The organism is Corticimicrobacter sp. (assembly GCF_040137905.1).
Classification (GTDB): domain Bacteria; phylum Pseudomonadota; class Gammaproteobacteria; order Burkholderiales; family Burkholderiaceae_B; genus Corticimicrobacter.
In genome coordinates this window covers 1-57,356 of the sequence record NZ_JBEFDG010000042.1, presented here as the reverse complement: position 1 = coordinate 57,356, position 57,356 = coordinate 1, and the positions used below count along the sequence as shown (strand labels likewise).

Below are 57,356 nucleotides of genomic sequence, written 5' to 3'. Positions count from 1 at the left end.
GGATGCCCGCACCCTCACCATTTCCGACAACGGCATCGGCCTGTCGCGTGAAGAGGCCGTGGCCAACCTGGGCACCATCGCCCGTTCAGGCACGCGAGAGTTCTTCTCGCAACTGACCGGCGACAAGCAAAAGGATGCGCAACTGATCGGCCAGTTCGGTGTCGGTTTCTATTCGTCTTTCATCGTGGCCGACAAGGTCACCGTTATCAGCCGCCGCGCCGGGTTGCCGGCCGACCAGGGCGTGCGCTGGGAGTCCGACGGCCAGGGTGAGTTCACCATCGCCCAGGCCGACAAGGCTACCCGTGGCTCCGACATCATCCTGCACCTGCGCGCCGACGAGGACGAACTGCTCAGCGGCTGGAAGCTGCGCGAAATCCTGCGCCGCTACTCCGACCATATTTCCCTGCCGGTGCGCATGCACAAGGAAGAATGGGACAGCGACAAGTCCGAACAGGTCAAGACCGCCGAGCTGGAAAGCGTCAACCAGGCCAGCGCCCTGTGGACCCGCAGCAAGTCGGACATCACCGACGAGCAGTACAAGGAATTTTACAAGCACGTCTCGCACGACTTCGAAGACCCGCTGGCCTGGACCCACAACCGCGTCGAGGGCCGCAGCGAGTACACGCAATTGCTGTACATCCCCAAGCGCGCCCCCTTCGACCTGTGGGATCGCGATGCCAAGCGCGGCGTCAAGCTGTACGTGCGTCGCGTCTTCATCATGGATGATGCCGAGCAACTGCTCCCCAACTACCTGCGCTTTGTGCGCGGCGTGATCGACTCTGCCGACCTGCCGCTCAATGTGTCCCGCGAGATCCTGCAGGAAAGCCGCGACGTGCGCGCCATCCGCGAAGGCTCGACCAAGCGCATCCTGTCGCTGCTGGAAGACCTGGCGGAAAACCGTGCCGAAGACTATGCACTCTTCTGGGCGGCCTTTGGCCAGGTGCTGAAAGAAGGTACCGGCGAAGACTTCGCCAACCAGGAACGCATCGCCAAGCTGCTGCGCTTTGCCTCCACCCACAGCGAGGATGCCACGCAGGCCGTGTCGTTGGCCGACTACGTGGGCCGCATGAAGGAAGGCCAGGACAAGATCTACTACGTCACCGCCGACAGCCATGCCGCCGCGCTGGCCAGCCCGCACCTCGAAGTCTTCCGCAAGAAGGGCATCGAAGTCCTGCTGCTGTCCGACCGCGTGGACGAGTGGATGCTGTCCTACCTGCGTGAATTCGACGGCAAGTCGCTGGTGTCGGTCGCCAAGGGTGGCCTGGAGCTGGACGATCTGGCCGACGAAGAGGAAAAGAAGCGCCGCGCCGAAGTGGCCGAGCAGTTCAAGCCGCTGGTCGAGCGTCTGCAGAAAGCCCTGGAAGCCCGTGTCAAGGAAGTGCGCACCAGTTCGCGCCTGGTCGATTCCCCCGCCTGCATCGTGGTGGGTGAAAACGAACTGAGCCCGCACCTGCAACGCATGCTGCAGGCGGCTGGTCAGAGCGCCCCCGACATCAAGCCGACGCTGGAAATCAACCCGGATCACGCCCTGCTGGCGCGCATCCAGGCGGCTTCCGACGATCAGTTCGACGAGTGGGCCAACGTGCTGCTGGATCAGGCCCTGCTGGTCGAAGGCAATGCCCTGCCGGATGCCGCCGGGTTCGTGCAACGGTTGAACAAGCTGCTGCTGCAATAGGCTTGTAGCATCGTCAGGCTGTAATACTGTGAGACAGCCCAACGGATTATGAGTCCGTAGGGCTGTTTTCTTATAATCGGTGCCTCAGCCTCACGCCATCGTCGCGACACCCGGACATTTACCTTCATGCCAGGCACTGCCCCCATCCCTGTCTATCAAGCCATTATTGACGAACTGGTTGATGAGACACGACTCCACAGCCCGCTTGCCAAACGCGTTGCGACAGATGATTTCTTGCCGGTGGCCAGGGAAGATGGTGCCATCAACAAACTCGTGCCCTCACTCACGCAAGAACAGCGGATCTGGTTGTCCGAGCTGTTAATGCAAGAACGAAGCAGCGCCATTCACGACACGCTGTCTGTTCTGTCCTGGTGGATCGAGTGCCGGGACGTCACATTGACCGTCAATGGCAACGCATTGCCTGCGGACCTGAGCGGCATGGGCATGCAGGGTGACTATATCGGCAGAGTGGATGGCTGGACGTGGCCTGACGAAACCTGACAGTCGTGGCATGCTGGATGCAGCAATCACATAAAACTACCTATTTTCGGTGATAGCAACCACCGACATTCCATGACACACTAGCCGTTCATCCGTCTTTTGTGCCGCCATGACTGCTCTGCCCTCCTCTGCCGATCCTCTGCTGCCCGCCCCCGTCCTGGTAGTGGAAGACGATCCGTCGATGCAGCAGCGTCTGGCTGCCATCCTTCGCAGCCTGGGCTACCCTGACGATGCCGTGACCTTTACGGCCGATCTGGCGCAGGCCCATCGGCATATCGCGGAGCATCCCCTGTCGGTGGCACTGGTGGACATCGGCCTGCCCGATGGCAGCGGCATCGACCTGATCCATACCCTGCATGCCGCCGATCCCTGCCTGTGCATCCTGGTGATTTCCGCCTGGAGCACCGAAGACATCATCCTCGGCGCGCTCGGCGCGGGTGCCACTGGCTATGTACTCAAGGAGCGCGACGATCTGGAAGTAACGCTGTCGATCCGCAGCGTGCTGCGCGGCGGTGCGCCCATCGATCCGTTCATCGCGCGCCGCATCCTCAAGCTGCTGCCAGTCACCCCGCAACCCAGGGAAGATACGCCGCCCCCGCCATCCGGTGTGCTCAGCACCCGCGAATCAGAAATTCTCGAACTGGTTTCCCAGGGCCTGTCCAATCGGGAAATCGCGGAGCATCTGGTCATCTCCCGCTATACCGTCGAATGCCACATCAAGCATACTTATCGCAAGCTGGCCGTCTCATCGCGTACCCGCGCCGTGAACGAGGCACGCCTGCGCGGTTTGCTGCCCTGATCCTGATGTGGCTTGGCCTGTGCCTGCCGATGCTGGTACAGGCTGCATGCCAACCTCAGATCACGCAGGTCAGCATGGCCCCCGAACAGACCGGCGACGGGCAGCGCCCGGCAGGGGGCTGGCAGTCTGTCACGCTCCCGGACCTGTGGCAAAGGCACTGGCCGGGCTTTGACGGGCCAGTCTGGTATCGCGTGGACTGGCAGACCGCCTGCCCCGCACAGACCGTCGCACTGCATGTCAGCAGCATGGCGATGGCAGGTCAGGTGTTCCTGAACGATACCCTGCTCTGGCAGGATGCACATCTTGCCGAACCGATGTCCCGCAGTTGGAACGTGCCGCGCCAGTGGCTGCTGCCCGCTGCTGCGCTGGACGACCACAATACCCTGTGGTTTCGCATTGCAGCTCCGGCGCATCTGTCACCCGGCTTGGGCTCGGTGGTGCTGGGTACGCAGGCACAGATCGATGTCCTCCACCAGGAGCAGACACGGCAGCGTGACTTTTATGCATTCAACATGACCGTTTCGCTGGTGTTGGCAGGCCTGTTCCTGGTGTTCTGGCTTTTGCGCCGCAGCGAACGGGCCTTTGGCTGGTTTGCCCTGGCCTCGCTGCTCTGGTCGGCGACACTGAGCAACATACTGGTCACCACGCCCTGGCCCTTTGACAACAGTACCACCTGGGCACGCTGGAATATTGTTGCACTCACTGCCTATTGCTGTGCATTCTGCATGTTCACCTGGTCGTTCGGCAATATCCACGCACCACGACTGGCCCGGGCACTGTGGGGGCTTTCAGGGATCGTGGTGCTGGCATTGCTGTTGATACCGGCAGATTACCTGTACGACGCCTCGGCCGTTGTCGCCCTGGTCTACGCCATTGTCTTCTGTGCCAACTGCCTGCAATTCATCATCCATGCCTGGCGTACCCGAGAGCCCAATCAGTGGCTGTTTGCTGCCTGCCTGGCACTGTTCGTGCTGATCGCTGTCCACGACGTGCTGGTACATCATGGCCTGATCGCGACCCCCCGCAACTATGGCCCCATTTCCGCGCCCATCATATCCATCTGCCTGTTCCTGATTCTGGCCTGGCGCTATGCCGGCAATCTACGGCGCATCGAAACATTCAACGAAGAATTGCAGACGGCCGTACAACAGACTCGCGTAGAACTCACCCAGACCCTGCAACGCGAACACCAGCTCGAAGCCGATAACATCCGGCTCAATGAACGCCTGCGCATGACGCACGACCTGCATGACAGTCTCGGCAGTTCGCTGATGCGCTCGATGGCCGTTGTCAACCAATCCCGGCAGTTGGGAGGCGAACAATTCCTGTCGATATTGCGGGAGTTGCGCACCGACCTGCGCCATGTGATCGATGGCAGTTCCGACAGCATGGCGCTGGCGCAAGGCACACCAGCGGAATGGATCGCACCGCTGCGTCGCCGCTTCACCAGCCTGTTCGACGATCTCGGTCTGGTTTCGCACTGGGCTTTGCCAGTTGAATGGCCGATACATCTGTCGTCGGCGCAGTTGCTGGGATTGACCCGATTCATTGAGGAAGCGCTCACGAACGTTCTCAAGCACAGCCAGGCCTCACACCTGAACGTGACCCTGCAGGGCACGTCCGAAGGAAACGGCCTGCAATTGACGATCGAAGACGATGGCCGTGGCTTTGACGTGGAACAGGCCCGCCACACAGGCATCGGCATGCAGAGCATGCACCGCCGCATAGAACGAATCAACGGTACCCTGAGCATGGCGTCGTCACCGGGAGCCACCCGGCTATCGGCCAGCATCCGCCCGGATCCGCCTCCGGCGGCACAGCCAGGTTGAGTGCCGAACCGCCTTTTCCCTTACTGTCCAGCCGGCATCACGTCGGTTCGGCCTGCCGCTTGGCCTCCAGATCCTGCACGATCAGATCAATGAACTCACGGATCGCCGGCGGCAACAACCTGTCTTTCATCAACTGCACCTGGATGCTGCGCGAATGCATTTCGGCATCGGTGACCGGCACCGCCACCAGGTCATTGCGCACCAGTCGGTCCGCCATCGACACATAGCTGGCAAACAGGATGCCCTGGCTATTGCGCACATAGGCGTGCAACGCTTCGGCATAGTTGCTGTTGAGTACCGGCTCGATGGCCAGGCCACTCATGTTGCAGGCCATGTCAAACAGCTTGCGGGTCGAGGTGGTCGTGTCGGTCAGGGCAATCGGATAGGCCTTGAGTTCGGTCAGCGACAGGCGCGGCCGGCCCGCCAGCGGATGATCGCGGTGCATGATGGCCAGGGCCGGCGAACGATGCGCATAGTGCACCACCACGTTGGACACAGGGCGCGTGCTGAAGGTAATCGCCATGTCCGACTCGCCGGCCGCTACCCGCTCGGACGCAGCCACCGCGCCCCCCACCCATAGTGCAAACGTCGTGCCCGAGCGCAGCCGCTGGAAATCGGCAATCGCCTTGGGCACCATTTCATTGGCCAGCCCCTGCGAGCAGGCGATGCGGATATGGCTCTGTTCCATACCCTGCAGGCGCGCGATTTCCTGCAGCGTAGCTTCGGTTTCGAGCGTCTGGCGCTGGGCATGCGACAGCAGCAACCGGCCCGATGCGGTCAGCGTCATGCCGCGCACGCCGCGCTCGAACAGGGGTGCCCCCACGCGCTGTTCCAGTTGGGAGATCTGCCGGCTGATCGCCGAAATCGCGACCTCCAGGCTTTCGGAAGCCGCGCTCAGGCTGCCGCGCTGGGCGACTTCGACGAAGTATTTGAAGGCTAGGCTTTGCATATTCACTTTCCAATAAAAGCAAATAGATTGCTAAATATTCCAATTATATAGAAAACCCTAATTGTTCCCTATCCGTACAGACCCCTAGAATCTGCCCCACACCATCAGGTCCGATCCACCGACACGAAAAGAGGCATTCCATGACCCTGACCCGTCTGACTCCCGCCGCCACCTGCGTGGCCCTGCTGACGGCAGCACTGAGCACGGCCGCATCCGCCCAGACCCTCAAGATCGGCCTGGCAGCCGAACCGACCGCCGTCGATCCCCACTATCACCAGACCACGCCCAACGAGGCGTTGCTGATGCATATTTTCGAGCCGCTGGTTGCGATGAACCCGGATATGCAAATGCAACCGGCTCTGGCTGCGTCGTGGCAACCGCTGGACGACACGACCTGGGAATTCAAGCTGGACCCCGCCGCCAGGTTCTCCAATGGCGAGCCCTTTACCGCCAATGACGTGATCTTCACGTTCTGCCGCATTCTCAACAATGAAACCGCCATCGGCGGTGGCTCCACCAACGTGGCGCGACGCATCATCGGCATCGACGCACCGGATGCACACACCGTGCATCTCAAGACGGCCTCGCCCTATCCCGTGCTGCCCAATGAACTGGCCCGCATCCCGATGATCTGGAGTGGTATGGCCCAGTTCGAGAACCTGACCTACGAACCGGCCAAGGGCTGCGGCGTGACCAGCGCCTGGCCGACCGTGACCGATTTCAATACCGGCAACCTGGTAGTCGGCACCGGTCCCTACAAGCTCAAGTCGTACGTCAAGGGTGCCGGCATCGCGCTTGAGCGCAACGATGCCTACTGGGGCAAGACACCGGCCCCCTGGAGCGAAGTGCGCATGACCGCCGTGCCTTCGGCCGGCCCGCGTCTGACCGGCCTGCTCTCGGGTGACTTCGACCTGATCGAAAATCCGGCCGCCCGTGACCTCAAGCGCATCACCGACAGCGGCTTCGAATACACCACCAAGCCGTCGGTGCGCATCATGTTCTTCCAGCTGGATGTGGGCCGTGCGCCCAGCCCCTTCGTCAAGTCGCCCAAGGGTGCCGACGACAATCCGCTGCAAGATGCCCGCGTGCGCCAGGCCCTGTCGATGGCCATCGACCGCAAGGCCATTGTGGACCGCATCATGGATGGTGTCGCCACGCCCGCCAACCAGTACCTGCCCGAAGGCATGTTCGGCTCCCTCGTCGGCGCACCGGCCCTGGAATACAACCCGACCCGTGCCAAGGAACTGCTGGCAGAGGCCGGCTACCCCAACGGCTTCGAGCTGACGCTGTCCTCGACCAACAACCGCTACATCAACGATGCCCAGGTCACCCAGGCCGTGGCGCAGTACCTGGCCCGCATCGGCGTCAAGACCCAGGTCGACACCATGACCAGCTCGGTGTATTTCCCGCGCCGTGCCCGCCAGGAATTCAGTGCAGCGCTGGGCGGCTGGGGCTCCGAGACCGGCGAGGCCAGCAACTTCATCCAGTACTGGGTCACCACGCGCAACCCTGAACTGGGTGTGGGCAGCAGCAACTACGGCAGCTACTCCAACCCCGAAGTGGACAAGCCCTACCTGGAAGCCATCCGCACGCTGGATGACGCCCGCCGCAGCGAACTGCTGCAGGACAGCGTGAAGCTGGCCCTGGAAGACATGGCCAACATCCCGCTGCACTTCGAAAGCGGTGTCTGGGCCTTCCGCAAGGGTCTGGCCTACGACGGTCGTGCCGACCAGCGTACGGTTGCCACTGCAGCCCGTCCGGTCGAGTAAGCCCCGTTACAGCAATACCTGAGTACTGGTCCAACAGGAGTACGCATTGTCTGTCTTTATCCTGCGCAGATTGCTGCAAAGCCTGTTCGTATTGCTGGCCGTGTCGCTCGTCGTGTTCTTTGCCGTGTATGCGGTGGGGGACCCGATCGAGCTGCTGGTCAGCCCGGACGCAGGCCAGGCCGAACGCGCGGCGTTGATCGCCCGCCTCGGCCTGGATCTGCCGATCTGGCAACAATACGGACATTTCCTCTGGCGCGCCCTGCATGGCGACCTCGGTGTCTCCTTCGTGCATGGCGTACCGGCCATCGAGCTGATCCTCTCGCGTTTTCCGGCAACGCTCGAACTGGTCATCGTCGCCATTCTGCTGACCTGTACGATCGGTATTCCGCTTGGCCTGGTCGCCGGCCTGTATCGCGAGCGCTACCTGGGTCGCGGCATCATGGCCAGCTCGGTACTGGGCTTTTCCCTGCCCAATTTCTGGCAGGGCATGGTCTTCATCCTGCTGTTCTCGGTCTGGCTTGGCTGGCTGCCCGCCTCCGGGCGCGGCCCGACCGTGAACGTGCTGGGTATCCCGTTAAGCATTTTCACGGCCGAAGGCTGGTCGCACCTCATCCTGCCCGCCGTCAACCTGGCCGTGGCCAACATCGCGCTGGTACTGCGCATGACTGCATCCGGCGTGGCCGAGGCGCAGAGTCAGGACTACGTGCGCTTTGCGCGCGCCAAGGGCATCCGTCCGGGCCGCATCGTGCGCCGTCACATCCTGCGCAATATCATGATTCCGGTCGTCACCGTGATCGGCATGGAGTTTGGCACGCTGATCGCCTATTCGACCATTACCGAAACGGTGTTCTCCTGGCCCGGCATGGGCAAGCTGCTGATCGATAGCGTCTACCAGCTCGACCGCCCCGTGGTCGTGGCCTATGTGATGCTGGTCACGCTGCTGTTCGTCCTGATCAACCTGATCGTGGATGTCCTGTATGCCGTGCTGGACCCCCGTGTGCAACTGACGGAGCAGAGTCACTGATGAATACCCCACACTCCACCCCGCCTGCACGAGATGACGCAGCGGCCACGTCGGCCGTGCCCATCGAACGCGTCAAGCCGCTGCTGGAAACGCCCCAGCGTCGCAGCATCCTGCGCCGCCTGCACGCCCGCCCCACCGTACGCGGCTCGCTGCTGGCGCTGGTCCTGCTGATCGGTGCCATTCTGATCGCCCCGTTCTTCGCCCCGCAGGATCCCTATGACCTGCTGGCCCTCAACATCATGGACGGCCGCCTGCCGCCCGGCTCGGAGCACATGGACGGCTGGACCTACTGGCTGGGCACCGACTCGCAGGGCCGCGATATGCTGAGCGCCATACTCTATGGCCTGCGCATCAGCCTGATGGTCGGCCTGACCGCCGTGCTGCTGTCGACCCTGATCGGTTCGGTCGCCGGCCTGCTGGCCGCCTACAAGGGCGGCTGGGTCGATACCCTGCTGATGCGCCTGGTCGATTTCATTCTCGGCTTCCCGACCATCCTGGTGGCGCTGGTGCTGCTGGCCGTACTCGGCCGGGGCGTCGACAAGGTGATTCTTGCGCTGGTGATCGTGCAGTGGGCACACTATGCCCGCATCATGCGCGGCCGCGCCCTGCAGGAACGCCGCAAGGAATACATCGAAGCGGCACAGAACCTGGGCTTTCCGACCTGGCGCATCATGCTGGTCCACCTGCTGCCCAACTGCATGGGGCCGATCATGGTGTTCGCCACCATCCAGATCGCCACGGCCATCGTGCTCGAGGCCACCCTGTCTTTCCTGGGGGTCGGCGTGCCGATCACCGAGCCCTCGCTGGGCCTGCTGATCGCCAGCGGCTTCGAATACCTGCTGTCCGGTGATTACTGGATCAGCATGTTCCCCGGTATCGCACTGCTGCTGCTGATCCTGTCCATCAACATCGTGGGTGACCGCCTGCGTACCAGCCTGGATCCCCGCCACTGATGACTACCGATACTCCCCTGCTCGATGTGCGCAGCCTGCAGACCGCATTCCATACCGAGGCCGGTGCCTGGCTGGCCGTCGATGGCGTGGACCTGACCGTGGCGCGTGGTGAAATCGTCGGCCTGGTCGGCGAGTCCGGCTCCGGCAAGTCCGTGACCGGCTTCTCGTTGCTGGGTCTGATCGACCCACCCGGCGAAGTGGTCGGCGGACAGGTGCTGTTCAACGGCACGGACCTGCGCTCGCTGGACGAGGAGTCGCTGCGCAAGCTGCGCGGCGACCGCATCGCCATGATCTTCCAGGATCCGCTGATGACGCTCAACCCGGTGCTGCGCGTCAAGGAACAGATGATGGAGGCCATCCTGACCCATCATCCCCGCACGTCCCGGCGCGAAGCCGAGACCCGCTGCCTGGAAGCGCTGGCCATGGTCGGCATCCCCGCACCCGAAAAGCGCCTGGACAACTATCCGCATGAATTCTCGGGCGGCATGCGCCAGCGCGTGGCGATTGCCATCGCCATGCTCAACCATCCCGAACTGATCATTGCCGACGAGCCGACCACGGCGCTGGATGTCACCATCCAGGGCCAGATCCTGTACCAGATGCAGAAGCTGTGCCGCCAGAACGATACGGCCATGATCTGGATCACCCATGACCTGGGTGTCGTGGCCGAGCTGGCCGACAAGGTGGCCGTCATGTATGCCGGCCGCATCGTCGAATACGGCCCGGTCTCCGAAGTCCTGGCCGCACCGCGCCATCCCTACACCCAGGGCCTGCTGCAATCGATGCCGGGTGCAGCCGCGCCCGGCAGCCGCCTGAACCAGATCGATGGCATGGCCCCCACCCTGACCGGACGCGAGGCCGGCTGTACGTTCCGGCCCCGCTGCCCGCATGCCGGGCCGGAATGCGCACGCGCCGTCCCTGACCGCACCGATGCCGGCGAGCGCTATTTCCGCTGCTACCGGCCGATCGCCCTCGCCCAGGAGCAAGCATGACGACGGAATACGTGATCGACATCCGCAACCTGCGCAAGCAGTTCGGCAAGAAACCGGATATCGCCCAGCGCCTGCTCGGCCTGGCGGGCCGCAAGGTCGAATCGCCTACGGTGCATGCCGTCAACGACGTCAATCTGGCCATCGCCAAGGGCGAAGTGGTCGGGCTGGTCGGCGAGTCGGGCTGCGGCAAATCCACCCTCGGGCGCATGGCCGCCGGCCTGATCCGCCCCTCGGCCGGCAGCATTCACTACCAGGGCAAGGACATCGCCACGCTGCGCGGCAAGGCGCGTCTGGACTATATCCTGGGCGTACAGATGATCTTCCAGGATCCGCAGGCGTCGCTCAATCCCAAGCAGCGCCTGCACCAGATCCTGGGCGAAGCGCTCAAGGTACACGGACTGGCTCCGGCCAGCGAGATCCCGGGCCGGGTCGATGCCGCGCTGGCCGAAGTCGGCCTCGAGCGCGACTATCGCAACCGCTTCCCGCACCAGATCTCGGGCGGCCAGCGCCAGCGCATCGGCATCGCCCGCGCCCTGATGGTGCAGCCATCCTTTCTGGTCTGCGATGAGCCGGTCGCGGCGCTCGATGTCTCGATCCAGGCGCAGGTCATCAACCTGTTCATGGACCTGCGCGACCGCCACGGCTTTACCTACCTGTTCATCAGCCATGACCTGGGCGTGGTGCGGCACATCTCCGACCGCGTTGCCATCATGTACCTGGGCCGCATCGTCGAGATCGCTGCCGCTGCCGATATTTTCAGCCGTGCCGCGCACCCCTACACGCAGGCCCTGCTGGCCGAGATGCCCGACGTACAGCGGCAAAAACGCGTCTTCACCCCCATCAAGGGGGAAATCCCGTCGCCCCTGAATCCGCCCTCGGGCTGTACTTTCCATCCGCGCTGCCCGCACGCCACGGCACGCTGCAAGGAAGAAGCCCCTGTCCTGCAGGACATCGGCACCGGCCACCAGGCCGCCTGCCATTTGCTGACCCACCCAGCCTAGTCCCTGAGTCCCCTCCCGTTACCAGATACAGAACCACATACAGACCATGCCTGACACCCACTCCGACACCGCCTCCGCCATCGTCGCCGGCATTCGCCGCTGGATCGAGTGCGAATCCCCCTCGCACGACCGCGCCGCCCTGCTGCAGATGGCCGACATGCTGCTGACCGATGCCCGCAACATGGGCCTGCAGACCACCGCCCGCGACATCGGCATGGAGACGGGACCGCTGCTGCATATCCACAACCGCGCCGCCGGCGATGACCGGCCCGGCATCATGATCCTGGCGCACTACGACACCGTGCATCCGGTCGGCACGCTGGAAAAGAATCCCTGCCGCATCGAGGAAGACCGCTTCTACGGTCCCGGCACCTACGACATGAAGGCCGGCACCTGGCTGGCGCTGACCGCACTGGGCACGCTGGCGCAGCCCGGCAGCAGCGCCCTGCCCATCGATTTCGTGATCGTGCCCGACGAGGAAGTCGGCAGCCACGCATCGCGCGCCCATATCGAGGACTTTGCCCGCCAGGCCCGTTATGTACTGGTCTGCGAACCGGCGCGTGCCGATGGCGGCCGCTGCGTGACCGCCCGCAAGGGCACCGGCTTCATCTATGTCAGCACCCAGGGCCGGCCGGCCCATGCCGGCGTGCAGCACCAGAAGGGCCGCAACGCCATCCAGGAAATGGCCCACCAGATCCTGGCGCTGCAGGCCATGACCGACTACGAGCGTGGCATCACGGTCAGCGTCGGCGTGATCGAAGGCGGCACCACCTCCAACGTGGTGCCCGAGCACTGCCGCATCGAGACTGATTTCCGCATTCCCGACCCCGAGGCCGGCGACATCCTGCGCGCCAGGGTGGAACAGATGAAGGCCGTCGATCCGGACGTGAAGCTGAGCGTCGAGTTCATCCTCAACCGCCCGCCCATGCCGCGTACCGAAGGCACGGCAGCACTGCTGGCGCGTGCCCAGGAATATGCAAGCGCAGCAGGCTTCGACCTGGAAGAGGCACCGATGACCGGTGGCGGCAGCGATGCCAACTTCACCGCTGCGCTGGGCCTGCCCACGCTTGATGGCCTGGGTGCCGACGGCGACGGTGCCCACACACTGTGGGAGCACATCCTCGTCTCGACGCTGCCGGCACGGCTGGATTTCTGGAAGAAAATGCTGCACGCGCTGGATTGAGCGCCATGCCGGGCGGGATCAGTACCGCTCCGGTATGAGCATGTTTTCGATGCCAGGTGACCGGAGTAGCATGGCGGTTTCATTGGCAAGGAGAACAGGCATGAAAATCTGGGGCCGCATCAATTCAAGCAATGTCCGCAAGGTGCTCTGGTGCGCAGAAGAACTGGGGCTGGACTACGAACATATTCCTGCCGGTGGCGAGTTTGGCCTGACCGATACCCCCGAGTATCGGATGCTCAATCCCAACGGCCGGATACCCTGCCTTGAGGACGGTGACTTGGTATTGTGGGAATCGAATGCCATCGTGCGCTATCTGGCCCGCCAGTATGGTGCCGCCCCTTTCTCGCCTGCAGCCGACGTGCGCGCCTGGGCCCGCACCGACAAATGGATGGACTGGACCTCGCTGTCATTCGCCGTGCCATTTCGCGGCATGTTCTGGAATCTGGTGCATATCGCCCCCGAGCAACGCGACCATGCTGCCATTGAAAGCGGAGCAAAAGAATGCGCCCGACTGATGACCATCGCTGACAGTGCTCTGGCAACATCACCCTTTCTGTCAGGTCAGCATATGGGTATCGCGGATATTCCGCTCGGCACACTGGCCTACCTGTGGTTGTCGCTTCCTGTGGAAAGACCTGCCTTGCAGCACCTGGATGCCTGGTATGCGCGACTGTGTGAACGGCCCGCATACCGCAAGGCCGTCATGACGCCGGTGACCTGAGCCACCTGCCGCTCAGATCACGCACTGCGGCTCACTGCCAGGTTCACATCAGTAGCGTTCCGGCACCAGGATATTTTCCGGCACCCGATGGCGGGTATAGCCTCCGTGGCGCTCGCGCTCGGGCAGCACGACCGGCGCACGCTCCACTTCGTGGTAGGGCATCTGTTCCAGCAAGTGCGCAATGCAATTGAGGCGAGCCTTTTTCTTGTCCACCGCCTGCACCACCCACCATGGTGCCTCGGGGATATGGGTACGCTCCAGCATCACTTCCTTGGCACGGGTGTAATCCTCCCAGCGACGCCGCGACTCCAGATCCATGGGGCTGAGCTTCCACTGCTTGAGCGGATCATGGATACGTGCCAGGAAGCGCAGGTGCTGCTCCTCGTCGGTGATCGAGAACCAGTACTTGATGACCTGGATGCCCGAGCGCACCAGCATGCGCTCGAACTCCGGCACGGAGCGGAAAAATTCCTCGTATTCATCATCAGAGCAGAATCCCATGACACGCTCGACCCCGGCGCGGTTGTACCAACTGCGGTCGAACAGCACCATCTCACCGGCAGCCGGCAGGTGCGATACATAACGCTGGAAATACCACTGCGTGCGCTCGCGGTCATTGGGGGCCGGCAAGGCCGCCACGCGGCAGACGCGGGGGTTGAGCCGCTGGGTGATGCGCTTGATCACGCCCCCCTTGCCGGCCGCATCGCGCCCCTCGAAAATAATCACGACCTTGTGGCCGGTATTGACCACCCAGTCCTGCAGCTTGACCAGCTCGCCCTGCAGCCGGAACAGTTCCTGGAAGTAGACGCGGCGGTCGATCTGCGCCTGCAATGAATCGATGGCCAGCGGCTTGCCATCCTCGCCGATGTAGCGATCCTCGAGTTCCATTTCGAACTCTTCGTCGTAGCTGTCGATCAGGTCGAGATGCAGGCGGCGTTCCAGATCATCGGGGTCGTCGATCACGGGGCGGCGGGCAGTACTGGAAACGGCGGAGCGTGTCATGGCATCACCTTCGAAAATAGATATGGTTACATTTAATCATACTATGCCAGATCAAGATGTCGAGCGAATGACATGGAGCGACATCACGGCACCTCCATCGGCGCCCCACTGAACCGCGACCTTCACATTCCCCTTTGCTGAATTTAGGGTGTATCTTCTCTACGAGGCCTTGTTTCCCCTGGCCGGGCGCTTTATCCTGCCACATTGCCCAGACTCCGGTTCTGCTGTGTCCTCCCCTCGCCTGCCTTCGTCCCTGCTGATCGCCCTGACCGGCCTGCTGTCGCTCTCCATCGCCATGGGGATCGGTCGATTTGCCTTTACGCCGGTGCTGCCGATGATGCTGCACGACGGTACGCTGGACCTGCCGACCGGCAGTTGGCTGGCGACCGCCAACTACATCGGCTATCTGCTGGGTGCGCTGCTCTGTGCCGCCAGTCCCTTCTGGCAACGTTATTGGCGAGGTGCTGCATGGCCGCCCGCGCGACTGGTACACACGGGTCTGGCCGCCACCGTAGCCCTGACGCTGGCCATGGCCCTGCCCTGGCCGGATGCCTGGCCGACCTGGCGTTTTCTGTCCGGGATCGCCAGTGCCGTGGTCTTCGTCTTCACCTCGGGCTGGGTCATGGCACAGTTGGCACAGCGCCAGTCCACCCACCTTGGCAGCATGATCTTTGCCGGCCCCGGTGCCGGCATCGCGCTCAGTGGCCTGGCCGTCATGGGCATGGTGCAGCAGCGCTGGCTGGCCAGCAGTGCCTGGATCGCGTTCGGTATCCTGGCACTGCTGCTGACACTGGCCGTCTGGCGCACGCTCGACTCGCCCATGCCCAATGCTGTCTGCCCCCCCTCCAGCCCCTCGGCATCTCCACATAACGAATCGGCGGGACAATCGACCCCGCCCACCGCGCAGCCAGGAGACAACACGGGTGGCACGCTGGAAATCGGCCTGCTGGCAGTGGCCTACGGACTGGCCGGGTTTGGCTACATCATCAGCGCGACCTTCCTGCCGGTCATCGCCCGGACGGTGTTGCCGCCATCGCCCTGGCTCGACATGTTCTGGCCGATTTTCGGCATTTCGGTTTCCGTGGGTGCCTTGCTGGCGACCCAGGCACCCCGCACACTCGATAACCGGCTGGCATTGCTGGTCAACTATCTGCTCCAGGCTGCGGGTGTGCTGCTGTCGATTTTCTGGCAGACCCTGCCGGGGTTCGTATTGAGCAGCATCCTGCTCGGCCTGCCGTTCACATCCATCACGTTTTTCGCGTTGCAGGAAGTCCGCCGCCTGCGGCCAGGCCAGACTGCCAGCCTGCTGGCCCTGATCACCGCCCTGTACGGTATCGGCCAGATCGCCGGCCCCCCCCTGGCGGCAGCACTGGTCGAACACACCGGCGATCTCGCTCGCGGCTTCGACCTGGCGCTGGGCACCGCTGCGGCGACCCTGCTGATAGGGGCCGGGCTGTACTGGCTGATGTTCCGTCGCTGGCCAAGCACGCCCAAACACCCTACTCCGTGAATCCGCTCCGATGGCTGTCACCTGCATCGCAGCCACCGTCTCCCTGAGCACCGCGGCACCGATTTTCTACTATCCTTTACCATCATGACCCATACCACTGCTCTCGACATACTGGCCCACATCCGGCGCTGGACCGAATGCGAATCACCCTCCCAGTCGCTGCAGGCGCTGGGCCGCATGGCCGACCTGATCGTGGCCGATGCCCGCATGCTCGGCCTGCAGGCCGAATTGCACGACATCGGTGCCGAAGCCGGCCCGCTGATCCACATCCACAACCGCGCACCGGGTGACAGCCGTGCCGGCATCATGGTGCTGGCGCACTACGACACCGTACATCCCGTCGGCACGCTGCAGCAGAATCCCTGCCGCATCGAGGGCGACCGTTTCTACGGCCCCGGCACCTACGACATGAAGGCCGGCACCTGGCTGGCCCTGTCGGCACTGGGCACGGTCGCACAAGCCGGCAGCAGTGCGCTGCCCATCGACATGGTGATCGTGCCCGACGAGGAAACCGGCAGTACCGCCTCTCGCTCTCACATCGAAGACTTCGCCCGCCGCGCGCGCTACGCGCTGGTCTGCGAGCCGGCGCGAGCCGACGGCGGCCGCTGCGTGACCGCCCGCAAGGGCACCGGCTTCATCTGGGTCAATACCCATGGTCGCCCTGCCCACGCCGGCGTCCAGCATGACAAGGGGCGCAATGCCATCAAGGAAATGGCGCACCAGATCCTGGCGCTGGAGGCGCTGACCGACTATGCACGCGGCATCACGGTCAGCGTGGGCCTGATCAGCGGCGGCACCACCTCCAATGTGGTGCCCGAGCACTGCCAGGTCGAGGTGGATTTTCGCGTGCCCGATGCGGCTGGCGCAGCCTGGCTCAAGGCGCAGGTCGAAGCGCTGCGTCCCGTCGATCCGGATGTCGCGCTCAAGGTCGAGTTCAAACTCAATCGCCCGCCCATGGACCGTACCGAAGCCACTGCTGCGCTGCTGCACCGCGCCCAGGCCTCGGCCCGCGCAGCCGGTTTCGAGCTGGAAGAAGCACCGCCCACCGGCGGCGGCAGCGACGCCAACTTCACCGCCGCACTCGGCGTGCCGACCCTCGATGGTCTGGGTGCCGACGGCGATGGCGCGCACACCCTGCATGAGCACATTCTCGTCTCGACCCTGCCGGCCCGGCAGGCTTTCTGGAACCATCTGCTGCAGCACCTGGACTGAACCATGAACGAGCAAACACGCTATCTCCCCGCCCCCCAGATCGACTCGGCACTGCGCGACGACATCCGCCTGCTGGGCCGTACCCTGGGCGAAGTGATCCAGGCCTGCGAAGGCAAGGCGGTCTACCAGACCATCGAGACGCTGCGCCGCACCGCCGTCCAGTTGCGCCGCACCAGCCAGCAGGAAGATGCCGCCCTGCTGGAGCAGAAGGTCAAGGCGCTGAAAGCCCCCGGTGCCAATGCCGTGGCCCGCGCGTTCAGCTATTTCCTGCATCTCTACAACATTGCCGAAGACCACAACCAGAAAATCAGCCAACGCCAGACGCAACTGTCCGGCGACGGCCCCCTGCCCGGCAGCCTGCGGCATGTGATCGGCAAGCTGCGCGACCAGGGCATCGGTGCCGGCAAGATCCGCAAGTCGCTGGAACAGGCCTGCCTGGTGCCGGTACTGACGGCACACCCGACCGAAGTACAGCGCAAAAGCACGCTCGATCTGCATCGCCACATCGCGCAAGCCCTGGCGCAACGCGATCTGCCGCTGACGCCCGACGAGCAGCGCGCATCCGACGAAGCCCTCACCGGCTATATCGCCACGCTCTGGCAGACCCGCATGCTGCGCTATTCGCGCCTGACGGTCGGCGATGAAATCGACAATGCCCTGTCGTACTACCGCAGCACCTTCCTGCATGCCATCCCGCGCCTGTATCGCGACCTGTCGCGACTGCTGGACAAGGACGCCGGCTCACCGTTCGGCCCACTACCCAAGCCCGTTGCGGCCTTTCTGCGCATGGGCAGCTGGATCGGCGGCGACCGCGACGGCAATCCCAATGTCGATGCCGGCACCCTGCGCCATGCCCTGCTGCGCCAGGCTACGGTCCTGTTCGAGTATTACCTCAAGGAGTTCTACCTGCTGGGGACCGAGCTGTCGATGTCGACCCTGCTGATCGACGCCTCGCCGGACCTGATGGCCCTGTCCGACGCCAGCGTGGATACCTCGCCGCATCGCGAGGACGAACCCTATCGCCGCGCCCTGATCCAGATCTACGCACGCGTGGCCGCCACGGCGCAAAACCTGACCGGCCAGCCACTGGCCCGCCGCAAGACGGCCCAGGCCGAACCCTATGCCGATCCCGACGAACTGGCCGCCGACCTGCGCACCGTGGCCGACTCGCTGGTGACACATCACGCCACGCCGGTGGCGCGACTGCGCCTGAACCTGCTGCAACATGCCGTCGCCACCTTCGGTTTCCACCTGGCAACCGTTGACCTGCGCCAGAGCTCCGATGTCCACGAGCGCGTACTCGACGAGCTGTTCAGCCGGGCCGGCGTCACACTCGACGGCAAGCCGGTCCGCTACCAAGAACTGGCCGAAGACGACCGCATCCGGCTGCTGCGCAGTGAACTCACGCAGGCACGACCGCTGTCCTCACCCTGGCTGGCCTACAGCGAGGAAACCGCCCGCGAACTGGAAATCCTGCGCGCCGCCGCCGAGGTCCGCAGCCGCTATGGCAAGCTGGCCGTGCGCCAGACCATCGTGTCCCATACCGAAAGCGTCAGCGATCTGCTCGAAGTCATGGTGCTGCAGCAGGAAGCCGGTCTGCTGTCGCATCCCGACCTGCCCATCGAACCCGGCGACGGCCTGATGGTCGTCCCCCTGTTCGAAACCATTCCCGACCTGGAAAACGGCCCGGCCATCATGGCACAGTGGCTCGACTACCCCGAGGTCAAAACGCGCGTGCGCAAGGCCCAATTGGGCGTACAGGAAGTCATGCTGGGCTATTCCGACAGCAACAAGGACGGCGGCTACCTGACCTCGAACTGGTCACTGTATCAGGCCGAACATGCCCTGATCGACGTGTTCAAGGCACGCCGCCTGCGGCTGCGCCTGTTCCACGGCCGGGGCGGCACGGTGGGTCGCGGCGGTGGTTCCACCTACGAGGCCATCCTGGCGCAGCCACCGGGCACCGTCGATGGTCAGATGCGCCTGACCGAGCAGGGCGAAGTCATCCAGAGCAAGTACAAGGACGCCGAAGTCGGCCGCAGCCACCTCGATCTGCTGGTTTCGGCCACGCTCGAAGCCTCGCTGTCGGGACAGGACGGCAACAGCCACCAGGCCGACGACACCTGCCTGAGCACCTACGGCCCGTTGATGGCGCACCTGTCGGCACAGGCCATGCGCAGCTATCGCGGCCTGGTCTACGAAACGGACGGCTTCGAGCGGTATTTCTTCAGTGCCACACCGATCCAGGAGATCTCCGGCCTGAACATCGGATCGCGCCCGGCCTCGCGCAAGAAAAACCCGACCATCAATGACCTGCGGGCCATTCCCTGGGGGTTTTCGTGGGCCCAGTGCCGCCTGCTGCTGCCGGGCTGGTTCGGCGTGGGATCGGCCCTGCATGATTACCTTGAAAATGGCACCAGCGGCCAGCCGCGCAGCCGCAGCGCCCGCCTGGCGCAGTTGCGCGCCATGGCCGCGGAATGGCCGTTTTTCAACACCACCCTGTCCAACATGGAAATGGTGCTCTCCAAGGTCGATCTGCACATTGCGGCGCGCTACGCCGAACTGGTACCCGATGCCAAACTGCGCAAGAATATTTTCGAGCGCATCCGCACCGAGTACGCACTCACCCGCGAAATCCTGCAGGAAATCAACCAGCGCGAACTGCTGGCCGACAACCCGCAACTGGTGGCCTCGCTGCAGGAGCGCTTCGCCTACATCGATCCGCTCAACTACCTGCAGGTCGAAGTGCTGCGCCGTTTCCGGGCCGGCCAGCAACAGCGCAGCCAGGCCAATGCCGTCGCCAACGAGCGCCTGCAGCGTGCCATCCACCTGACCATCAACGGCATCGCCGCCGGCCTGCGCAACACCGGCTGATGCCGCCACGGGGACACACCATGACGCACTGGGTCCAACCCATCACCCTGGCCATGAACGGCCTGCACCTGGAACCGCTGTCGCTGGCCCACGAAACGGGCCTGCGACAGGCGGCCGCCGATGGCGAACTCTGGAACCTGCGCGTCACTTCGGTGCCGCGCCCCGAAGATACTCGCACCTATATCGAAACGGCATTGCTGCAACGCGAGCAAGGCACGCGCTTTGCCTTTGCCGTGATCGACGATGCCAGCGGGCAGGTGCTGGGCAGCAGCAGCTACCACGACATCGTGGCCGATATCCGGCGGCTGGAGATCGGCTACACCTGGTATGCCCGCAGCGTGCAGCGCAGCCACGTCAATACGACGTGCAAGCTGCTGCTGCTGCGCCATGCCTTCGACACGCTGGAGGCCGATGTCGTCGGCTGGCGCACGGACAACTACAACTTCGCCAGCCAGCGGGCCATCGAGCGGCTCGGCGCACGCCGCGACGGCATGATCCGGCATCATGCGCGACGTCGCGACGGCACCATCCGGGATACGGTCATGTACAGCCTGCTGCGCGGAGAATGGCCGGAGGTGCAGGCCCATCTGGTCTATCTGCTGCAAAGCCGCCGCAACACCGGCACGCAGGGCTGATCCGGCCTCTGCGCACCACCAAAACCGGCTACAAGACCACGTAGCCGGCGATCGCCAGAAAGTGCGCCGCACTGCCCGCCAGCACGAACAGATGCCAGATGCCGTGCCAGTGTCGGTAGCGCTCATCGAAAACGAAAAATACGATACCGGCGGTATAGATCGCGCCGCCCGCTGCCAGCCAGGCAAAGCCGGCCTTGCCCAGCCCCAGGGTCAGTGGCCCGAGCGCCAACAACACGACCCAGCCCATGACGGCATAGATCACGATGGACAGAATGCGCGCCGGCGAACGCGGCTTGATATCCTGCAGGATGCCGATCAGCGCCAGCCCCCACACCACGCCGAACAGGCTCCAGCCCCAGGGGCCGCGCAGGGTCACCAGGCAGAACGGCGTGTAGCTGCCGGCAATCAGCAGGTAGATCGAAAAATGATCCAGCTTGCGAAACACATTCTTGGCCCGCCCGCGCACGCTGTGATAGAGCGTGGAGATCAGGTACAGCAGGATCAGCGTGGCACCGTAGATCGATACGCCCACGATGCGCCAGGGATCGCCGGTCAGGCCCGCCATGACCAGCAGCCAAGACACCCCGGCCACGGCCAGTACTGCGCCGGCCAGATGTGTCCAGGCATTGAAACGCTCACCGTAATACATCACGCACTCCCGTGTAAAACCTGCAGCGACCCATCATTCGCCCCTTGCCTGACAGACATCCAGATAGTGGCGGAACGCCGCCAGCGTCGCCTCGCTGACATGGTGCTCCATGCCCTCGGCGTCCCGTCGTGCCGTGTCTTCGTCCACGCCCAGTGCCAGCAGAAACGCCTCGACCAGTTGGTGCCGCTGGCGACTGTACTGCGCCATGGCCTCGCCCTTTTCAGTCAGCAGCGTGCCCTGGTAGGGGCGCAGCACCACATAGCCTTCCACTTCCAGTCTCTTGAGCATCTTGGCCACCGTCGGCTGCGCCACACCCAGCCGTTCGGCAATCTCGACCTGGCGAGCCTGGCCTGCGCTGTGCAGCAGGTCCGAGATCAGTTCGACATAGTCTTCGATGATTTCGAGCCGGTGCGCCTCGCGTACCTGCTGGAACCCCGCCACCTGCAATGTGGGATTCAGCAAACGGGCGACCGTGCGCCGGGAAGGAGGAGTATCTGTCATGCGTAGTGATGCCATACGGGTGAGGCTGCCCAATTATCCCTCATCTCTCGGCCAACAGCGGACATTTGTCGGGATGCAGACAGGGATTTCCGCCAAAAGGCAAGGCGACATTCCATTACCTAACGCACTCTTAGAAAAAAATAATGGACAAAAGTCAATCAATTGCTATACAAAATATATAGCACTAGCTATATTAGAAAATGAAATTTATTCTCGATGAGGTAGTCATGCCCCTGTCCACGCTGCAGCACCCCCCTCGCACGTCCATCCGGGCTGGCCGAATCGGCCAGCGGCTGGCACACATGCTGGCCTGCACGCTCGCCAGCGTCGGGCTGGCCAGCCTGCCCTGGAGCGCGGCACAGGCCCAGCAGGAACAGGACAAGTTCAAGGTCGTGACAACCTTCACCGTGATTGCCGACATGGCCCGCAACGTGGCAGGTGACGCCGCCATCGTCGAATCGATCACCCGCCCTGGTGCGGAAATCCACGAATACCAGCCAACGCCCGGCGACCTCGTACGCGCCCAGGGAGCACAACTGATCCTCTGGAATGGCCTGAACCTGGAACTGTGGTTCGAGAAGTTCTTCTCGCGCCTCAAGAACGTGCCCAGCGCCGTGGTATCCGACGGTATCGAACCAATCGGCATCGGCGAAGGCCCCTACAGCGGCAAACCCAATCCACATGGCTGGATGTCGCCCACCTCGGCGCTGATCTATGTCGACAACATCCGTGATGCCCTGATCAGTCACGACCCCGACCATGCCGATACCTACCGCACCAATGCCGAGGCCTACAAGCAGCAGATCCGCGATGCCATCGCCCCCATCCAAGCCGAACTGGCTGCGCTGCCGGAAGAAAAACGCTGGCTGGTCACCAGCGAAGGGGCTTTCAGTTACCTGGCACGGGATTTCGGCCTGCAGGAGCTCTACCTGTGGCCCATCAATGCCGACCAGCAGGGCACGCCGCAGCAAGTGCGCCGGGTGATCGACGCCGTGCGTGCGCATCATATTCCCGCCGTGTTCAGTGAAAGCACCATCTCCGACGCCCCTGCCCGGCAGGTCGCCCGTGAAACCGGTGCCCACTATGGCGGCGTCCTCTACGTGGACTCGCTCAGCGAACCGTCCGGCCCGGTCCCGACCTATCTTGACCTGCTGCGCGTCACGTCCGACACCATCGCCCAGGGGCTCTCTCGATGAGCCTGGCCTCTTCCCCGACAGCGGCAGGCACGCAGGCACAGGCCGAAGGCCTGGATGTGCGCCATGTCACCGTGACCTATCGCAACGGCCACACGGCGCTGCGGGACGCCTCGTTCGATACCCCGCAGGGCAGCATCACGGCCCTGGTCGGCATCAACGGCAGCGGCAAGTCCACGCTGTTCAAGTCCATCATGGGCCTGCTGCGACTGGGTCGTGGCGAGATCCGCATTCTGGGCCTGTCGGTACAGGAGGCCATGCGCCGCAACCTGGTGGCCTATGTGCCGCAGAGCGAGGAAGTGGACTGGAACTTCCCGGTGCTGGTCGAGGATGTGGTCATGATGGGCCGCTACGGCCACATGGGCTTCATGCGCATTCCACGCCGCGCCGACCGCGATGCGGTCGAGCAGGCGTTGCAGCGCGTCGGCATGCTGGAACTGCGCACGCGCCAGATCGGTGAACTGTCGGGCGGCCAGAAAAAGCGCGTGTTCCTGGCCCGGGCACTGGCCCAGGATGCCCGCGTCATCCTGCTTGACGAACCCTTCACCGGGGTCGATGTGAAGACCGAGGATGCCATTATCGGCCTGCTGCGCACCCTGCGCGACGAAGGCCGGGTCATGCTGGTCTCGACCCACAATCTGGGCAGCGTGCCGGAATTCTGCGACCGTACGGTCCTGGTCAAGGGCACGGTGCTGGCCTGTGGCCCCACCGCCGAGATCTTTACCCGCGCCAATCTCGAACGCACCTTCGGCGGCGTGCTGCGCCACTTCGACCTGCCGCAGGAACATGCGGCAGAAGGCATGGCCGTCGGCATCATGACCGACGACGAGCGCCCCCTGGTACTGCTCGATGGCCGCTATTCGGTACGCGATCCAGCCCCTGGCCCGCAGGAGCCACGCACATGAGTGCCGCCCCGACCCTGTGGCCATACCTGGCCGAGCCATTCGGCTACGCCTACATGGTCAACGCCATGTGGAGCGCGGCGCTGATCGGCGGCGTCTGCGCCTTTCTGTCGTGCTTCCTGATGCTCAAGGGCTGGTCGCTGATCGGCGATGCGCTGTCACACTCCATCGTGCCCGGCGTGGCCGGTGCCTACATGCTGGGCCTGCCCTTTTCGGCGGGTGCTTTTTTTGCAGGGGGGCTGGCGGCCGGTGCCATGGTCTTTCTCAACCAGCACACCCGGCTCAAGGAAGATGTCATCATCGGCCTGATCTTCACAACTTTCTTCGGGCTGGGGCTGTTCATGATTTCCCTGTCGCCCGCCAGCATCAACATCCAGACCATCGTGCTGGGCAATATCCTGGCCGTCACGCCAGGCGACACCCTGCAACTGGTCCTGATCGGCGGCATCACCCTGCTGGTGCTGCTGCTCAAGTGGAAAGACTTCCTGCTGGTCTTTTTCGATGAGACCCACGCACGCAGTTGCGGCCTGCCGGTCACCACGCTCAAGATCCTGTTCTTTGCCCTGCTGTCGGCCTGCGCCGTGGCCGCCATGCAGACCGTGGGGGCCTTCCTGGTGATTGCCCTGATCGTTACCCCGGGTGCCACGGCCTATCTGCTCAGCGACCGATTCGGGCGCGTGGTCGCACTGGCCGTGGCCATCGGCAGCCTGTCCAGCTTTGTGGGCGTCTACGCCAGCTACTACATCGATGGGGCCACCGGGGCCATTATCGTCCTGCTGCAGACGCTGCTGTTCCTGGCGGCCTTTTTCTGGGCCCCCCGCCATGGCCTGATCGCCGCCCGGCGTCGCGCCCGGCTGGCTTCGCTGCCACTGGCTGCCGCCGATACCCAGGCAGGAGGCCAGGCCACGCCATGATGATCCTGGACATGATGTTCGCGCCGCTGCAATTCGACTTCATGCGCTCGGCCCTGCTGATCGCCGCCATCGTGGCGGTCCCGGCCGCGCTGCTGTCCTGCTACCTGGTGCTCAAGGGCTGGGCGCTGCTGGGCGATGCCATCTCGCACGCGGTTTTTCCCGGCGTGGTGCTGGCCTACATGCTGGGCCTGCCCTATGCCGTCGGAGCCTTCGTGGCCGGCATGTGCTGCGCCCTGGGCACCGGCTACCTGCAGGCCAACAGCCGGGTCAAGCAGGACACCGTCATGGGCGTGGTATTTTCCGGCATGTTTGCGCTGGGCCTGCTGCTGTATGTTTGGATCCGCAGTGACGTACACCTGGACCATATCCTGTTCGGCGACCTGCTGGGCATCACCGCCCGCGATATCTGGGAAAGCGGCGCCATCGCCGGCACAATCAGCCTGTGGATCATCCTCAAGTGGCGCGACCTGCTGCTGCACACATTCGATCCCATGCAGGCACGTACCACGGGGCTGCGGACCGGCCTGCTGCACTACGGCCTGCTGGCGGCGGTATCGCTGTCGGTTGTCGGGGCCCTCAAGGCAGTCGGGCTGGTCCTGTCCATTGCCCTGCTGATTGCACCGGGTGCGATTGCCTTCCTGCTCACACGCAGCTTTGGCCGCATGCTGCTGGTGGCGACCGGTGTGGCCGTCTCGGCCTCGGTGGCCGGCGTCTACCTGAGCTTCTTCCTGGACAGTGCGCCAGCCGCCACCATCGTATTGCTGCTGTCCATCGTGTTTATCAGTGTACTGGTAGCGCAAGCGCTGCTGAAAGACAAATCGCCCGCGCATCACGGCTAGCGGCAGGCTTCAGCTCAACACATAGTCCCTGGCAACCGGCTGCCGGGTACGGGGCGGTTCGCCAATCATTTCAAACAGAGTGGCCTCGATCGTATGTGACATCCCGTCCAGGGCGAGGTCATTGGCTTCCAGTCCAAACGGGTCTTCGATCTCTGCGCCCAGTGCCTCCAGCGCGAAAAAGGTGTACGCGATGAAACAGACGATCACCGGCGTCATGAGCCCGATGGCATCCAGCAGTCCAAACGGCAGCCAGAAGCAATAGAGATAGATGCACCGGTGAATCAGCACCGAATAGGTAAAGGGGATCGGCGTACCGGCAATCCGTTCACACCCGCCCAGCGCCGTACTCAATTGCCCAAGGGTAGACTCGAAGGCCGGAGCCAGCGGCACGGCCACCTCGCCGGCACGCAGCCGGTCCCGCAGCCATTCGCTCGCCATCAGGAGCGCGATGGCCGGTTTGTAGATCGCCTTGCCCATCCTCTCGGCTTCTGGTGGCGAGAGAAACAGGCGCACATCCGGCATGGCATCCGTCCCCCGCAACTGATGCTTGAGCGTATGCACAAACACGCTGAGGTCGTTGACCAATGCCTTGGCATGCTCCGGACGGGTATTGAGCGACAACGCCTGGCGTACCAGTGACCGCGTATCGTTGAGCACCTGCCCCCACAGGGAGCGGGCTTCCCAATAGCGGGCATAGCTGGTGCTGTTGCGAAACCCCAGGAAAATGGCCAGCGTCACACCGATCAGGGAAAACGGCACGAAGTTGAGGGAAACCTTCCAATCCAGCACCTGCCCATGGACAAAGGTCACCAGTACCGCAAACAGGGTAGTCGCAATCAACTGTGGCGCGATGGCCGACAACACCGAGCCACGCAAGACAAACAGCATTCGCAGCCAATGCAGCCGCGGCCGGATAATCATGAGGATATCCTCAGACGATTTTTTTGCCTGGACACGCCAGGGGCCTCAATGCAAAAAAGTCAGACTAGTTTCCTAGTCTGACTTTTTTCAATCCTGGTCGGGGTGAGAGGATTCGAACCTCCGACTCCTACGTCCCGAACGTAGTACTCTACCAGGCTGAGCTACACCCCGTCGCGGGCTTCGGAAACCAGTCGCGCAAAAGCTGTTTTAGGGCTTTTTTTGCTTACCGATCTCTTTCCACTGCGAAAGCGCAAAAGTTTAACAGAGATTCCTTGAAAATGGAAGCGGGAAACAAATCGAGTGCGCGACGCGCCGTTTCCGCTTCAGCCAGGGCCGCCTTGCGGGCATGCTCGAGCGCATCCGAAGCATGGATCGTGCGGGCGATCAGGTCGAAGTCTGCCTCGCCGGTACGGATGGCCTCACGCACCAGTTCTCGCTGTTCCGGCGTGCCGGTTTCCATGATGCGGATCAGTGGCAGCGTGGGCTTGCCTTCGCGCAGGTCATCGCCCACATTCTTGCCCAATGCACCGGCATCGCCGCTGTAATCGAGGATATCGTCCACCAGTTGGAAGGCAGTGCCGATATGGCGACCGTAGGCAGCGGCCGCCTCTTCCTGTTCGGGCGTGGCACCGGCCAGCACCGCACCGACCTGGGCGGCCGCCTCGAACAGCTTGGCGGTCTTGTAGCGCACCACTTCCATGTAGCGCGCCTCGGTCACGTCCGGATCATGCACATTGAGCAACTGCAGCACCTCTCCCTCGGCAATGACCGTGGTGGCACCGGAGAGAATGGCCATCACGCGCATCGAGTCGGCCTGCACCATCATCTCGAACGAGCGAGAATACAGATAATCGCCCACCAGCACGCTGGCGGCATTGCCGAACACCGCATTGGCGGTATCTCGCCCGCGACGCAGGTCGGATTCATCGACCACGTCGTCATGCAGCAACGTAGCCGTGTGGATGAATTCAACCACGGCAGCCAGCAGGTGATGATGATCCCCCCTGTAGCCCAGCGCCCGCGCCACCATCAGCAGCATGGCCGGACGCATGCGCTTGCCGCCCGCGCCGATGATGTAGTCGGCAATCGTGCGGATCAGCACCACATGGGAATCAAGCCGGGAGCGAATGACGGCATCCATCGCCTTCATGTCGTCGGCTACGCAGGCAAGCAGATTAGGGGAAGGTTTCAACGCAGATCCAGCGAAAAAAGCCGTCGCGTCCTGTTTGCATCAGGCCTCGCGACAAGCCAGGTCATCGGGTCATCCGCACGCCGGGGGCAATGCGGGTACATGGCTGCATGCCTGCTATCGGAGCCAGGCAAGGTAAGGGCGATTATACGGCAGCAACATCGATTTACATCTGGTTGGAGCCATACAAAGCAGAAGGCTCATGCAGACGGTCGCCTGCTGCAGCCACAATCCTGACCCTCAGCCATCCAGCAAAGTCAGCCTCGGCCAACGTACCATCGGCCAGACCAATATATTGCGGATAAAGCTCCAGGTCATCTGCCTGTAGCAAACCACCATTCAACTCGATGAAAACTTCACATATCACTGCTGCGGTACGTTTGTTGCCATCGGCAAATGGATGATTGCACGCCATGCCGAAGGCAAGGCTGGCAGCCAGTTCGGCTAGGTCCGGAGGGGGATTGCCATAAGCATATCGTTGCTGCGGACGCGCCAGCGCAGAATCCAGCAGGTTTTCATCACGCACGCCTGCCACCCCGCCATGTTCGGCAAGCTGCCGGTCATGAATTGCCAAGGCCAGTGCCTTGCTTATCCAGATAATCATGACTGCCTCCCTCGACCTTACTGGGCCAGTTTGTGCAGCAATGCCTTGCGCTTGCGCATCACTTCTTCCGCCACCGCCATTTGTGCCGCCAGCGTAGGGTCATAGGCAGTCAGGCGGATGCCGTCGGGGGTTTCGATGGCGAACAGTTCATCGCCCTTTTCCAGACGCAGGCGCGTCAGCAGTTCCTTGGGCAGGATGACGCCGGCAGAGTTGCCAACGGCGGTGATCTTGAGTTTCATGGTGACCTCCATCAGGTTATAACCAATGTTATCACTTAATCGGTGGAACAGATTTTCATCTTGCCGGCCCCCGCAGAAAAAACAGCCCCGCAGGCAATACCTGCAGGGCTGTCGAATATGAGGCGTCCTGCCCTGGCAGCGGCCTGGCCGCTGCCCCGATCAGGCGAACACGCGGAAGCGTTGCTCGTCGTCGATGAAGCTCTTTTCGCCGAAACCACCTTCGTGCGAGCCGAAGGGCATCTGCGCGCGCAGCTTCCAGCTGGCGGGGATATTCCACTCGGCAGCGGCCGCAGCATCAGGCAGCGGGTTGTAATGCTGCAGGCTGGCACCGATATTGGCTTCTGCCAGTGCATTCCAGACTGCGAACTGGGCCATACCGCCCGACTGTTCGGACCAGATCGGGAAGTTGTCGGCATAGGCGGCAAACTGCTTCTGCAGGCCGGCGACCACGTCCTGATCTTCATAGAACAGCACCGTACCGGCACCAGCTGCAAAGCTGTTGATCTTGGCTTCGGTGGCGGGGAAGGCATCTGCCGGCACGATCTTGCGCAGCGCGTCCTTGACGAAGCCCCAGAACTTGTCGCTTTGGGCACCGAACAGGATCACGACACGCGAGCTTTGCGAATTGAAGGACGACGGCGTATGGCGCACGGCCTCCTGAATCAGGGCAGTGGCATCCTGCTGCGACAGCGGCAGGTTCTTGCCCAGCGCGTATTGGGTGCGGCGCTTCTTGATGGTGTCGATGAACGAACGGCTCATGCTGAAAATTCCTTGGTGTGATGTGTTGGCGGATACCAATACGGCATGGAGCAACTATATACCAACCAAAAACAGAACATAATCTGATTTTGTGGATAATATATTTCCATAAACAGAACAATCAGGAGCCATCATGCATCCGGCAGACCTTGATGCCAATGACCTGCTGCTGTTCCAGCGGGTCGCCGAAACCGGCAGCCTCAGCCGTGCGGCAGAGCGGAGCGGACTGCCGCGCTCGTATGTGTCACGCCATCTGTCGGCTCTGGAGGCACGCCTGGGCGAACGGCTGTTCCATCGCAGCACGCGCAAGCTCGCCCTGACCGACTTCGGTGCCGGCCTGCTGGAGCACACCCGCGACCTGAGCGACAGCATGGCGCAGATCGACAGCTACGTCGCCTCGCGCAGCGGCCTGCCGAGTGGACGACTGCGGATCTCGATGCCGCCGGACTTTGCCGACCAGGCACTGCCAGCCGCCTTCTTCCCCGACTTCATGGCGCGCTTTCCGGGCATCCGGCTGGAGCTCGACCTGTCGGCCCGGCAGGTGGACATCATCGGCGAACAGTTCGACCTGGCCATCCGTGCAAGTCGCAACGGTACCTTGCCCGACGATGCCAGTCTGGTCGCCCGTCCCCTTTTCCCACATCGCTGGGCGGCCTATGCCAGCGCCGGCTACCTGCAACGCCAGGGCACGCCACACCATCCCGCGATGCTGGAACAGCATGAGGTGCTGGCACTCAGTTCCACGTCGGGGCGACCACGCACCTGGGCGCTACAGCACAAAGACACCGGTGAACAATGGCGCGGCCTGCCGCCCACCCGCTTCCAGTGCAATTCGCTGCGGCTGCTGCTGCACATGGCCCTGCGCCACCAGGGCATCGTCCTGCTGGGCCGCCACCATGCCCAGGACGCGCTGGCCCGGGGCACGCTGCAGCGCATCCTTCCGGGCTGGGAAACCACGCCTTCCCAGACCTGGCTGGTCATGCCCGGCCGCCGACTGGTTCCTGCCGGCGTGCGGGTTTTCATAGAGGCGCTGCAGGCGGCTGTGCCTGATGCAGCAGCCAGTCATGCACTGCCCGGATCCGGCGATCATCCAGCGCCCCCGACGGATACACAATCCCGTAACGCTTGCCCGTCGACACCCGGCGATTGAAGGGCTCGACCAGCACACCACTGGCCAGCTCGTCGGTGGTCAGCGCACGCCGCGCAATGGCCACCCCCATGCCGGCGATGGCAGCCCCAATGGTCAGGTGATTGCGGTTGAACATGTAGCCGCGTCGTACATCCACATCGGCCGCACCGATCTGGCGCAGGTACTGCTCCCATTCTGCATACGGCTGGCTGCCGCGCCAAGCGGTCATGTCATGCAGCAGCGGGAAATGCCTGAGATCGGACGGCTCGGTGAGCGAGGACCCCCGCTCCAGCAACGCCGGCGCGCAGACCGGGAAAATATCCTCTTCCATCATCAGCGAAATCTCGAAGCCCGGATACACCCCGTCATTCAGGTCTATCGCCAGATCGAACAGGCCCGGCAGCAGCGCCTGGGCGCTGTCTTCCGCCTCGATCCGCAATTCGATCTGCGGATAGCGCCGCTGGAAATCAGGCAACCTCGGCACCAGCCATTTGGTCAGGAAGGAAGGCACGGCCCGCAGCCGTACGATCCCGCTGAGATGGCCACCATACAGGCGATGGATTTCCAGATCGACCGCGCCATAGGAAGCCTCGACCACCGGCAGCAGGCGTCGCCCTTCTTCGGTCAGCGCCAGGCTGCGGGGCAGGCGCCGGAACAACCGAAAGCCCAGCCATTCTTCCAGTTGGCGGATCTGCTGGCTGACCGCCCCCGTCGTGACATGCAAGGCATCAGCCGCCTGGGTAAAGGACAACAGCCTGCCACAGACCAGGAACACCTTGAGCCGGGCATGGATCTGCCCTGGTATTTCGCGCCTATCGTTTAGCATTTCTAAACCCAATCCAGAATTCACGCATTGAATCGCGCAGCATTTCCGATAGGATACCCTCATATCTACAAAATAACTGAAGCATCGCTTCCACCTACAGAGATTCAAATGTCCTTCATCAGCGTGCTCGACCTCTTCAAGATCGGCCTTGGCCCTTCCAGTTCGCACACCACCGGTCCGATGCTGGCCGGTCTGACTTTCCTGTCCGCACTGCCCCAGGCCGGACACGCCAGAGAGCAGGTGCGACGCCTGGAAATCCGTCTCTACGGTTCGCTCAGCGCCACCGGCATCGGCCACGCCACCGACCGTGCCGTGGTGGCCGGTCTGTGCGGCTTCGATCCCGCCACCGCCGATCCCGACCAGATGCAGGCCACGCTGGACACGGTGCGTCACGATGCCAGCCTGCCGCTGGGCGGCGTACATGCCGTGCCCTTCGAGTGGTCCCGCGACCTGCGACTGCTGCCGGTTTCCCTGCCCTACCACCCCAATGCGCTGCGCATCACGGCCTACGGTGAAGGTGCCGTACTGCTCGAAAAGACCTATTACTCGACCGGCGGCGGCTTCATTACCGACGCAGACAGCCTGCATGATGGAGCCCAGGAAGACGACGGCCCGGACATTCCTTACCCTTTTGCCTCCGCGCGCGAACTGCTGGCGCTCTGCGAGCAGCATGACCTGGATATCGCCGGGATCATGATGGCCAACGAAAATGCCCTGCGCCCGGAAGCGGAAACCCGCGCAGCCCTGCTGGCGCGCTGGCAGGTCATGCAGGCCTGCGTGGCACGCGGCCTGCGCAAGGACGGCATCCTGCCCGGCGGCCTGGAAGTACCGCGACGCGCACCAGGCCTGCATCGCAAGCTGCTGGCCGCCGAAGCCGGCGCAAACCAGGGCGGCAGGCACACGGCCCTGTTCGGCGAGATGGACTGGGTCAACCTGTACGCCCTGGCGGTCAACGAGGAAAATGCCAGCGGCGGCCGGGTCGTGACAGCCCCCACCAATGGTGCCTCCGGCATCATTCCGGCCGTGCTGCATTTCCATGTACGACATCACCCGGATTGCCCGACAGACGATATCGTCCGTTTCCTGCTCACGGCAGGCGCGGTCGGTGTGCTGTGCAAGCGCAATGCCTCGATCTCGGGTGCGGAAGTGGGCTGCCAGGGAGAAGTCGGCGTGGCCTGCGCCATGGCCTCGGCAGGACTGGCCGCGCTGATGGGAGGCACACCGCGACAGGTTGAAAATGCAGCGGAAATCGGCCTGGAGCACAACCTGGGCCTGACCTGCGATCCGGTGGGCGGACTGGTGCAGGTGCCCTGTATCGAACGCAATGCGATCGCCTCGGTCAAGGCCATCAACGCTGCGCGCATGGCCCTGCATGGCGATGGCCGCCACCTGATTTCGCTGGATCAGGCCATCCGCACCCTGCGCGATACCGGGCGCGACATGCTGACCAAGTACAAGGAAACGTCCGAGGGCGGCCTGGCCGTCAGCTACGTGGAGTGCTGAGCAATTGCCGTACTCCATACATGGATAGCCTGGCCGTTGATGAGACTGATGACTCGCTGGTTAGATTTTGACAACTAACATTAGCCAGACTAGACTAAGGCACACCTATCATCCGCTGCCAGGAGGCCTCCATGCACACTGTCAATATGCTTGAAGCCAAGACATCCCTGTCTCGTCTGGTGCAGGCTGTAGAAGAAGGGCATGAGCGCGAAATCATTATCTCGCGCAATGGACGTCCGGCAGCGCGGCTTGTGCCAATCCGGGACGTACCCGTACAGCGCCGCATCGGTATTGCCAAGGGCCACATCACCATCCCTGACGATATTGATGCTCACAACGATGACGTGGCCGCACTCTTCAATGGGCTAACCCCATGAATATCCTGCTGGATACACACATCGCGCTATGGGCCATTGGCGACAGTCCTAAATTGCCAGCAATGGCCAGAGACCTCATCCTGACACCCACAAACCAGCTCTGGGTCAGTGCCGCCAGTCTCTGGGAAATCACCATCAAGCATGCGCTCGGTAGAGGCGACATGCCTGTGTCAGGCAAACAGGCGCTGGACTATTTTCAACAGTCCGGCTATCGCCTGCTTCCCATCACGGCGGAACACACCATCGAAGTCGGCACATTGCCACTACACCACCAAGACCCTTTTGATCGGATCCTGGTGGCACAGGCGCTTTCCGAGCCACTACGCCTGCTGACGCACGACACCAAAGTCGCAGCGTACAGCAGCACCATCATTCTGGTCTGAAAGCGCTGCCTACAGCAATGCGCATCACGCCTTTGGCAGCTTGCCGTCGCGCAGCAATCCCAGCGTCAGTTCCACCCAGTAACGTACGCCCAGCGGCAGCAGCCGGTCGTTGAAATCGTACTTGGGATTGTGCAGCGAAGCGCTGTCTTCGCCATTGCCCATCCAGATATACACACCCGGGCAGGCCTGCGACATGAAGGCAAAGTCTTCCGAAGCCATGCTGGGCGGCAGATCGCGACGCACGCTGTTGGCCCCCAGCAAGTCCGTCAACACGCCGGCACACACTTCGGCATGCTCAGGGGTGTTGATGGTGGCGGGATAGCTGGCACGGTAATCCAGTTCGACCTCCAGCCCGTGCAGCGTGGCCGTGGCCGCTACCGCATCGCGAAAGCGCTGCTCGATGCGAGCACGCTGCTCCATGTCGAAGCAGCGCATCGTACCGCGCAGCTTGATCTGCTCGGGCATGACATTGAAGGTATCGCCACCGTTGATGCTGGTCACGCTCAGCACCGCCGGCTTGTGGACTTCCTGCTCACGGCTGATCAGCGCCGGCAACTGGGTCACGAGCTGGCAGGCGGCCAGCAGCGTGTCCTTGCCCAGATGCGGCATGGCCGCATGGCAGCCCTTGCCCGTCAGGGTCAGGCTGAACACATCGAACGCCGCCATGACCGGACCGGCATGGACGGCTGCCGTGCCGACCGGCAGACCGGGCCAGTTGTGCATGCTGTAGACCGCCTGCATCGGAAACTGCTTGAACAGGCCATCCTCGATCATGGCGCGGGCACCACCCTCGTTTTCCTCGGCGGGCTGGAAGATGAAATGCACCGTACCGGCAAAATCCGGATTCGAGGCCAGCGCCCGGGCACCGCCCAGCAGCATGGTAGTGTGACCATCATGTCCGCAGGCATGCATGCGACCGGGATTCTGCGAGGCATGCGGCACCGCGTTCAGCTCGGTCACATGCAGCGCATCGATGTCGGCGCGCAGACCGATGGACGGCCCCTCGCCACGGGCACCGCGCAGCACTGCCACTACACCGGTACCAGCCAGGCCCTCATGCACTTCCAGGCCCCAGCTGCGCAGCAGTTCAGCCACGCGCGCGCTGGTGCGGTGTTCTTCGAAAGCCGTCTCGGGATGCTGGTGAAAATCATGGCGCCAGCCTTTCAGTTCATCCAGATGCGGCCAAATTGTCGTACTCATATCCTTTTCCTTGCTGCTTACAGATAACCGAACGGTGCCGCAGGTTCGGCAGCCGTCTCGACCCAGACACTCTTGAGCTGAGTATATTCCTTGAGCGCGTCCAGACCGCTAGAACGGCCATAGCCGCTCTGGCGGTAGCCCCCAAAGGGCGAAGCCACGTTGATGGTCTTGTAGCCATTGACCCAGAAAGTTCCTGCCTGCACCTGCGCCGCTACCCGATGGGCACGGCCGACATCACGCGTCCAGACCGCGCCGGCCAGGCCGAAGCGGCTGTCATTGGCGATCTCGATGGCTTCCTGCTCGGTGTCGAACGGAATCACCGCCACCACCGGGCCGAAGATCTCGTTCTGCGCCACGTCCATGCGATTGTTCACGCCGGTCAGCACGGTGGGCGACACAAAGTAGCCGGTATCGCCCGGCTCGGCGCTGCCCAGAGCCAGCGTGGCCCCTTCCGCAAGCGCGGCGGTGATGCAATTGCGCACATGCTGGAACTGACGCTGATTGCAGATCGGGCCGACTTCGGTCGTCGCTTCGAGCGGATCGCCGACACGCAGGCGTCCGGCACCGTTGATCAGCTTTTCCACCAGCTTGTCATGCACCGTGCGCTGTACCAGCAGACGCGAGCCCGACACGCAGCTCTGGCCGGCACCGGAGAAAATGGCCGCCTGCGCACCCAGGCAGGCGCGATCCAGGTCGGCATCGTCGAACACGATATTGGCCGACTTACCGCCCAGTTCCAGCACGCACGGCACCAGGTGCTCGGCCGACAGCGCAGCAATGCGCGCGCCGGTCGGCACCGAGCCGACGAAAACCACCTTGCCGACCTGCGCCGTCTCAAGCGCAGCCGGAGCGATCGTCTGGCCATAGCCGGCCAGCACATTGACCAGCCCGGCCGGCACGCCTGCCTGCACGGCAATGGCGGCCAGTGCCAGCGAGCTGAACGGCGTCAGTTCCGACGGTTTGAGCACCACGCCATTGCCGGTGGCGATGGCCGGCGCAATCTGCCAGCCGGCCGTGAAGACCGGCGCATTCCAGGGCGTGATCTGCAACACTACGCCGATGGGCTCGCGGCGCGTGTAGTTGAGATGGCCGCTGGGCACAGGGATCACGTCACCGTACAGCTTGTCGGTCCAGCCTGCGTAGTATTCGAACATCTCCGCCACGCGCAGCGCCTCGCCACGACAATCGCGGATCGGCTTGCCGCTGGTCAGCGACTCGAGCAGTGCCAGCGGCTCGGCCTGGGCGCGCACGGCCTGGCCCACTGCGTACATCACGCGGCCGCGCTGGGCATGCGACAGTGCCCACCACTCGCGCTGGCCCTGACGTGCGGCCTCGACGGAGGCCTGTGCCACGGCGGCACCGGCATCGGCGTAGCGCAGCGTTTCCTCGCCGGTTGCAGCGTTGCGCAGCACGACTTCGTCGCCCTGCCCCACCAGCAGGCTGCCGCCTACATACGAACCCACGGTCTGTGCATCCGGGAAGAACACACGGAAAGCCTGCAGAATACGATCTTTCATCTCTTGCTCCTTGCTTGTCTGTTTCGGTTCGTTGCCCCAAGCGCACGCTGGCCCGGGCAACGATACGGTCTACATCGGGATGATCAGGGCCGCTCTTCGTAGGCCACGATACGGTTGAAATCCTCGGCATCATCGACCGATGCCGCCGAATCGGCCCACAGCCGCAGCGCCTCGCGCGACAGCGGTGCGCCAGCACCGCTCTGCTCGATCATGGCAGCAGCCAGGCGCAGGTCCTTGCGCATCAGCTTCATGGTGAAGCCGGAATTGAAGGCATCGTTCAGAATCCAGGTCGGGCAGTTGACCTCGGTCACGCCGCTGCGACCCGAGCCGGCATTGACGCCCTTGAGGATCTGCTCGACATCCAGGCCGGCAGCCTTGGCCACGCGGATCGCCTCGCCGGCAGCAATCAGGTTGATGCCGCACAGCAGGTTGTTGAACAGCTTGGCGGAGTGCCCAGCGCCCACCGGGCCGACATGTACCCGCTTGGCGGTCAGCGCCTCCAGCACCGGTGCCAGCGCATCGATGTCGGCGGTCTCGCCGCCCAGCAGCATGGTCATGGCACCACTGTGCGCCGCCTTGGGGCCACCACTGACCGGGCCGTCCACCAGACGCAGCGGGCTGCCCTGCAATGCCTGCGCGATGCGGGCCGTGCTGGCCGGATCGGCCGTGGATGTATCCAGCACAATCTGCCCTGTGCGGGCCTGTGCCAGCAAGCCACCCTCGCCCAGCACCACTTTCTCGACGATGTCCGAGGTCGGCAACGACAGCACGATCACATCGGCCCGGGCCGACAGCGCCGCAATATCGTCCACCAGCGTCACCCCGGCATCCAGCAGTGCCTGGCGCGATGCGGTGGCCGGGTCAAAACCCGTCACCGTCAGGCCGGCACGCGCTGCCGACAGTGCCATGCCGGCACCCATGTTGCCCAGACCAATCACACCTACGTTCGTCATAATGCCTGCTCCTTTTCTTATGGATGAACCCGCCCTGCAGACCGGGCAACGCCGGTCCACTCGGGACTTGGATTGAAACTTGAATCGAAAACGGCGGGTGCCTGCAATGCACCCGGTTCAGCAGTACGGGCTGAGCGCCTGTGCACATGGGCACAAATTCAGCCCGCTCTTGTTTACAGCGTATGTACGAAGAACTGCGCGATACCTGCGGCTGCCAGGAACACGCCGGCATTGGCCATCAGCGAAACCACCACAATGCGCCAGCCCAGGCGACGGAAGGCCGGGATATCCTTGGCCAGCGACAGACCGGCAAACGTCAGCATCGGCGTGATCAGGGCCAGGAAGCTGACCTTGCCGGTCAGCTCGGCGACTTCGGCCGCATAAGGCGTCTGCGGGAAGGTCATGGCCATGGCGATGAACGAAATCCAGCAGACCGCAGGCAGCTTGCGCTTGGTGCCGACATAGATCAGGTCACCCACCAGCACAGCCAGGATGATGATGGCCACGCCCGGCAGCGCCTCGATCATCGAAGTGCCGTAGCCAATGCGGTTGCCGATCAGGACCATCAGGCCCACCAGCAGCCACGAGGCGATGCGCATACCCAGACCCAGGTTGGGCGTATGAGCGACTTCGAGCTTGACGGCAGGTGTGGCTTCGTCCTCGATGGACACGCTCTTGCGATTGCGGCCCAGGATGGGTTCCATGAAGCGGTAGGCACGCACGGCCAGCGGCAGCGAGATGAACAGCGTCAGGTAGGTACCCAGCGTGGTGGCAATCAAGTTGGCGGCTGCAGCAAAGGCAGCAACATCCTTGGCCATTTCAGGCGTCTGCTGGGCGGCAATGGCACCGACGGCGGCAGCCGTCATGCTGCCCGAACCGACACCCGCCCCCATGGCCAGCGCCAGCGGGTGGAAAATATTCAGGCTGGTGATGAAGCCGGCCAGCAACGAGATGAAGATCGCGCCGATCAGGGTGCCGGTCACGTACTCGGCCAGCACGCCGCGCCCTTCGGGGGAGTCCATGCCGAAGCGCTCGCCCACGATCGCCAGGCCTGGCTCACGACCGATCGAGAAGGTCGCACCGATGGCCTCGCGCTTGATGCCCAGCATCAGGGCCACGGGCATGCCCAGCAGGATACACCCGACCAGATTGCCGACCTCCTGCAGCGCCAGCCCCCAGCCGGCTTCGGCCAGCTTGGGCAGCGAACCACCCACCAGCAGGCCCAGCTTGGCGATGAACAGGAACAGCGCCGACGACAGGATGGCTGCGGCCAGATGCTGGCTCTGCAGGCTGATCTTGAGCGGTCCCGGCATGCGCTTGGACAGCAGGCCGATCGTCAGGCCGATCAGCAGCGCCCAGATCATGGGCAGCAGCACCACTTTGCCGATCCCCAGTTCGATAGGCAGCGGTCCGAACCATTCGGACAGCGCTGCAATGACCAGCGCAAGCCCGAAGATTTGCGCTACGCTACCGAGATCCAGCGGCTCTTTTGCTTGATGAGCGGCAGTACTCATTCACTTCCCCTATATCGCCACTGCATCGTATGCCCGGCGTTGTTGACAAGAATAGATAAAATTACAACCGCCGACAGGACAAGCCTCTCCATGCGGCGCGCTAACTATATCAATGTGTTTATATTCGTATTTCAAAATTTTGTTCTAATAAACAGAACATAAGTAGTTACCCTAGGCATCACTCTCCGGCAGGATACTCCATGCAACTCTTCAATGACGCACGCGCCCGCTATCTCTATGAGGCCGTCACCTGTGGTTCGGTGCGCGCCGCGGCGGAAAAAATGGGCATCGCACCGTCAGCCATCAGCCGCCAGGTCAGCCTGCTGGAAGAGGAACTGAATGCCGTCCTTCTGGAGCGCCATCGCAAGGGCGTCGTGCCGACGCACGCCGGACAATTGCTGATCGACTATTACCGACAGCACATGGCCCACCGCCACGACATGCTGGCAAAGATAGAGTCGCTGCGCGGGCTGCAGAGCGGCTCGATATCGGTCGTCAGCGGCGAAGGCTTCGCCCAGGAAATGATCGCCGGCCCCATCCAGCAATTCCGTCAGCAGCATCCCGGCGTATCGATCTCGCTCGATATCTTCGGCACGACCGAGATCATGCGCCGCGTGCGCGAGGACGAAGCCGAAATCGGCCTGGTGTACTACGCTCCGGCCGACGCGCATATCGTCTCGCGGGGCACGGCCCTCCAGCCCATGCACGCCATCATCGGCCCCAACCATCCACTGCGCCATGCCCACCAGACCTCGCTGCAGGAACTGACGGCCTGGCCGATGGCACTGCTGCATGGCATCTACGGCATCCGGCAACTGATCGACCATGCCGAACGGACCGAAAAAATCCACCTGAAGGCGGCACTCACGACCAACCTGATCAGCGTGGCCATCGGCTTCGTGACCAGCGGCCAGGGCGTCACGCTGCTGCCGCGCTGTGCCGTTTCCACAGAGCTGGCACAGGGCCGGGTACACGCCATCCCGGTGGACAGCGCCGCGCTGGACCATGCCGAGGTGCAATTGATCACCCGCGCCGGCCGGCACCTGTCGCCAGCCGCCAACCGTTTCCTGCAATACTGCATGCACGGCATGCAGGCTTTCCAGCGGGTCTGAACCCGCCACTATCCAGGCCACCATGGCATCTACAGACAACAATATGAATCCCGACATCCCCTGCCAGGACATCCGGCAGGCACAGCCCTGGCTGCGCGCCTTTCCGGACCCTGCAGAGGTCTTTTCCCCTGAGCAGCCCTGGTTGCCGCACTATTTCAATGCACTGGTGTCGGTCGATCTGGGCCGGATCGATCCGGCCTGGCAGGGATGGCTGCACCTCGTCAGCCCGATCGAGCCGTTCGATGGTTATCTTGGCGAGTCTGGCACCCACAATGCCTTCACCGCCCCAAACTGGATTGGCTTCCGACTGGATGAGACAGGCCGTTACCGTTTCCTGGGGGAGCGCGAATACTTCGCCCTGGATGCCCCGCTGGTCGCCACCCATCCCTTTCGCATCAAGCGGGAACAGGAGGCACGCGAGCAACTGGCCCGCTACTACCAGGATCAGCATGCGCAGTTCGCCGCTTCACATGAGCGCTGGCTGAAAAACGGCATCCTGGACTGGCCCCATCCCGACGACCCGACACGCTGCAAGAGCGAACATGACCGGGAGCACTATCCCGACATCATGCATGGCCGCGATCCGCTTGAATGCGGCCAGCCCCTGATCGAGCAACTGGGTGGCGTGACCGCCTACGGCAACTGGAGCGATACGCCGGAGATCCCATCTGCCTTCGTTCTGGACAGCAACAACAGCGACAACGTCTTCCCGCGCTGGCAGGATGGCCGCCCCTTTCGCTTCATCGCCAGCACCGCGGGCTACCCATGGCGGCGGCATGGCGCAGACAGCATTCTCGTGTTCTTTGAACCGCAAGAGCGGACTGTGCTGATCACGTTCGACTGGAGTTGAGGCTCTTGATCCGCCCCACAACGCTTGACATTGCCAAAAATCCAGTATCGAGTGTAGAATAGTCAGTTCGGCAAAGTGCCGAGCATTTTTTACGAGGTCCTATCCCATGAATGCGGTCATAAAAACCGGCGGCAAGCAGTATCGCGTTACCGTTGGCGAAAAACTCAAAGTAGAACAGATACCGGCAGACGTTGGGCAAGAAATCACGCTGGATCAGGTTCTGTCCGTCGGCGAAGGCGAGCAACTGCAAGTTGGTACGCCTCTGGTCAACGGTGCCCTGGTCAAGGCAACGGTTATTGCGCACGGTCGCCACGACAAGGTCAAGATCTTCAAGATGCGCCGTCGCAAGCACTACCAGAAGCATCAAGGTCACCGTCAAAACTACACCGAAATCCGCATCGAAGCCATCACGGCCTGATTGCAGATACGGTCAACCATCATTAGCAGGAGCTAAAACATGGCACAGAAAAAGGGCGGCGGCTCAACCCGGAATGGCCGCGACTCAGAATCGAAACGACTTGGCGTCAAGGCCTACGGCGGTCAACTGATCCCCGCTGGCTCGATCATCGTGCGCCAGCGCGGCACCCGCGTCCACCCGGGCGTCAATGTCGGCATCGGCAAGGATCACACCCTGTTCGCACTGGTTGACGGCACGGTTCAGTTCGGCTTCAAGGGCCACCTGAACAAGCAGATCGTCTCCATCGTCGCTGCTGCCGAGTAATTCCGGCTGCATGGCTGCTGCCGTCAGGCTGCAGCGTCTCGACGAGACATTAAAACCCTGCCGCATGCGGCAGGGTTTTGTATTTTGAGGCAAAATAGCCTTCCAGTTCCGACCTTCACAGATAAAACACCATGAAATTCGTTGACGAGGCGACCATCGAGGTCATTGCCGGCAATGGCGGCAACGGCTGCGCCAGTTTTCGCCGCGAAAAATTTATTCCGAAGGGCGGACCGGACGGCGGCGACGGCGGCCGGGGCGGCAGCATCACCGCCATCGCCGACCGCAACATCAATACCCTGATCGATTTTCGCTATGCGCGCCTGCAGCGCGCCCGCAATGGTGAAAACGGTCGCGGCTCGGATCAGTACGGCTCGGCAGCCGCCGATATCGTATTGCGCATGCCCGTCGGCACCATGATCTTCGATGCTGAAACTGAAGAACTGCTGTTCGACCTCAAGCAGCATGGCGAAGAAGTCACGCTGGCCACCGGCGGCAGCGGCGGCCTGGGCAACCTGCACTTCAAGTCCAGCATCAATCGCGCGCCCCGCCAGTTCACCTACGGCAAGGAAGGCGAGCAACGCCGTCTGCGCCTCGAACTCAAGGTGCTGGCCGATGTCGGGTTGCTGGGCCTGCCCAATGCGGGCAAATCCACCCTGATCAGCAAGATTTCCAATGCCCGGCCCAAGATCGCCGACTACCCCTTTACGACACTGCACCCCAATCTGGGTGTGGTGCGCACGTCAGCCTCACACAGCTTTGTGGTGGCCGACATCCCCGGCCTGATCGAAGGTGCCTCCGAAGGTGCCGGCCTGGGCCACCTGTTCCTGCGCCACCTGGCCCGGACCCGTGTGCTGTTGCACCTGGTCGACATGTCCTCGCCGGACCCCGACGCTGACCCGGTTCCCGAGGCCATTACCCAGGCCCAGGCCATCGTCGAAGAACTGCGCCGCTACGATGCAGACCTGTACGCCAAGCCACGCTGGCTGGTGCTGAACAAGCTCGACGTGAACCCCGATCCCGAAGACGCCCAGCGCCGCCTGTGCGAAGCGCTCGGCTGGGAAGGTCCGGTATTCGGCATCTCCGCGCTCAATGGCGACGGCACACAGGAACTGGTCTGGGCACTGCAAAAGTACCTGGATGAAACCAAGGCCGCCGAACAGCGCGCCCAGGACGAAGCCGACGGGATCAATCTCGACCCGCGCTTCGATCCGGATCGCGCAACGCCCTGAGACAGCGCAGGGCGGTACCGGCCTTGCCCTGTTTCACTGGCATCGTCCTGGTACCGTCCGATCTTTTGGCCGCCTCACCCACTCAACTCCCCGTCGCTTACGTTTCAGCATGTCTTCCACCGCCACCCCTGTCACCCTGACCGACGCACGCCGCCTGGTCATCAAAGTCGGTTCATCTCTGGTCACCAACGACGGCAAAGGGCTGGACAGGCAGGCAGTGCGACAGTGGACACGACAAATCGCACAACTGGCCGCGCAAGGCAAACAGATCGTGTTGGTATCAAGCGGCGCCATCGCAGAAGGCGTCTCGCGCCTGGGCTGGCCGCGCCGGCCTGCCGCCATCAATGAACTGCAGGCAGCGGCGGCCGTCGGCCAGATGGGTCTGGCACAGGCTTACGAAGAAGCCTTCGACGAGCATCACCTGCGCACGGCACAGATCCTGCTCACTCACGAAGACCTGAGCGACAGGCAGCGCTATCTCAATGCCCGCTCCACCCTTTTCACGCTGCTGGAGCTGGGCGTCGTACCGGTCGTCAATGAAAACGATACCGTCATCACCGACGAGATCCGCTTTGGCGACAACGACACGCTGGGCGCGTTGGTCACCAACCTGATCGAAGCCGATGCCCTGATCATCCTGACCGACCAGCGTGGCCTGTACGACGCCGATCCCCGCGCCAATCCCGATGCCTGCTTCGTGCACCATGGAGAAGCCGGAGACCCGGCCCTGGAAGCCATGGCAGGTGGTGCCGGCAGCAACATCGGTACCGGCGGTATGCTGACCAAGATCCTGGCCGCCAAGCGCGCAGCCCGCAGCGGCGCGCACACCGTGATTGCCTCGGGTCGCGAAAGCGATGTGCTGCTGCGTCTGGCGGCAGGCGAGGCCATCGGCACCGCCCTGCATGCCCCCATGGCGATCCACTCAGCCCGCAAGCAATGGCTGGCCGACCAGTTGCGGCTGCGCGGCAAGGTCGTGCTTGATACCGGTGCCATCGAGGCCTTGAGCCACCATGGCAAGAGCCTGCTGCCGATCGGCGTCACGGCCGTCGAAGGAAATTTCAGGCGTGGTGACGCCGTGGCTTGCGTAGATGCCAATGGCCGCGAATATGCACGCGGCCTGATCAACTATTCGGCCAGTGACACCCGCCGCATCATGCGTCATGCCTCCAACGACATTGCCGAGATCCTGGGCACCATGACCGAACCCGAGTTGATGCACCGCGACAACATGGTCGTGCACTGACACACGGGATATCCCGCTCAGGGAATAGGCACCACTGTCCGATAGGGCTCGAAAGACGCTGCGAACATATAGCCCTTGCCCCTGACACAATGCAGCGGCAATTGCAGCGCAGACTTCGCCGCCTTGCGACGCAGGCGAAACACCAGGACATGCATCCGGCTGACAAAGCGCTGCTCCAGCCAGACAGCCTCACCCGATAGCGGCGTATCGGCCACGCCCTCGCTGCTCAGCAACCGGTACAGTTCTTCCAGGCTCAGGTAGCCTGTATCGGTCTGGAAGAACCCCTGCAACAGAATCCGCTCCATGACCGTCAGGCGCAGCGCCGGCCCTTCCGGACTATGCAGTTGCCATCCCGAGTCGCCAAGACGCCAGGCTTTACCCAACGGCGCGACAACCGGCAATGCCCTCTCGGCCGGAGCCGGGGCCGCTCGCGGCAACGGAGGCAGCCCGGGCTGCCAGCTCCGTGCCCGTCGCAGTGCCTGCAGCACAGACAGCAGTTCGGACGGATCAGGCCTGCCCGGCAGGCAGTAATCGATGCCGGCCAGCAAAGCGTGGGCACGATCCTGGGCCGAATCCGGAGCCATCAACAACACGATGCCGGTTCCGGCACGCCCCAGCCTCAACTCGGCCACCATGAACAGGCTGGCACCAGCCAGCCCCCACAGCGCGACGCAGGCATCTTCATGCCCGGCACGCAGCGCATGCAACTCCTGCACATTGCGACTGCGCAGCACATCAACGCCATGCGCCTCGAGCCAGACTGGCAGCGACCGCCCTTCCATCCTGTCGAGCCAGCCTTCGGGATCATGCATGATGACGCAGGCGCCCTCGCCTGCCCTGCCTGCCTCGGTGTATCGTCGCACACGCGCCCCCAAATAAACACGATAGTGTTATTCAGTCTAACAGATTTCCACAAACCGGTTCACCAACGCTCACAGTTCGAGGGCAGTTTTGATGCACCACAATTGCCCATCCTTTCCTTGCCCAGAGGGAAAAATCAGGCTCTGGAGACATGCCACCTCACAGACAGTAATAACACCACAGGAAATCCTCAAAAAACACCAAAGTGATTGAGCTTGATTGTCCAATTGAGGGGTGAATACATTCGGAAGCAGACTACGGCATGCGCGCAAGCTGCGCGGGCTGACTCAACAGCAGTTAGCCAGGATCGCCGGTCTTTCTCAAAGTGCCGTCGGCAACTACGAGAGCGACCAGCGCCACTCCAGCCGGGCACTCATCGCGCTAGCCAGCGCACTCAATATCGACCCTCGCTGGCTCGATAGTGGTCGGGGCACGCCTCCCGGCAGTCAGCAACCACCGCCGCTCAAAGAACCCGAAACCACCTATGCGGCAGAAAGCTGGCAAGCAACCCAGCTCTGGCCCTTTCCCTCGATAGACCCGGCCAGCCTGTCCGCGCTGAGTCAGGCTGATCGCCAGATTCTCGAAAGCCTGGTCCGCACATTCATCGAAGCCTGCGCAAAACGCCACGGCTCGCGCTGATCCGCTATACTTCGCTCACAACGCAGGGGTACTTGGCTGCAGTCATGCTGCAGCCGGGTTGAGAGAGTCCCTTTGCACCAGTACGGATAATGCCGACGCTGGAAGCGCGTTCCCGGTTCCTTTGCAGGATGCCCAGCCCTGATCAGACAGGTACAAGGCATCCGTTCAGGCTACCACCACTGCCGGTCGCCAGACAAAAGTGTCAGCCTGCCTGACCTCATGCTGCAACCGTCATGCCAGGGAACGGATTTCCGCTCGGCTCCAGACCTTTCCTTGGAGCGTGCCATGAAAACCCAGACCCCCTTCCTCGCTGCCGATGCGACCGTCGATTCCGCCGCCGTCGCACCGTTGCCGTGTTCGCGCAAGATCTACGAGACCGGCTCCCGGCCCGATATCCGGGTGCCGTTTCGCGAAATCAGCCAGGACGACACCCCGACCCTGTTCGGTGGTGAAAAGAATCCGCCGCTGACGGTCTACGACACCAGTGGCCCATACACCGATCCCGACGCCCGCATCGACATCCGCAAGGGACTGCCTGCGCTGCGCCAGGCCTGGATCGAAGAGCGTGGCGATACCGAACTGCTGTCCGGCCCGACCAGCGACTATGGTCGCGAGCGGCTGGCCGATCCCAAGCTGGCCGCCATGCGCTTCCAGTTGCAGCGCGCACCGCGCCGCGCCAAGGCCGGCCAGAACGTGACCCAGATGCACTATGCCCGGCGCGGCATCGTCACGCCCGAGATGGAATTCATCGCCATCCGCGAGAACCTGCGCCGCGAGCAGTACATCGAATCGCTGCGTGCCAGCGGCCCCGATGGCGAGAAACTGGTGCGCCGCCTGTTGCGCCAGCATCCCGGCCAGTCGTTCGGTGCCGCCATTCCGGGGGCCATCACGCCCGAGTTCGTGCGCGACGAGATCGCCCGGGGCCGCGCCATCATTCCGGCCAACATCAACCACCCCGAGATCGAGCCGATGATCATCGGCCGCAACTTCCTGGTCAAGATCAACGCCAACATCGGCAATTCGGCAGTCAGTTCCGGCATTCACGAAGAAGTCGAGAAGATGACCTGGTCGATCCGCTGGGGTGGCGATACCGTCATGGACCTCTCGACCGGCAAGCACATCCACGAAACCCGCGAATGGATCATCCGCAACTCGCCGGTCCCCATCGGCACCGTGCCCATCTACCAGGCACTTGAAAAGGTCGATGGCAAGGCCGAGGAACTGACCTGGGAAATCTTCCGCGATACGCTGATCGAGCAGGCCGAGCAGGGTGTGGACTATTTCACCATCCATGCCGGTGTGCGCCTGCCCTTCATCCCCATGACCGCCGACCGCATGACCGGCATCGTCTCGCGCGGTGGCTCGATCATGGCCAAGTGGTGTCTGGCACATCACAAGGAAAGCTTCCTCTACGAGCGCTTCGAAGACATCTGTGAAATCATGAAGGCCTACGACGTCAGCTTCTCGCTGGGCGACGGCCTGCGCCCCGGCTCGGCCTGGGACGCCAACGACGAGGCGCAGTTCGCCGAACTCAAGACCCTGGGCGAACTGACGCAGATCGCCTGGAAACACGACGTGCAGGTCATGATCGAAGGGCCGGGCCACGTACCGATGCAGATGATCAAGGAGAACATGGATCTGCAGCTGGAGCAATGCCACGAAGCCCCCTTCTACACCCTGGGGCCGCTGACCACCGACATCGCTCCCGGCTACGATCACATCACCTCCGGGATCGGTGCAGCGCTGATCGGCTGGTACGGCACCGCCATGCTGTGCTATGTGACGCCCAAGGAACACCTGGGCCTGCCCAACAAGAAGGACGTCAAGGACGGCATCATCACCTACAAGATCGCCGCCCATGCCGCCGACCTGGCCAAGGGTCATCCGGGTGCTGCCATCCGCGATAACGCCCTGTCCAAGGCCCGTTTCGAATTCCGCTGGGAAGACCAGTTCAACCTGGGTCTGGACCCCGACACGGCACGCGAATTCCACGACGAGACGCTGCCCAAGGACTCGATGAAGGTCGCGCACTTCTGCTCGATGTGCGGTCCGCACTTCTGCAGCATGAAAATCACCCAGGACGTGCGCGAGTACGCAGAGAAACTGGGCGTTGAGGAAAAGGCGGCGCTGCAACGCGGGATGCAGGAAAAAGCCATCGAATTTGTAAAGAAAGGGGCGGAAATCTATCACGCCGAGTAGGCAACCATCCTGTGATCTGTTAGAGTTTCCGCCCGCAGCAAGAACCCGCCAACAGGCGGGTTCAGCCCTTTTTCCCAGGGCGGGGATCATCGCTTCCAGCATGGGGACCATACCTGGCTTGAGGGCCAGCCGTGCTGCATGAATAATGCAGGAAGTCCCCCCACCATGACCTCTCGCCAGTCTGCCGCATCTCGGCTGGCCCCACGCATCCTGAGCGCCATCGACCTGGCGCGCATCCTGTCCCTGCCCCTGGACGCCTACTGTCAGCACATTCGACGGCTTGAGCGCTCTGCCGAATATTCGGCATGTGCGTACATGATTCAACGGCACTCGCTGACCTCTCTTCTGGAAACAGCCGTGCCGGCATCCCTGCCCTCCTGCATTGGCCGGCTGCACCCACACCCCTCGGCATTGCAACTGGATTTTCTGCACCCTGAGGCCATACGCATCTACCGCATCGATACGGCCCTGCAGCAGATGCATGCCACCGACCTCGCCCACGCCCGGTTGATCCGCAACCTGCACCTCATCAACAGCCGCAACGAACTGACATACGCTCTGATCCGGGTACTCCTGACGCATCAGTCGTCCTATCTGACGTCACTGAATCCGGCAGATCTGCAGCCACTGGGGTTGCAGGATATCGTCGAGGCCATGCAGCACCAGTCGGGTTACACACAGCCGGACGTCAGCCGTATCTCGCGCCTGCTGCGCACCCTGTCCCTCCTTTCCGCAACCGGCCAGGACATTCCGCTGCGCGCATTGCTGATGCAACAACATGTCCGCCATGAAGCACAGCTGAAAGCCCTGATCGCAGAAGAACGCCTCCTCCTGCTGAACGGTGCCATCGTGACGCCCTGGTCGGACAGCAAGCTGAGCCAGCACCTCAAAAACCGGCACGGCATCGTACTGACCCGGCGCAGCATCGGAGCCTTGCGACAGCGTCTGGGCATTCCAGACTACAGGCATCGCTGCGACAGCCTGGACTATCTGAATGCATCCCATACGCTGGGCCCCCTGCTGCCACTGACACCCGCCAATCTCGCCAAGCTCCCGGAGCATCCTGGCGTCTATGAGATCTGGTCAGCAATGACTCCTGGCAGCAACATATCCGCTCAAGTTAACCAAAACTTAACCAAATATTGCAACAGTATGATATATTTGGGATCAAGTGCAAATATTCGAGCGCGCGTATTGAGTCACGCCCGTGGACACAGCCGGAATGCTTTGCTATCGGCCTTGCTGCTGCAAGGAAAAGCTCAAATCAGGTTTTGTGTACTCGATGCAAATTGGCGGCATGTAGAACGCGTACTTTATCAGGCGTACTGCAGTTCTTTTGGTATGCGACCACCATGCAACAGGATCAGTCCTTAAGTCCTTCAACTGGCAATCTGCTTGCGCAAGCAAGCAAGCAAGCAAGCAAGCAAGCAAGCAAGCAAGCAAGCAATTGCCTGTGGCGCATTTACCCGCATAGCGTAAACACGCTTTATCCAGATCCATCCCCTTGGCTGCCCTTTCCGGCAGCCATGTCTTTTTCCCCCCGCTCCACTCAGCAACGCATGCATTCGGCCCTTCCGGCACGGGTCCATGCACCGCTGAACGCAGGATTCTTGCCATGAAGCTCCCCAGTCCAGCCACCATCCGGCATCCTGCCCGGCGTATCGGCATGTCTCCCCTGATGGTCAGCCTGCTCACCGGCCTGACCGGGAGTGCGATCCTGATCGGCCAGACCCATATCCACATCCCGCTCTGGCTTGCCGTCCTCATCCTGATGACATTCAGCATCAGCATCGGTATCGTGAGCCGGCAAAGCTCTCGGCGCAGCCGACCAGTCACAACACCATCGCCATCACTTCATGCCGAGACGGAGCACGGCCTGAATCTGCTGTGTCTCGAGTTGCTGCCGATCTGGGAGCGGCAAATCGAGTTTGCCCGCAGCCATACCGAAGAAGCCATCGTTGCGCTGTCCCAGCAGTTCGTCGCACTCTCGCAGAGCCTGACACATTCGACCGAAAGTGCAGCGGGTGAAAGCAGCCCGTTGCTGGGGCTGCTGGAGAACACGCAAAATCAGTTGCAAGCCATCGTCCAGTCCCTGCAGGGCACGCTCGCCAACCGGGCGCGCCTGATGTCAGAAGTCGGCAGCCTGGGCGACCATACGGAATCGCTTGCCGACATGGCCAAGAACGTGGCACAGATTGCCATGCAGACCAACCTGGTGGCCCTGAACGCCGCCATCGAAGCCGCCCACGCAGGCGAGGCCGGCCGCGGTTTCAGCGTGGTTGCCAGCGAGGTTCGCAAGCTGTCGCAAGTCTCCGGACAGACCGGCGAACACATTGGCCAGACAGTAGGACTGGTCACTCAGGCCATTACCAATACGCTGCAGACATCGCAAACCTATTCGCAGGCCGATGAAAAGCTCATCCACCACTCCGGCGAGGTGATCGAAAGCGTGATCACGCAGTTTGGCAGCGCTGCGCATGACCTGTCCCGGACATCTGACCAGTTACGCCAGGAGAACCGCCAGATTGGAGCGGAAATCTCAGAGGTTCTGGTGGCCCTGCAATTCCAGGATCGCGTCAGCCAGGTCCTGACACACATCAGCAGCGACATCGCCAAGCTGCATCGTCATCTCGACAATGCCCGGCAGGGCTCCGAGCCCGATACGGCACTGCATGTCCAGAAATGGCTCGACGATCTGGAGCACAGCTACACCATGCCTGAGCAACATGCGCGACACCAGGGTACACCCGCTGTTCGTCCGACCCAGACCACCACGCCAGATGATGGCGACATTACTTTCTTCTGATACACAAAGGCCCCTTCATGGCTAAAACCATTCTCATCGTTGACGATTCCATTTCCATCCGCCAGGTCGTCGGCATGGCTCTCAAAGGGGCAGGCTACGACGTCATCGAGGCCCGCGATGGCCAGGATGCACTGACCAAGCTCACCGGGCAGAAGATCCACCTCATCATCAGCGACGTCAACATGCCCAACATGGACGGCATCACGTTTCTGAAGGCTGCCAAGCAGATGCCTGCCTATCGCTTCACGCCCGTCATCATGCTGACCACCGAAGCCGGCGCAGACAAGAAGGCCGAAGGCCAGGCCGCAGGGGCCAAGGCCTGGGTCGTCAAGCCTTTCCAGCCCGCACAGATGCTCAATGCCGTCTCGAAACTGATCCTTCCGTAACCGGAAAACCGTATGCACACGCACCCTGACAGTACGACGGCCCACCTGGAAATCGCAGGTGAACTCACGATTTTCACGGCACAGGAGATGAAAACCAGACTCCTCGGCTTCATCGGGGCACAGACAGGCAATACGGTCGGGCAGATCGAAATAGACCTGACCGACGTTACGGACATCGATACTGCCGGACTGCAATTGATGTTGCTGGCCAAGCGCGAGGCAGCCCAGGCCCACATCACGCTGCGCTGTACCGGCCACAGCCATGCAGTCGTAGACCTGCTCGATCTGAGCAATCTGACGGCTCAATTGGGTGATCAGGTTCTGGTCGCCCCTCAAGGACACCCGCATCATGATTGAGGATGAATCCATCCGGACTTTTGTCATCGAAAGTCGGGAACTGCTCGAAAGCATGGAGTCCGCCCTGCTGCAGATCGAGCAGAACCCGGAAGACGCCGATCTGCTCAATGCGCTGTTTCGTGCCGCCCACACCATCAAGGGCTCTGCCGGACTGTTTGGCTTCGACCACGTGGTCAGCTTTACCCATCATGCGGAAAACGTGCTTGACAAGGTCCGCAACGGTACGCTGCATGTTTCCGGTGATCTGATTGCGCTCCTGCTGCAGATCTGCGATCACATGAGTGCCTTGATCAGCGGGGTGGAAAACGGTCAGACCCCCAGTGCACAGCTACTGGCACACAGCCAGGCACTGATCGACCAGCTACAGGAAATCGCCGACCCGGCTCCGGCCGCCCGCGCCGCAGTGCTGCCCCAGGAACCCTCTCCCGTCACCCGCATCGGAGCACAGAGCGGCGTCAAGACCGATAACTGGCATATCTCGCTACGTTTCGACCCGGGTGTGCTCAAGAACGGCATGGATCCCATGTCATTCATCCGCTATCTGACCACACTGGGTGAAATCGTCAGCATCGTGACACTGACAGATGCCCTTCCGCCTGCTGCGGAGATGGATGCAGAATCCTGCTATCTCGGCTTCGAACTCAACTTCCGCAGCGATGCCGACAAGGCCACGATCGAAAGTGCTTTTGAATTCGTTCGCGACGACGCCCGGATACGTATCCTGCCCCCACGCAGCAAGGCCTCGGAATACCTGGCACTGATCCAGGCACTTCCGGAAGAAGACATGCGGTTGGGAGAAATCCTGGTGCATTGCGGCACCCTGACATCTTCCGAATTGGCACAGATACTAACGGAGCAGCAGGCACTGGGCGCTTCCTCCGACCCTATTGGTCAGATGCTGGTCGAACAGCAACTGGTACAACCCGATGTCGCCGAGGCCGCCCTGGTCAAGCAGAAGCAGATCAAGGACAACGCCCTCAACCAGGCCGCCATGATCCGCGTCAACGCCGACAAACTGGACGAGCACATCAACCTGATCGGCGAACTGATCATTGCCAGCGCCAGCATCAACCTCACCGCGACCACCCAGGGCGATAGCGAACTGCAGGAGGCCGCATCGGTTCTCAACCGACTGGTCGAAAGCGTACGCGACTCGGCCCTGCAACTGCGCATGGTGCAGATCGGGGCCACCTTCAGCAAGTTCCAGCGTGTCGTGCGCGATGTCTCCAAGGAGCTGGGCAAGGATATTCACCTGGAAATCTCGGGGGCCGACACCGAACTCGACAAAACCGTCGTCGAGAAAATCGGGGACCCCCTCACCCATCTCGTACGCAACTCGATGGATCATGGCATCGAGCCTGTCGAGGTTCGTCTGGCCCGTGGCAAGCCCGCGCACGGCACCCTTGGCCTGAACGCCTATCACGACTCGGGCAGCATCGTCATCGAGGTTTCGGACGATGGCGGCGGACTGCCCCGCGACAAGATTCTGGCCAAGGCTCTTGAAAAGGGCCTGATCAAACCCGACCAGGTACTGACCGACAGCGAAATCCACGCCCTGATCTTTGAGCCGGGCCTGACCACCGCCAAGGCCGTCAACAACCTGTCTGGTCGCGGCGTCGGCATGGATGTCGTGCGTCGCAATATCGCCGCACTGCGCGGCAGCATCGACATCCAGAGCACCGAAGGCCAGGGTTCGACTTTCCGGATTCGCCTGCCGCTCACGCTGGCCATCATCGACGGATTCCTGGTCGGTGTCGGCAAATCCTCTTTCATCCTGCCGCTGGACATGGTGGTCGAGTGCGTCGAACTGACCACCGATGAACTGCATGCCGCGCAAGGCCGCAATCAGCTCAACCTGCGCGGCGAGGTCCTGCCATTCATCCGGCTGCATGAGCTTTTCGATATCCAGGCACACGATCACGCTGCACATCCAGGCACGCATCCGGCAGGAATTGCCACGCGACACGCCACACGACGCGACAACATCGTCGTCGTCAACTATGCAGGGCGTCGTGCAGGCCTGCTGGTCGATGACCTGCAGGGGGAATACCAGACCGTCATCCGTCCTCTTGGCAATGTCTTCACAGGGCTGCAAGGTGTGTCCGGCTTCACCATCCTGGGCAACGGACAGGTTGCATTGATCCTTGACGTACCGGGCCTGATCGAACGCATTACACATACCGAGGCGCGGACCCGCAAACCAGTACTCCTCAATACCTGAAAAGCACACCCAGCCCGCTGGAGCAGGGTTTTCAACACAAGAAAAGATCCATTTGCGCGATAGGCGCCAGGAGTTACCCAGATGCTGAAAAACATGAAAATATCACTCAAACTTGGATTGGGATTTGGATTTATCCTGATCCTGCTGCTGATCATTTCAGCCATCAGCCTGCTGCGCCTGTCAGCGACACAGGCCAATTTTGACTATGTGGTCAACGAGAACAACGTCAAGGTGGATTCGGCCAATGCCATGCGCATGGCCGTGGGCAATATCGCCACGACGATTCGCGATATCGTCATTGAAAGCGATCAGGCAGAGATGAAACGCATGCAGCAGGGCATCGCTGCAGAACGCGACAAGTTCTACAACGGCTTCAAAGCACTGCAGGCCATGCTCGCCACCGAAAAAGCCAAAGAGCTGGCCATCCAGATCGAAAGCAATGCAGCCACTGCCAGCAAAGAAAACAACGAGACCATTACCCATGGCCTGAATGGCGATATGGCGGCTGCCATGCAGACGCTCAGGACAACCACAGATGCCGCGCAAGACACCTTGACACAATCCATCGATCAAATGATCGGACTGATCCAGGAACAAAATGCAACCATCGTGACGGAAGCGCGCAGCAACTATCAGAACGCCGTCTACCTGTTGAGCGGAGTCTCTCTGGCCGCCGTGCTGATCGGCATCATCCTGGCCTGGATCATCACGCGTGCCGTCACCCGGCCCCTGGCACTCTCGGTCAATGCCGCCGAAGCCATCGCCCGTGGCGACCTGACCACCCAGATCACCGTCTCCAGCACCGACGAAACCGGGCAACTGCTGCGTGCCATGCAAACCATGCAGAACTCGCTGATCAACACCGTCAACGATATCAAGCGCATTGTCTCGGCCGCCAACCAGGGCGACTTCAGCGTCAAGATCCCGCTTGAAGGCAAGGCCGGCTATACACAAGACCTGGCAGAACAGCTCAACCTGCTCTCCAATACCGTCGATGGCGCACTGACCGATATCGGCACGGTCGCCGGGGCGCTGGAGCGCGGCGATCTGACCCAGCAGATTACCCGCCAGTATCACGGAGCATTCCATCAGCTCAAGCAGGGCCTGAACAACACCGTCACCAAGCTGGCCGCCACGATTGCCGAGGTCAACAACACCACCGAAACACTGGCGGCCGCCACCCTGCAGGTGTCCTCCACCGCACAATCACTGTCGCAGGCCTCTTCCGAGCAGGCCACCTCCGTCGAGGAGACCTCGGCTTCGATCGAGCAGATGACCGCATCGATCCAGCAAAACACCGAGAATGCCAAGGTCGCCGACTCGATGTCTGCCGAAGGCAGCCAGAAGGCCGCCGATGGCGGCAAGGCCGTGACCGAGACCGTGGGCGCGATGAAGGAAATCGCCAAGCGCGTCAGCATCATCGATGATATCGCCTACCAGACCAATCTGCTGGCGCTCAATGCCGCCATCGAAGCCGCCCGCGCAGGCGAACACGGCAAGGGCTTTGCCGTCGTGGCCGCCGAGGTGCGCAAGCTGGCCGAACGCTCCCAGGTCGCGGCCCAGGAAATCGGCGAACTGGCCACCAACTCGGTGGGCATGGCCGAACAGGCCGGTGCACTGCTCGAGGAGATCGTGCCTGCCACCAAGAAGACCGCTGATCTGGTGCAGGAGATCACCTCGGCATCGGAAGAGCAGTCCGTGGGTGTCGGCCAGGTCAATACGGCCATGAGCCAGTTGTCGCAGTTGACGCAGCAGAATGCCTCGGCCTCCGAGGAACTGGCTGCCACGGCCGAAGAGATGTCCTCTCAGGCCGGCAACCTGCAGGAGCTGATGGCGTTTTTCGAACTGGCAGCAGGCACCAAGAAAAAGCATGCCCCCCAGAACCCAACCGCCAAACCTCGAAAACAGGAAAATACTGCGAATATCGACACCCATGAGGACGATATCCCCACGCTGACCGCCGGGCCGGATGAGCGCAACTTCGCACGATTCTGATGCGGGAGAACATGCGATGACGCAATCCAATGCCCTCATACCGGCTCATGCGGAACGTCCTGCTGCAGTAGCCCATGTTGCTGTCGAGCAGCAACAATACCTGACGTTCTCACTGGGCGAGGAAATGTTCGGCCTCGGCATTCTGTCCGTGCGTGAGATCCTCGAATTCGGCCAGATTACCGAAGTCCCGCTGGTGCCCGCTTTCATCCAGGGGGTCATCAATCTGCGCGGTGCCGTGGTGCCGGTCATCAATCTGGCCGTGCGATTTGGCCGCCAGGCCGGTGCAATCACAAAGCGTACCTGCATCGTGATTATCGAGATCAGCCACGAGCAGAATACCCACCAGATGGGGCTGGTGGTGGATGCCGTTTCCGAAGTGCTGGAAATTCCATCCGTGGATATCGAACCCCCGCCGGCGTTCGGATCGCGCATCCGGACGGACTTCATCGCCGGCATGGGCAAGGTCAACAGCAAATTTGTGGTGCTGCTCAACGTCGACCAGATCCTCTCCCTGGATGAAATCACCGTGCTGTCCGGGTTGCCGAACGCGCATTGACAGCAAGCGCACACGTTTTGCATGTCCCGGGGGTACGAGCAGAGTGGCCCCCGGGACTTTTTTTAATCATGAGTCGCCCCACATGCGTGATGAAACCCATATTGCCCCCAAAATCACCCAAGGGGAGTTCGACAAGTTCAAGTCCCTGATCTACGGCATTGCCGGCATCGAACTATCCAATGCCAAGCAGGTCTTGCTGGTGGGCCGCCTGACCAAGCGTCTCAAACATCTCGGCCTGCATACCTTTGGCCAATACTACGCCCACGTCACCGACCCGGCCCACCAGGCAGAGCAACAAATGATGGTCGATCTGCTGACCACCAACGAAACCTTCTTTTTCCGCGAGCCCGCACACTTCGAATTCCTGAAGCAACGCGCTGCACAGGCACGCGGGACATTCCGCGTCTGGAGCGCTGCGGCATCGAGCGGTGAGGAGGCCTATTCCATTGCCATGAGCCTGGCTGACACACTGGGCAACCGGCACTGGGAAATCGTCGGCACCGACATCAGCCAGCGGGTACTGGCGCGTGCCCGCACCGGTCATTACTCCACCGCCCGACTCGACGGCATTCCACAGCACCTGCTGCACAAGTACTGCCTGAAAGGCATCAATGAAGAGAGCGGCACCATGCTGGTCATGCGCAACCTGCGCGAGCGGGTGCGCTTTGTCCACAGCAATCTGCTGGCCCCTCGCAAGGATCTGGGGCTGTTCGATGTGATCTTTCTGCGCAATGTGATGATCTATTTCGACAACACCACCAAGCGCAGGGTCATCGCCAACCTGCTGCCATCACTGAAAAGCGACGGTTGCCTGATCATCGGCCACTCCGAATCACTCACCGGCCTCGACACAGGGCTGGTGCCGCTACAACCCACCGTTTACGGACGGAGCAGACTGCCATCATGAAAGCCGGCCTGCGTCAGTCCGAAATATTTCTGCACCCTGGTGAACTGTGCTTTTCCCGTGCACCGGGGTGCCTGGGAACATTACTGGGCTCCTGTGTCTCCGTGACGCTGTGGCATCCCGGCCTGCGTTTCGGAGGCATGTGCCACATCCTGCTGCCGGCCCGCCAGAATCGCCCGCCCGGCGCACTGCCGGATGGCCGCTATGCCGACGAGGCCATCGAACGGTTCTATTATGAGATCAAGGCGCAGCGCATCACGCCCAAGGAATGTCAGATCAAATTATTTGGCGGTGGCAATATGTTTGCCGGCACCACCGTGACTTTACCCAATATTGGCGAACGCAACATTGATGCCACCCGTACTGCTTTGTCCTATTATGGCTTCTCCATCCAGGCAGAACACGTTGGAGGCACCGCCCGACGGCGGCTGTTCCTGGATCTGGGGAACGGTGATGTCTGGTTGACAGTACCCGGTACGGATTCGCTGCTGCTCAAACCGTAAAACGTCCCGACAGTCTTCTTCTGCCAAGGAGCC

54 protein-coding genes, 1 tRNA gene and 1 pseudogene (1 of these 56 running past the window's edge) are annotated in these 57,356 nt (G+C 62.3%); 40 read left to right on the top strand and 16 right to left on the bottom strand.

From position 1 onward, the window contains the following. The 4 genes from htpG to ABN482_RS07195 all read left to right on the top strand — a co-directional run. A protein-coding gene (htpG, locus tag ABN482_RS07210) for a molecular chaperone HtpG (protein WP_349503348.1) crosses the window boundary here: on the top strand, positions 1-1,675 show its 3' portion. 227 nt of this gene lie to the left of the window's left edge; the window shows 1,675 of its 1,902 coding nt (coding positions 228-1,902); the start codon falls outside the window, past its left edge; its stop codon occupies positions 1,673-1,675. Between the two features lie 126 nt (positions 1,676-1,801). Then, on the top strand, positions 1,802-2,176 hold the full coding sequence (locus tag ABN482_RS07205; protein ID WP_349503347.1) for a DUF6547 family protein: 375 nt from the start codon (positions 1,802-1,804) through the stop codon (positions 2,174-2,176). 109 nt (positions 2,177-2,285) lie between these two features. Further along, positions 2,286-2,975, top strand: a complete 690-nt coding sequence (locus ABN482_RS07200) for a response regulator (RefSeq protein ID WP_349503346.1) — start codon at positions 2,286-2,288, stop codon at positions 2,973-2,975. A 74-nt stretch (positions 2,976-3,049) separates the two neighbouring features. Beyond that, complete coding sequence (locus tag ABN482_RS07195; RefSeq protein ID WP_349503345.1) at positions 3,050-4,804, top strand: sensor histidine kinase; 1,755 nt, start codon at positions 3,050-3,052, stop codon at positions 4,802-4,804. A gap of 37 nt (positions 4,805-4,841) precedes the next feature. Here ABN482_RS07195 and ABN482_RS07190 read toward each other — a convergent pair whose 3' ends face one another. Further along, the gene (locus ABN482_RS07190; protein WP_349503344.1) at positions 4,842-5,753 is read right to left on the bottom strand and encodes a LysR family transcriptional regulator; all 912 of its coding nucleotides are present in this window, start codon (positions 5,751-5,753) and stop codon (positions 4,842-4,844) included. 140 nt (positions 5,754-5,893) lie between these two features. Between ABN482_RS07190 and ABN482_RS07185 the strand changes: the two genes are divergently transcribed. The 7 genes from ABN482_RS07185 (at position 5,894) to ABN482_RS07155 (ending at position 13,396) form a co-directional block, all read left to right on the top strand. After that, complete coding sequence (locus tag ABN482_RS07185) at positions 5,894-7,522, top strand: ABC transporter substrate-binding protein (RefSeq protein ID WP_349503343.1); 1,629 nt, start codon at positions 5,894-5,896, stop codon at positions 7,520-7,522. A 46-nt stretch (positions 7,523-7,568) separates the two neighbouring features. Continuing rightward, positions 7,569-8,546, top strand: coding sequence for an ABC transporter permease (locus ABN482_RS07180; protein WP_349503342.1), 978 nt, complete (start codon positions 7,569-7,571; stop codon positions 8,544-8,546). Then, on the top strand, positions 8,546-9,499 hold the full coding sequence (locus ABN482_RS07175; protein WP_349503341.1) for an ABC transporter permease: 954 nt from the start codon (positions 8,546-8,548) through the stop codon (positions 9,497-9,499). The genes ABN482_RS07180 and ABN482_RS07175 overlap by 1 nt, the downstream gene beginning before the upstream one ends. Beyond that, on the top strand, positions 9,499-10,491 hold the full coding sequence (locus tag ABN482_RS07170) for an ABC transporter ATP-binding protein (RefSeq protein ID WP_349503340.1): 993 nt from the start codon (positions 9,499-9,501) through the stop codon (positions 10,489-10,491). Before ABN482_RS07175 ends, ABN482_RS07170 begins: the two co-directional genes overlap by 1 nt. After that, on the top strand, positions 10,488-11,492 hold the full coding sequence (locus tag ABN482_RS07165) for an ABC transporter ATP-binding protein (protein ID WP_349503339.1): 1,005 nt from the start codon (positions 10,488-10,490) through the stop codon (positions 11,490-11,492). The genes ABN482_RS07170 and ABN482_RS07165 overlap by 4 nt, the downstream gene beginning before the upstream one ends. A 46-nt stretch (positions 11,493-11,538) precedes the next feature. Continuing rightward, complete coding sequence (locus tag ABN482_RS07160) at positions 11,539-12,675, top strand: M20 family metallopeptidase (protein WP_349503338.1); 1,137 nt, start codon at positions 11,539-11,541, stop codon at positions 12,673-12,675. 100 nt (positions 12,676-12,775) lie between these two features. Next, entirely contained in the window at positions 12,776-13,396 is a 621-nt protein-coding gene (locus ABN482_RS07155; RefSeq protein ID WP_349503337.1) for a glutathione S-transferase family protein, read from the top strand. A gap of 48 nt (positions 13,397-13,444) precedes the next feature. On the opposite strand, the gene ppk2 is transcribed toward ABN482_RS07155, so the two are convergent. Continuing rightward, a complete protein-coding gene (gene ppk2, locus ABN482_RS07150; RefSeq protein ID WP_349503336.1) occupies positions 13,445-14,398 on the bottom strand; it encodes a polyphosphate kinase 2 in 954 nt (317 codons plus the stop codon). 226 nt (positions 14,399-14,624) lie between these two features. On the opposite strand from ppk2, the gene ABN482_RS07145 reads away from it, so the two are divergent. The 4 genes from ABN482_RS07145 (at position 14,625) to ABN482_RS07130 (ending at position 20,629) form a co-directional block, all read left to right on the top strand. After that, complete coding sequence (locus ABN482_RS07145; RefSeq protein WP_349503335.1) at positions 14,625-15,908, top strand: YbfB/YjiJ family MFS transporter; 1,284 nt, start codon at positions 14,625-14,627, stop codon at positions 15,906-15,908. Positions 15,909-15,992: 84 nt separating this feature from the next. Beyond that, a complete protein-coding gene (locus ABN482_RS07140; RefSeq protein ID WP_349503334.1) occupies positions 15,993-17,120 on the top strand; it encodes a M20 family metallopeptidase in 1,128 nt (375 codons plus the stop codon). A gap of 3 nt (positions 17,121-17,123) precedes the next feature. Then, on the top strand, positions 17,124-19,994 hold the full coding sequence (ppc, locus tag ABN482_RS07135) for a phosphoenolpyruvate carboxylase (protein ID WP_349503333.1): 2,871 nt from the start codon (positions 17,124-17,126) through the stop codon (positions 19,992-19,994). A gap of 20 nt (positions 19,995-20,014) precedes the next feature. Next, on the top strand, positions 20,015-20,629 hold the full coding sequence (locus ABN482_RS07130) for a GNAT family N-acetyltransferase (RefSeq protein ID WP_349503332.1): 615 nt from the start codon (positions 20,015-20,017) through the stop codon (positions 20,627-20,629). Positions 20,630-20,657: 28 nt separating this feature from the next. Here ABN482_RS07130 and trhA read toward each other — a convergent pair whose 3' ends face one another. Then, positions 20,658-21,278, bottom strand: a complete 621-nt coding sequence (gene trhA / locus ABN482_RS07125; protein WP_349503356.1) for a PAQR family membrane homeostasis protein TrhA — start codon at positions 21,276-21,278, stop codon at positions 20,658-20,660. A gap of 33 nt (positions 21,279-21,311) precedes the next feature. After that, positions 21,312-21,779: a manganese-binding transcriptional regulator MntR gene (gene mntR, locus ABN482_RS07120; protein ID WP_349503331.1), complete on the bottom strand. Its 468-nt coding sequence runs from the start codon at positions 21,777-21,779 to the stop codon at positions 21,312-21,314. A gap of 200 nt (positions 21,780-21,979) precedes the next feature. Between mntR and ABN482_RS07115 the strand changes: the two genes are divergently transcribed. The 4 genes from ABN482_RS07115 to ABN482_RS07100 are packed head-to-tail and all read left to right on the top strand — an operon-like array spanning position 21,980 to position 25,627. Next, on the top strand, positions 21,980-22,975 hold the full coding sequence (locus tag ABN482_RS07115; RefSeq protein WP_349503330.1) for a metal ABC transporter substrate-binding protein: 996 nt from the start codon (positions 21,980-21,982) through the stop codon (positions 22,973-22,975). Next, positions 22,972-23,877 carry a manganese/iron ABC transporter ATP-binding protein gene (locus tag ABN482_RS07110; RefSeq protein WP_349503329.1) on the top strand — a complete coding sequence of 302 codons (906 nt, stop codon included), beginning with the start codon at positions 22,972-22,974 and terminating at the stop codon, positions 23,875-23,877. The genes ABN482_RS07115 and ABN482_RS07110 overlap by 4 nt, the downstream gene beginning before the upstream one ends. Beyond that, positions 23,874-24,788, top strand: coding sequence for a metal ABC transporter permease (locus tag ABN482_RS07105; protein ID WP_349503328.1), 915 nt, complete (start codon positions 23,874-23,876; stop codon positions 24,786-24,788). The genes ABN482_RS07110 and ABN482_RS07105 overlap by 4 nt, the downstream gene beginning before the upstream one ends. Beyond that, on the top strand, positions 24,785-25,627 hold the full coding sequence (locus tag ABN482_RS07100; RefSeq protein ID WP_349503327.1) for a metal ABC transporter permease: 843 nt from the start codon (positions 24,785-24,787) through the stop codon (positions 25,625-25,627). The genes ABN482_RS07105 and ABN482_RS07100 overlap by 4 nt, the downstream gene beginning before the upstream one ends. Before the next feature lie 9 nt (positions 25,628-25,636). Here ABN482_RS07100 and ABN482_RS07095 read toward each other — a convergent pair whose 3' ends face one another. The 6 genes from ABN482_RS07095 to ABN482_RS07070 form a co-directional block, all read right to left on the bottom strand. Further along, positions 25,637-26,548, bottom strand: a complete 912-nt coding sequence (locus ABN482_RS07095; protein ID WP_349503326.1) for a bestrophin family protein — start codon at positions 26,546-26,548, stop codon at positions 25,637-25,639. 94 nt (positions 26,549-26,642) lie between these two features. Beyond that, positions 26,643-26,719 (bottom strand) — tRNA-Pro (locus tag ABN482_RS07090). 52 nt (positions 26,720-26,771) lie between these two features. Next, positions 26,772-27,698: a polyprenyl synthetase family protein gene (locus tag ABN482_RS07085; RefSeq protein WP_349503355.1), complete on the bottom strand. Its 927-nt coding sequence runs from the start codon at positions 27,696-27,698 to the stop codon at positions 26,772-26,774. Between the two features lie 205 nt (positions 27,699-27,903). Beyond that, entirely contained in the window at positions 27,904-28,341 is a 438-nt protein-coding gene (locus ABN482_RS07080; protein WP_349503325.1) for a type II toxin-antitoxin system death-on-curing family toxin, read from the bottom strand. Positions 28,342-28,358: 17 nt separating this feature from the next. Next, on the bottom strand, positions 28,359-28,580 hold the full coding sequence (locus ABN482_RS07075) for an AbrB/MazE/SpoVT family DNA-binding domain-containing protein (RefSeq protein WP_109061265.1): 222 nt from the start codon (positions 28,578-28,580) through the stop codon (positions 28,359-28,361). A 159-nt stretch (positions 28,581-28,739) separates the two neighbouring features. Then, positions 28,740-29,339 (bottom strand): nitroreductase family protein, encoded by a 600-nt coding sequence (locus ABN482_RS07070; protein WP_143858882.1) that lies wholly within the window; start codon positions 29,337-29,339, stop codon positions 28,740-28,742. Between the two features lie 133 nt (positions 29,340-29,472). On the opposite strand from ABN482_RS07070, the pseudogene ABN482_RS07065 reads away from it, so the two are divergent. Next, positions 29,473-30,321: pseudogene (locus tag ABN482_RS07065) on the top strand (LysR family transcriptional regulator); the annotation flags it as partial. 37 nt (positions 30,322-30,358) lie between these two features. On the opposite strand, the gene ABN482_RS07060 reads toward ABN482_RS07065, so the two are convergent. Beyond that, the gene (locus ABN482_RS07060) at positions 30,359-31,294 is read right to left on the bottom strand and encodes a LysR substrate-binding domain-containing protein (RefSeq protein WP_349503324.1); all 936 of its coding nucleotides are present in this window, start codon (positions 31,292-31,294) and stop codon (positions 30,359-30,361) included. 108 nt (positions 31,295-31,402) lie between these two features. Between ABN482_RS07060 and ABN482_RS07055 the strand changes: the two genes are divergently transcribed. From ABN482_RS07055 to ABN482_RS07045, 3 genes are all read left to right on the top strand, one after another. Beyond that, the gene (locus tag ABN482_RS07055) at positions 31,403-32,797 is read left to right on the top strand and encodes an L-serine ammonia-lyase (RefSeq protein WP_349503323.1); all 1,395 of its coding nucleotides are present in this window, start codon (positions 31,403-31,405) and stop codon (positions 32,795-32,797) included. A gap of 131 nt (positions 32,798-32,928) precedes the next feature. Next, positions 32,929-33,174, top strand: a complete 246-nt coding sequence (locus ABN482_RS07050; RefSeq protein ID WP_349503322.1) for a type II toxin-antitoxin system Phd/YefM family antitoxin — start codon at positions 32,929-32,931, stop codon at positions 33,172-33,174. After that, positions 33,171-33,557, top strand: a complete 387-nt coding sequence (locus ABN482_RS07045) for a type II toxin-antitoxin system VapC family toxin (protein WP_349503321.1) — start codon at positions 33,171-33,173, stop codon at positions 33,555-33,557. Before ABN482_RS07050 ends, ABN482_RS07045 begins: the two co-directional genes overlap by 4 nt. Positions 33,558-33,581: 24 nt before the next feature. On the opposite strand, the gene ABN482_RS07040 is transcribed toward ABN482_RS07045, so the two are convergent. From ABN482_RS07040 to ABN482_RS07025, 4 genes are all read right to left on the bottom strand, one after another. Continuing rightward, complete coding sequence (locus tag ABN482_RS07040) at positions 33,582-34,757, bottom strand: M20 aminoacylase family protein (protein WP_349503320.1); 1,176 nt, start codon at positions 34,755-34,757, stop codon at positions 33,582-33,584. 17 nt (positions 34,758-34,774) lie between these two features. Further along, positions 34,775-36,274: an aldehyde dehydrogenase family protein gene (locus ABN482_RS07035; RefSeq protein ID WP_349503319.1), complete on the bottom strand. Its 1,500-nt coding sequence runs from the start codon at positions 36,272-36,274 to the stop codon at positions 34,775-34,777. Positions 36,275-36,357: 83 nt separating this feature from the next. Beyond that, positions 36,358-37,227: an NAD(P)-dependent oxidoreductase gene (locus tag ABN482_RS07030; RefSeq protein ID WP_349503318.1), complete on the bottom strand. Its 870-nt coding sequence runs from the start codon at positions 37,225-37,227 to the stop codon at positions 36,358-36,360. Positions 37,228-37,400: 173 nt separating this feature from the next. After that, positions 37,401-38,741, bottom strand: coding sequence for a DUF3100 domain-containing protein (locus ABN482_RS07025; RefSeq protein WP_349503317.1), 1,341 nt, complete (start codon positions 38,739-38,741; stop codon positions 37,401-37,403). A 200-nt stretch (positions 38,742-38,941) separates the two neighbouring features. Here ABN482_RS07025 and ABN482_RS07020 point away from each other — a divergent pair, with 200 nt between their 5' ends. The 6 genes from ABN482_RS07020 (at position 38,942) to proB (ending at position 43,896) form a co-directional block, all read left to right on the top strand. Continuing rightward, positions 38,942-39,853 carry a LysR family transcriptional regulator gene (locus ABN482_RS07020; RefSeq protein ID WP_349503316.1) on the top strand — a complete coding sequence of 304 codons (912 nt, stop codon included), beginning with the start codon at positions 38,942-38,944 and terminating at the stop codon, positions 39,851-39,853. 22 nt (positions 39,854-39,875) lie between these two features. Continuing rightward, positions 39,876-40,703 (top strand): hypothetical protein, encoded by an 828-nt coding sequence (locus ABN482_RS07015; RefSeq protein ID WP_349503315.1) that lies wholly within the window; start codon positions 39,876-39,878, stop codon positions 40,701-40,703. Between the two features lie 106 nt (positions 40,704-40,809). Next, positions 40,810-41,121 (top strand): 50S ribosomal protein L21, encoded by a 312-nt coding sequence (gene rplU, locus ABN482_RS07010; RefSeq protein WP_109061254.1) that lies wholly within the window; start codon positions 40,810-40,812, stop codon positions 41,119-41,121. Between the two features lie 39 nt (positions 41,122-41,160). Then, positions 41,161-41,424: a 50S ribosomal protein L27 gene (rpmA, locus tag ABN482_RS07005; protein WP_109061253.1), complete on the top strand. Its 264-nt coding sequence runs from the start codon at positions 41,161-41,163 to the stop codon at positions 41,422-41,424. Positions 41,425-41,555: 131 nt separating this feature from the next. Continuing rightward, complete coding sequence (gene obgE, locus ABN482_RS07000) at positions 41,556-42,653, top strand: GTPase ObgE (RefSeq protein ID WP_349503314.1); 1,098 nt, start codon at positions 41,556-41,558, stop codon at positions 42,651-42,653. A 109-nt stretch (positions 42,654-42,762) separates the two neighbouring features. After that, positions 42,763-43,896 (top strand): glutamate 5-kinase, encoded by a 1,134-nt coding sequence (gene proB / locus ABN482_RS06995; RefSeq protein WP_349503313.1) that lies wholly within the window; start codon positions 42,763-42,765, stop codon positions 43,894-43,896. A gap of 17 nt (positions 43,897-43,913) precedes the next feature. On the opposite strand, the gene ABN482_RS06990 is transcribed toward proB, so the two are convergent. Continuing rightward, on the bottom strand, positions 43,914-44,708 hold the full coding sequence (locus ABN482_RS06990; RefSeq protein WP_349503312.1) for a response regulator transcription factor: 795 nt from the start codon (positions 44,706-44,708) through the stop codon (positions 43,914-43,916). 283 nt (positions 44,709-44,991) lie between these two features. Here ABN482_RS06990 and ABN482_RS06985 point away from each other — a divergent pair, with 283 nt between their 5' ends. The 11 genes from ABN482_RS06985 (at position 44,992) to ABN482_RS06935 (ending at position 57,323) form a co-directional block, all read left to right on the top strand. Continuing rightward, positions 44,992-45,396: a helix-turn-helix domain-containing protein gene (locus tag ABN482_RS06985; RefSeq protein WP_109061249.1), complete on the top strand. Its 405-nt coding sequence runs from the start codon at positions 44,992-44,994 to the stop codon at positions 45,394-45,396. A 285-nt stretch (positions 45,397-45,681) separates the two neighbouring features. After that, positions 45,682-47,595: a phosphomethylpyrimidine synthase ThiC gene (thiC, locus tag ABN482_RS06980; protein ID WP_349503311.1), complete on the top strand. Its 1,914-nt coding sequence runs from the start codon at positions 45,682-45,684 to the stop codon at positions 47,593-47,595. Positions 47,596-47,760: 165 nt separating this feature from the next. Continuing rightward, a complete protein-coding gene (locus ABN482_RS06975) occupies positions 47,761-48,969 on the top strand; it encodes an RNA polymerase factor sigma-54 (protein ID WP_349503310.1) in 1,209 nt (402 codons plus the stop codon). A 241-nt stretch (positions 48,970-49,210) separates the two neighbouring features. Further along, positions 49,211-50,401 (top strand): methyl-accepting chemotaxis protein, encoded by a 1,191-nt coding sequence (locus ABN482_RS06970; RefSeq protein WP_349503309.1) that lies wholly within the window; start codon positions 49,211-49,213, stop codon positions 50,399-50,401. Between the two features lie 17 nt (positions 50,402-50,418). Further along, positions 50,419-50,787: a response regulator gene (locus ABN482_RS06965; protein ID WP_143858898.1), complete on the top strand. Its 369-nt coding sequence runs from the start codon at positions 50,419-50,421 to the stop codon at positions 50,785-50,787. A gap of 12 nt (positions 50,788-50,799) precedes the next feature. Next, entirely contained in the window at positions 50,800-51,144 is a 345-nt protein-coding gene (locus tag ABN482_RS06960; RefSeq protein WP_349503308.1) for an STAS domain-containing protein, read from the top strand. Next, the gene (locus tag ABN482_RS06955; protein ID WP_349503307.1) at positions 51,137-53,365 is read left to right on the top strand and encodes a chemotaxis protein CheA; all 2,229 of its coding nucleotides are present in this window, start codon (positions 51,137-51,139) and stop codon (positions 53,363-53,365) included. The genes ABN482_RS06960 and ABN482_RS06955 overlap by 8 nt, the downstream gene beginning before the upstream one ends. A gap of 93 nt (positions 53,366-53,458) precedes the next feature. Beyond that, the gene (locus ABN482_RS06950; protein WP_349503306.1) at positions 53,459-55,360 is read left to right on the top strand and encodes a HAMP domain-containing methyl-accepting chemotaxis protein; all 1,902 of its coding nucleotides are present in this window, start codon (positions 53,459-53,461) and stop codon (positions 55,358-55,360) included. Between the two features lie 16 nt (positions 55,361-55,376). Next, positions 55,377-55,916 carry a chemotaxis protein CheW gene (locus ABN482_RS06945; RefSeq protein ID WP_349503305.1) on the top strand — a complete coding sequence of 180 codons (540 nt, stop codon included), beginning with the start codon at positions 55,377-55,379 and terminating at the stop codon, positions 55,914-55,916. A gap of 82 nt (positions 55,917-55,998) precedes the next feature. Beyond that, complete coding sequence (locus ABN482_RS06940) at positions 55,999-56,823, top strand: CheR family methyltransferase (protein ID WP_349503304.1); 825 nt, start codon at positions 55,999-56,001, stop codon at positions 56,821-56,823. After that, the gene (locus ABN482_RS06935; RefSeq protein WP_349503303.1) at positions 56,820-57,323 is read left to right on the top strand and encodes a chemotaxis protein CheD; all 504 of its coding nucleotides are present in this window, start codon (positions 56,820-56,822) and stop codon (positions 57,321-57,323) included. Before ABN482_RS06940 ends, ABN482_RS06935 begins: the two co-directional genes overlap by 4 nt. The last annotated feature ends 33 nt before the right edge of the window (positions 57,324-57,356 follow it).

Bases quoted from the DNA above. Each gene is read 5' to 3' on its own strand.
- ABN482_RS07050 (WP_349503322.1), top strand. From the start codon at position 32,929: ATGCACACTGTCAATATGCTTGAAGCCAAGACATCCCTGTCTCGTCTG.
- ABN482_RS07095 (WP_349503326.1), bottom strand. From the start codon at position 26,548: ATGATTATCCGGCCGCGGCTGCATTGGCTGCGAATGCTGTTTGTCTTG.
- ABN482_RS07200 (WP_349503346.1), top strand. From the start codon at position 2,286: ATGACTGCTCTGCCCTCCTCTGCCGATCCTCTGCTGCCCGCCCCCGTC.
- ABN482_RS07070 (WP_143858882.1), bottom strand. From the start codon at position 29,339: ATGAGCCGTTCGTTCATCGACACCATCAAGAAGCGCCGCACCCAATAC.
- thiC (WP_349503311.1), top strand. From the start codon at position 45,682: ATGAAAACCCAGACCCCCTTCCTCGCTGCCGATGCGACCGTCGATTCC.
- ABN482_RS07100 (WP_349503327.1), top strand. From the start codon at position 24,785: ATGATGATCCTGGACATGATGTTCGCGCCGCTGCAATTCGACTTCATG.
- ABN482_RS07045 (WP_349503321.1), top strand. From the start codon at position 33,171: ATGAATATCCTGCTGGATACACACATCGCGCTATGGGCCATTGGCGAC.
- ABN482_RS07020 (WP_349503316.1), top strand. From the start codon at position 38,942: ATGCAACTCTTCAATGACGCACGCGCCCGCTATCTCTATGAGGCCGTC.
- ABN482_RS07160 (WP_349503338.1), top strand. From the start codon at position 11,539: ATGCCTGACACCCACTCCGACACCGCCTCCGCCATCGTCGCCGGCATT.
- ABN482_RS06955 (WP_349503307.1), top strand. From the start codon at position 51,137: ATGATTGAGGATGAATCCATCCGGACTTTTGTCATCGAAAGTCGGGAA.
- ABN482_RS07130 (WP_349503332.1), top strand. From the start codon at position 20,015: ATGACGCACTGGGTCCAACCCATCACCCTGGCCATGAACGGCCTGCAC.
- ABN482_RS07055 (WP_349503323.1), top strand. From the start codon at position 31,403: ATGTCCTTCATCAGCGTGCTCGACCTCTTCAAGATCGGCCTTGGCCCT.
- ABN482_RS07040 (WP_349503320.1), bottom strand. From the start codon at position 34,757: ATGAGTACGACAATTTGGCCGCATCTGGATGAACTGAAAGGCTGGCGC.
- ABN482_RS07080 (WP_349503325.1), bottom strand. From the start codon at position 28,341: ATGATTATCTGGATAAGCAAGGCACTGGCCTTGGCAATTCATGACCGG.
- ABN482_RS07185 (WP_349503343.1), top strand. From the start codon at position 5,894: ATGACCCTGACCCGTCTGACTCCCGCCGCCACCTGCGTGGCCCTGCTG.
- ABN482_RS07075 (WP_109061265.1), bottom strand. From the start codon at position 28,580: ATGAAACTCAAGATCACCGCCGTTGGCAACTCTGCCGGCGTCATCCTG.
- ABN482_RS07205 (WP_349503347.1), top strand. From the start codon at position 1,802: ATGCCAGGCACTGCCCCCATCCCTGTCTATCAAGCCATTATTGACGAA.
- ABN482_RS06960 (WP_349503308.1), top strand. From the start codon at position 50,800: ATGCACACGCACCCTGACAGTACGACGGCCCACCTGGAAATCGCAGGT.
- ABN482_RS06945 (WP_349503305.1), top strand. From the start codon at position 55,377: ATGACGCAATCCAATGCCCTCATACCGGCTCATGCGGAACGTCCTGCT.
- ABN482_RS07175 (WP_349503341.1), top strand. From the start codon at position 8,546: ATGAATACCCCACACTCCACCCCGCCTGCACGAGATGACGCAGCGGCC.
- ABN482_RS06990 (WP_349503312.1), bottom strand. From the start codon at position 44,708: ATGCATGATCCCGAAGGCTGGCTCGACAGGATGGAAGGGCGGTCGCTG.
- ABN482_RS07165 (WP_349503339.1), top strand. From the start codon at position 10,488: ATGACGACGGAATACGTGATCGACATCCGCAACCTGCGCAAGCAGTTC.
- ABN482_RS07015 (WP_349503315.1), top strand. From the start codon at position 39,876: ATGGCATCTACAGACAACAATATGAATCCCGACATCCCCTGCCAGGAC.
- ABN482_RS07085 (WP_349503355.1), bottom strand. From the start codon at position 27,698: ATGAAGGCGATGGATGCCGTCATTCGCTCCCGGCTTGATTCCCATGTG.
- ABN482_RS07140 (WP_349503334.1), top strand. From the start codon at position 15,993: ATGACCCATACCACTGCTCTCGACATACTGGCCCACATCCGGCGCTGG.
- mntR (WP_349503331.1), bottom strand. From the start codon at position 21,779: ATGACAGATACTCCTCCTTCCCGGCGCACGGTCGCCCGTTTGCTGAAT.
- ABN482_RS07060 (WP_349503324.1), bottom strand. From the start codon at position 31,294: ATGCTAAACGATAGGCGCGAAATACCAGGGCAGATCCATGCCCGGCTC.
- ABN482_RS07115 (WP_349503330.1), top strand. From the start codon at position 21,980: ATGAAATTTATTCTCGATGAGGTAGTCATGCCCCTGTCCACGCTGCAG.
- rplU (WP_109061254.1), top strand. From the start codon at position 40,810: ATGAATGCGGTCATAAAAACCGGCGGCAAGCAGTATCGCGTTACCGTT.
- ABN482_RS07030 (WP_349503318.1), bottom strand. From the start codon at position 37,227: ATGACGAACGTAGGTGTGATTGGTCTGGGCAACATGGGTGCCGGCATG.
- trhA (WP_349503356.1), bottom strand. From the start codon at position 21,278: ATGTATTACGGTGAGCGTTTCAATGCCTGGACACATCTGGCCGGCGCA.
- ppc (WP_349503333.1), top strand. From the start codon at position 17,124: ATGAACGAGCAAACACGCTATCTCCCCGCCCCCCAGATCGACTCGGCA.
- ABN482_RS06965 (WP_143858898.1), top strand. From the start codon at position 50,419: ATGGCTAAAACCATTCTCATCGTTGACGATTCCATTTCCATCCGCCAG.
- rpmA (WP_109061253.1), top strand. From the start codon at position 41,161: ATGGCACAGAAAAAGGGCGGCGGCTCAACCCGGAATGGCCGCGACTCA.
- ABN482_RS06950 (WP_349503306.1), top strand. From the start codon at position 53,459: ATGAAAATATCACTCAAACTTGGATTGGGATTTGGATTTATCCTGATC.
- ABN482_RS07190 (WP_349503344.1), bottom strand. From the start codon at position 5,753: ATGCAAAGCCTAGCCTTCAAATACTTCGTCGAAGTCGCCCAGCGCGGC.
- ABN482_RS07170 (WP_349503340.1), top strand. From the start codon at position 9,499: ATGACTACCGATACTCCCCTGCTCGATGTGCGCAGCCTGCAGACCGCA.
- ABN482_RS07105 (WP_349503328.1), top strand. From the start codon at position 23,874: ATGAGTGCCGCCCCGACCCTGTGGCCATACCTGGCCGAGCCATTCGGC.
- obgE (WP_349503314.1), top strand. From the start codon at position 41,556: ATGAAATTCGTTGACGAGGCGACCATCGAGGTCATTGCCGGCAATGGC.
- ABN482_RS06975 (WP_349503310.1), top strand. From the start codon at position 47,761: ATGACCTCTCGCCAGTCTGCCGCATCTCGGCTGGCCCCACGCATCCTG.
- ABN482_RS06940 (WP_349503304.1), top strand. From the start codon at position 55,999: ATGCGTGATGAAACCCATATTGCCCCCAAAATCACCCAAGGGGAGTTC.
- ABN482_RS07110 (WP_349503329.1), top strand. From the start codon at position 22,972: ATGAGCCTGGCCTCTTCCCCGACAGCGGCAGGCACGCAGGCACAGGCC.
- ABN482_RS07195 (WP_349503345.1), top strand. From the start codon at position 3,050: ATGGCCCCCGAACAGACCGGCGACGGGCAGCGCCCGGCAGGGGGCTGG.
- ABN482_RS06935 (WP_349503303.1), top strand. From the start codon at position 56,820: ATGAAAGCCGGCCTGCGTCAGTCCGAAATATTTCTGCACCCTGGTGAA.
- ABN482_RS07035 (WP_349503319.1), bottom strand. From the start codon at position 36,274: ATGAAAGATCGTATTCTGCAGGCTTTCCGTGTGTTCTTCCCGGATGCA.
- ppk2 (WP_349503336.1), bottom strand. From the start codon at position 14,398: ATGACACGCTCCGCCGTTTCCAGTACTGCCCGCCGCCCCGTGATCGAC.
- ABN482_RS07155 (WP_349503337.1), top strand. From the start codon at position 12,776: ATGAAAATCTGGGGCCGCATCAATTCAAGCAATGTCCGCAAGGTGCTC.
- ABN482_RS06970 (WP_349503309.1), top strand. From the start codon at position 49,211: ATGAAGCTCCCCAGTCCAGCCACCATCCGGCATCCTGCCCGGCGTATC.
- ABN482_RS07025 (WP_349503317.1), bottom strand. From the start codon at position 38,741: ATGAGTACTGCCGCTCATCAAGCAAAAGAGCCGCTGGATCTCGGTAGC.
- proB (WP_349503313.1), top strand. From the start codon at position 42,763: ATGTCTTCCACCGCCACCCCTGTCACCCTGACCGACGCACGCCGCCTG.